This is a genomic window from Clostridium polyendosporum, from assembly GCF_018332455.1.
Classification (GTDB): domain Bacteria; phylum Bacillota; class Clostridia; order Clostridiales; family Clostridiaceae; genus Clostridium_AY; species Clostridium_AY polyendosporum.
Window position 1 is genome coordinate 1 of sequence record NZ_BOPZ01000018.1, and the last position, 57,671, is coordinate 57,671.

Below are 57,671 nucleotides of genomic sequence, written 5' to 3' on the forward strand. Positions count from 1 at the left end.
GTAACAGATAAATCGCGTGTGGCAGATCGTACAGACGCCATTTAGGCGTGGCTAGTAATAAAGGGCTACGCCCGTTAATGAAAAACCTCCGGCTAGGCCGGAGGATATTTATTACTCTTTAGACCAGTTATAAAATTGAAGAATTGTAGATAACTTGAAAATGGAATTTAGACGGCCAGTTTAATTACGACACCTAAAGAGTAAAAAATAAAATTAAGAATTTTAAAAAAATATTAAGTGCTCAGACTTTTGCTTAAAATTCGTTAATAATTGAAGGTGTTTATCTTTAATAAGTTCTATATCTAATCAATTTTATTTATATATGTAACCACTTTATAATTTTATAATATTCTAATAGTATGAGTATTATTTAAATTGGAGGAACTATGCAGAATAAAACACCATTTAGCACCTTTGGAACAGACTTGAATGAATTTATAACTGGTGTAGACTTTCAGGTGCTAGCAAGAACAGTAGATTTCGTATACTTAAGATCTTCAGGTTCTGGAACAGGTCGGTTTAGAGTAGATCAAAAGTTTTTTGAGTATGCAGTTGCGTGTAGAAGGTTTGGAATTCCCGTAGGTGCATATCATTATGCGCTTCCTTCTGAAGATATTACTACAGCAGATAGTCAATGTGATGATTTTATAAACATACTTAGACAAGTGTTCGGGGATTATGGTGATTTGTTCCCAGTAGTAGATGTAGAAGCACCACTAGATAACACAATATCAGTACCTGCAATGGTAAACTGGATAGATAGGTTTAGAAAAAGATTTGAACAGAAGACAAGAAGAAGGCTTATGCTTTATACAGGGTTATTCTTTATAAATCTTTATGGAGATTTTTATATTCCCGGAAGAGGATTCCCTCTTAGTGATATGCCTCTTTGGATAGCTATGTATCAAGAGATTGCAGGTAATCCGCCAGTACCACCAGATGTTGGAGGATGGACGAGATGGAGAGTTTGGCAGTTTACAGAGGAGGGAAATATTGCAGGTGTAAATCGTCCTGTTGATTTAAATTGGGGACCAGATAGTATAGACTTTTTAGCACCGCCATCAGATGTTGCTGGTCTATATGCTAGAGTAGATAATAAAAATATCTATGTATCATGGAACAAGAATCCGAACAAAGATTTATTAGGATATAATATATTTGTAAACAGTAATTATGCAGGAACTCTTGGAAAAAATGATATTTATTTTGTTATTCCAAGGTCTAGGTTCTACCTTCCTAAGGGCAAACCAATTGAAATAGGTATAGAAGCATTTGATTTTGATGGTGATTTTTCAAAAAATAGAACTAAATATACTATTAGGACAACTTAAGATGAAGATATGTTGAGCGGTAAGTCTATATATACAAGTTGGTAGTAAAGATAGATAATTTTAATCCTTTATGAACTTGTATATGTGAATTATAAATTTAGTTATGAAGTTGTATATCTTAATTTGAGCTAGATTTCACTTCGTAAAATGACAGTAGATTAATTCAGTTAAGAAGTTGTTTACCTATAGATAATTTATATATAAATAATAAAAGGTGGCATTCAAGCCACCTTTTATTGCTATCATTTTACTAGATAGAATTTGAATATATTCTATGTTTATTTGAATTTAGTTGGTAACTTATATTATTTATTACTAGAAAAAATAATAAGCTTTGAAAGATTATTTATATTAGATATATTTTGTAGTATAATAGTTTTTACATGGGTTCAGAGAGGAGAAAGATGTATGAGCAAAGGATGGAAAATGAGTAACAGCTTTAAGTGGGCAGTGATTGGCACCACAGCGGTAGTTGTTATTGGAGTTGCAGGATTTTCTGTTTATGCTGCTACAATAAAAAATGAAGTAGCAAAGTGGGAAAATAAAATATATCCAGGGGTAAAGGTAGATGGCGTTGATTTATCAGGCAAAACTAAGGAAGAGGCCATTGAAATACTAAATAGAAACTTTTCAAATACTATAAAAGATAAAAAGCTGTTAGTTAAGGCTCTTGACAAAAAGTTTGAACTTGATTATTCAAAAATTGACCCTCAATGTAATGTAGAAGAAGCAGTTGATGAGGCTTTAAAAGAAGGAAAAAATTTAGGTTTATTTAAGAAAAATAGCATTATTAATAATGGTGCTAACAAGGATTTATCGTTAAATTTTAAATATGATGAAGAGAAGCTTAAAAGCTTTGAACAAGATATAGAAAGTAATGTAAATAAGGATTTTAAAAATGCCTCTATAAGAATAAATAGTGGTCAAGTAAGTATTCAACCGGAAGAGATTGGCTATAAGATTAACGTAGAAGAGCTGGATAAATTAATTAAGGACAAGATTTCTGGTAAAATTGTTGAAAATGCTGAGATAGACGTTAATGTTGAAAAAATTCAGCCAACGGTAACTAAGGATGCTTTATCTAAAATAAATGGAAATATTTCATCTTTTTCTACAGATTTTTCACGTAACTCAACTGCACAGAGAGCAACTAATGTAACTCTTGCAACAAACTTTCTTAACGGTAAACTTCTTATGCCAGGAGAGACATTTAGTTATAATCAAACAGTAGGAGAGAGAACTGCAGCAAGAGGATTCCAGGATGCATCCATATTCGTAGGAGATAAGGTGGAACAAGGTATTGGTGGAGGTATATGCCAAGTTTCAACAACTTTATATAGAGCAGTTATGAGGGCTGGGATAAAGTCTACTGAAAGAATCAATCACTCTATGCCAACGAGCTATTCTCCTTTAGGACTTGATGCTACTGTTGTATGGGGAGCACTAGATTATAAGTTTAAGAATTCATATGATTTTCCAATTTATATTGAAGCATATACAAGTAATCAAAATGTAATAATAAATTTATATGGAAATGTAGAAGGTATGGGTGGAAAAACCTATGAACTATATGCTGAAACATTAGAACAATACCAACCAAACATAACAAAGGTAAATGATTCTAATCTTGCAGACGGTCAAACTCAATGGGATAAGCAACCTGTCACAGGATATAAGGTAAAGTCATATCTAGTAACATATCAAAATGGAAAAGAAATAAATAGAGAAAATATAGCTACGGATACATACAGAAAAGTTGATGGAGTAATGAAGGTAGGAATTAAGAAGACACAGACGCAAGCTCAATCACAGACAAAGGTTACACAACCACAGGTTAAACAATCACAGGTTAAACAATCTCAAACTCAATCACAACCACAGGCTGCGCAGTCGCAATCAAAACCTACTGAAGCATCACCGCAATCACAACCTTCAGTAAATCAACAAAATCAGCAAAAACAACAAACTGAACAAACTCAACAGAAACAATCAGAGCAGAAAAATTAATATGTGGATATACAACTTCATAAGTAAAATTATAATTCATGAAAAAGCAGCTTCTAAGGCTGCTTTTTTGCTTAATAGTAGAATTATATGTATCTCAGCCGTAAAGAAGTAGATTTGAGAGAAATCATTTTTGTTGAATAGCTTAGCTTTATTTTATAAAAATATGTTTTAAATGTATTATTCTTTGAGTATGTGCAATAATTAGTAAATATGGATATACAACTTCATAATTGAATTAAGAATTTAAGTTGTGTATCTTTAAAAACACATATGCATGGGAGTAATAAGTAATATTATGAGAGAAAGAGAGATCTTAATAAAGATCATAAATAATCTTAATAAAGTAATTATAGGTAAAGAGAAGGAGATATTTAATATTTTAAAAGGAATACTTTCTAATGGTCATATACTAATTGAAGATATTCCAGGTGTAGGGAAGACTACTATGGTAAAAGCATTAGCAAAAACCATAGATCTATCTTATAGTAGAATACAATTTACTCCAGATTTACTTCCTTCAGATATAACGGGTGTATCTATTTATAACCAGAAATCTATGGAATTTGAATTTAAAAAGGGGCCTATATTTTCTAATATTGTTCTTGCTGATGAAATTAACAGAACTTCACCTAAAACGCAATCAGCTCTGCTTGAAGTTATGGAAGAAAATCAAATATCAGAGGGAGGTAGAACTTATAAGTTGGCATTTCCTTTCATGGTATTTGCTACCAAAAATCCTATAGATTATGAAGGAACATATAGTCTTCCTGAGGCACAGCTAGATAGATTTCTTATAAGAATAGAGCTTGGATATCCATCAGAAGAGGATGAAGTTAAAATTTTAGAGATTTATAATAAGGAAAATCCTTTACATAATTTAGAGAGTGTAGTAACAAGAGAAGATATAATTTATATTCAGAATGAGGTAAGAAAAGTAAAGGTGTTAAGTAAGATTAATGAATATATTGTTAAAATAGCAGCTAAAACTAGAAATAATAAATATGTAACTCTTGGAGTTAGTACAAGAGCTATACTTGCTCTTCAAAGAGTAGCTCAAGCTAGTGCCCTTATAGAAGGTAGAAAATATGTAACTCCTGAAGACATTAAAGAAAATGCTTCTTTAGTTTTAAGTCATAGAATACTATTATCTCCATTAGGAAAGGCGGAAGGTTATAGGGGAAGTGAGTTAATAGAAGAGATACTAAAGACAGTAGATGTACCGAAGGTGGACTTAAATGATTAAGATAAATTTAAGATATGTACTATTTTTATCGATTTCTTTTATTTTTGTTTATGCGCTGGGAGAATTTTTGGCTTATATGATATTTTATATGTTATTAGTTCCATTTATATTAAGTTTTATTACAATTATTGTACTAAGATTTAGTGTTAAGATTACACATGATAATGTTAGCAGATATTATAGTTGTGGAGAAAAAGAAATTTTTAGTACCTATATTACAAGTAAAATTCCTTTTCTTTTTACTTACTGTAATATTAGAAACGAAGCAATTCATTATATTAATAGGGAATATGTGGGTGATGCAATAACTTTATTTTTAAATAGTAATAAAATAATTTCTAATGAAGTAAAGTTTTTAAACAGAGGAAAATATGATTTTGGCAAGTATGAGATTTCTTTTAATGACATGTTTGGAATTTTTCAAGTTACATTAAAACTAGATACAGGTTTTTATGTAAAGGTTTATCCTAGGTTGTATGATATAAATTTTATATTTTTTAATAGAAATGATATTACAAATAATATGCTATCTATAAAAAATAACATCTGTGATTTATATTCAATAAGAGATATGAGAAAGTATACGAAAGGTGATGATTTAAGGTTTATTAGCTGGAAGGTCAGTGCAAAACTTAATGAACTTTACGTAAAGAACTTTGATAGGATATATGTACAAGGGTTTAGTATATTTTTGGATATGAATAAAGATGTTTTTAGTGCAGATTCAAAAGGAGTAAATGAGGAAAGTCTTATAGATTTTTGTGTTTCGCTCAGTTATATGCTTATGAAAAAAAATGTTAAACTATATGTTTACATAAATAATAAAAAATCAGAAATTTTTAAAATAAATAATAGTGATCAATATAATAATCTCCTTAAGTACTTTTTAGAAAATAAAAGTGAGGGTATAACATCTATTATTAACTATATAAATTGCCAAATATTCAAACTTTCAATGAGCTTATCTTTGGGAATCATAACTTATACTCTTTCTAATTTCATAGAGCATTATGTAGTAGAAATTAGTGAAAAGATGTATTCTATAATAATATTTTATATAGATAATGATATAGGGAATGAAGGAATTTCAAGGTTAAATAAACTTGGTATTAGCTGTATAGAAATACCTAAAGGTTCTGAAGAAAATGAAGTGATGAAGCCCTAAGGAATTAATAAAAGGCAGGTGAATTAGGTGTTATGGTTTAAAGAAAATAAGAGAAATATTTTTATAGTGCTTTTAAATATTATGCTTGCAGTAATTATACTTAGGGATTGTCTTCTTATTAATAGTGTTAATTACATTTATATAATATATTATTTATTTATTGGAGTATTTATTTATTGGATATACGATTATAAAATAAAATCTCTGGAAAAAAGAATTCTTTTGACAATGGTGTTAATATCGGCACTTTTAGTTTATGTCATTATATTTAGAGATAAGGTGATATCGTTCATAACAGTAGATATAGTAAATAATATAGAAAAAATTGATCTGCTCCTTATAAATAGAAAAACAACAGAATTTTATATGTATAAATCAGTTATAACTCTTTTTATACCTCTTATAGTAATATTGTCATTGTGGTTTGTAAGAAGAGGACTTGGTAATATTTTAATTATTGCTATTCTATTTATTTTAATATTTTATTGGTGTCTCGGATATCATGATGAGATAAAGAAGAACCTTAATAAATATATTTTTGTAAGTTTGATAACTTATGGAGTGAATTATTTAAATGTTTATATAAAAAGAGCAGCGAAATTTTCAATAAAAAATAATTTAAAACTACGCAATATATTTATAGCTATTTTTATTATGGTAGGTTGCATATCTTTAGTAATTCCTGTACTTCCACAAGGAAAGCCGAGTAAATATACTAAAAGATTAAAATCTAGTATAGGAAAAGTAATAGGTGAAGGTACAGCACAAGAGAGTAATAAGGATAAGTATGGATATTCTTTAGGAAAGTCAGGATATTCTGATTCATCCAAAAAGTTAGGGGGAACAATTTCTGTTGATAATAAAGAGGTTTTTAGAGTTGAATATAATGGGCGTATTAAGAACCCTTCATTTTATCTAAAGGGAAGTATAAAAGATAATTATACTGGTAAGGCATGGTTTAATACATTTAAGATAATTGAAAAAGGGGATAGTTTTGTACCTTATTATAATGGCGAATTCGCTTCATGGGCAGGAGAAGAAGAAAGTATAGTAATATATCCAGATAATATTAACACATCAATTTTTTTTACTCCTAACTATCCTAAGATGATTACAAATTACACTAACTCTCAGGAGGAAATATATTTAGATAGGGCTAATGGAATATTTTATGCACATAAGAGTAACAAATTCCCTTATGAGGTTAACTTTTATAACTATGAACTTATAAGTAAAGATTTTAATCAGATGAGTTTTTCTAAAGATGCTTATATAATAAATATAGGGGATTTATCTAAGTATCTCCAATTACCTGATACAATTACTGAAAGAACTGTAAATTTAGTTTATGATATTGTACAAGGTGCATCAACTAATTATGATAAGGCTAAGAGAATAAGAGATTATCTTATAAAAAATTATACATACAGTCTTCAAGTTTCAGAAGTTCCAGAACAAGCAGACTTTGTAGATCATTTTTTGTTTGAAGAGAAAAAAGGATACTGTGTTTATTTTGCAAGTGCAATGACTATTATGTGTAGAATTGCAGGTATACCATCAAAGTATGTAGAAGGTTTTAAAATGAGTACCAGAAAAGCATTTGATGATAAGTATTTAGTTACTAATGAGGATGCTCATGCTTGGACAGAAATCTATTTATTTTCAAACAAAGATGATAAAATTATACAAAGTGGAGCTATCTTAGTACAGATGGATGCCTCCACAACTCCTAATGAATTAAAAAACAAAAAAAATGAGGAGAATAAATTAGAAAATCTTATCGAACAGGAGAAGACTAATATTGCTTATGAGCCTAAAGCTAGTATGGAAAAAAGCATAGTAGAAAAGTTTTATGAAAAAGTTGTTAAACAAATTACATTTATAAAGTGGAAAGAAGTCAATAGTACTATTGCAATAATATTAATCTTATACTTATGTGCAAGAATTTATTGTGTTAGGAATACTAGAATAAGGGTGTTAGGTAATAGAAGCAATATTCCATTATATATATATACTCAAAAGAGACTAGAGAAAATCGGCATATATAAGAATTCAACGGAAACAGATATAGAGTTTGGTAAAAAAATAAATGACGTAGAGCTTTCAAATAAAGTATGCTTTTTAATTGAAGTTATTTATGGTGAGTTTTACGGAGGAATAAGAGATACGGAGTTTAATAAACAAGAATTCTATGAATTTATTGAAGGATACATAAAAATGTCACAGCGAACCATTAGATACTACTTGAAAAAGTATATAATATAATTAATAAAGTTGAGCATGCATCGAACCTGATAAAGATACACAACTTCAATCTTTAACGAATATGAACTTAGTTATATATAAATTTTGTTAAAAACAAAAACTATTATACAAATAATCAATTAAATAGTGTAGGAGAGATGATAATGAAATATAAGCTTGTATGTGTAGATATGGATGGAACTCTTTTGAATAAAAGAAGAAAAATATCAGAAGAAACAAAAAGAGTGTTGCAAAAGGCCCATGACCTTGGGGTGCATATAGTTATTACTACAGGAAGGGTATTTAATAATGCTGCTTATTATTCTAATTTAATAGGGGTTAAATCACCGGTTATTGCCGCTAACGGAGCTATAATAAGAGAAAAGGATAAGGACGAGATTATTTATAAAAAAGATTTAGATAGAAACATATGTTTAGAAATATTTAAAATAGCAAAGAAGCATAATGTAACACCACATTATCATACTATGGAAAATATTTTTGTAGGCAATAGGATACACAAATTCTTTGTGAATTTGCTTATCGCAAAACCTCTTCCGAAAGAACATGAAGTAGCTGTAACCTATATAGGTTCAATGAATCAATGGGAAGAGATATTTAAAACCCATGGAGGAGATATAGTTAAGTGTATAATTGTTCATCAGAGTGTTAGCAGACTTAAGAAAGTTAGAGAAGAGTTAGAAAAAATTAAAAATGTTGAGGTAGTAAGTTCTAATAAGTATAATATAGAAGTTATTGCTAAAGGAGTTTCAAAGGGTGGAGCAGTTGAAGCTTTAGCAAAATATTATGGGTTAAAAAGAGAAGAAGTAATATGCATTGGTGATAACGAAAATGATCTGAGTATGATTAAGTATGCGGGCTTAGGGGTGGCTATGGGAAATTCTATTGACATTGTTAAAAAGAATGCGGATTATATAACTGACTCTAATGATAAGGATGGAGTGGCAAAGGTTATTAAAAAATTTATTTTGAATGAAGGCTAATTTTAAAATAAAATAGTAGTTTTGACGAGAAATTGAAATTATTATATTATAAATAAGATGATAAAAAATAATTATCATATTTTATTTATAATACCTTTCGGAGGGAAGAGTCGTGAATCTTAATATAGTATTATATCAACCAGAAATTCCTCAAAATACAGGAAATATTGCAAGAACATGTGTCTTAACTAATTCAAAACTTCACCTTATAAAGCCATTAGGTTTTAGCTTAGATGAGAAACAATTAAAAAGGGCTGGGCTTGATTATTGGCAATACCTTGATCTTGAAATTCATGAAAGTTATGAAGCTTTTATAGAAAAATATAGAGATGCAAGAATATTTTTAGCCTCAACACATGCTTCAAAGTTTTATGATGAAGTAGAGTATAAAGAGGGCGATTTTATAATGTTTGGTAGGGAATCCTCAGGAGTTCCAGAATATGTGCATAACGAAATTGATGGTATTAGAATTCCAATGATTAATACTTCCACAAGATCACTAAATATCTCTAATACAGCAGCAATAGTAGCATATGAGGCACTAAGACAGATTGGATTTCCTAATATGAAATAAAAGGGGTAGAGTGCAATGTCAAAGATTAAGATAATAACAGATAGCACAGCGGATATTCCTATAGAGTTGCTTAGAAAGCATGGAGTAGAAGTATTACCTTTACTTATCAATTTTGGAGAGGAAAGTTACCTCGATGGTGTAGAAATAGACCTTAAAACCATGCTTAAGAAAATAAAAGAAGAGAACACTCTTCCAACTACTTCTCAGGTTACACCAAATAGGTTTTATGACTGTTATAAAAAGTACCTTGATGAGGGTTATAAAATTATTTCTATTCATATTTCATCAGAACTGAGTGGAACATATAGCGCTGCGTGTATAGCAAGGGATATGTTTGAAACAAAAGATATTATAGTTATAGATTCAAGAAATGTAACTTCAGGTCTTGGGATACTTGTATTAAAAGCTATAGCTTTAAGGGATAAGGGTTTTTCTATAGAAGAGATAGAAAAGAAAATTGTTGAAACTATCCCTCATATTAATAATGCTATAGGTTTTGAGAGTTTAGATAATTTAGTTAGGGGAGGAAGGTTATCTAAAACTGCTGGAATGATAGGAAGTGTCCTTGGAATAAAGTTGATAATAGCAATTAAGGATGGAAAAGTGGCTCTAGTAGAAAAAGTAAGAGGAAGCAAGAAAGTAGTAAGATCTATCATTAAAGTTTTTGAAGGACATAGTAGAAAAGAAGGAGAACCTGTTGTACTTGTTCATATAGAAAATCAGGATATTTATGAGCCTTTAAAACAATATTTTAAGGAAAATAATATAGAATATATTGATGCAGAAGTAGGATGTACAGTAGGTATTCATTCAGGTCCAAAAGCTTGTGGAATATTCTTTGTAGAAAACTTCTAAGTAAAAAGACAGATGCAAGTGTAATGCTTTGCCAATCTGTCTTTTTTTATTTTAGTATTTAATAATAGTCGTTTAGAAAAAGTAAAATTGAATACTCATCAAGCCTATTAAAGATACACAACTTCAATCCTTAATTAATTCAGGAAAACAGCCTAGACATGCAATGCTTTTTGCTGAATTATAAATTATGAAGTTGTTTATCTATTTTAACTAGATTTCACAAAGTGAAATGGCAGCATATAAAGCATTAGGTATAGAAAATATATAAGTAGATATTCTAAATATAGAGAGTGTAAAAGTTCAGAGCAGAGCTAAAACTTATTAAATTAAAAGTTATAAAGTTGTTTACCTATAAAATGAGTTGATAAAATTTTTTATAGTTGAAAATGTTTTATTAGCAAATATTAATATATAAAATCTTGGGAGGGATTGTTTGATGAATAAAAAGAGACTAGTAGCTACTCTAGCTTCTATGGCTATTATAGCAACTTCATTGGGAGGCTGTAAAGGTGAACAAGAAAGTACTTCAGGTGGAAAAACAAACAAGTCAAAAGTTAAAATAGGAATGGTGACAGACTAAGGTGGACTTGGAGATAAGTCATTCAATGATGCGGCTTATGAGGGCCTTAAAAAGGTTGAGAAAGATTTAGGCGTGAAGGTAACTGTTCTTGAATCTAAACAAGAAGAAGATTATGAACCAAATTTAAAAAAATTAGCAAAGGATAGCGACTTAACCTTTGCTATAGGATTTTTAATGAAAGATTCTTTAACAAAAATCTCTAAAGATATGGGAGAAAAAAATTTCGCAATTATTGATGCTGTTGTTGATTCATCAAATGTGAAATCAATTGTATTTAAGGAAGATGAAGGCTCATTTTTAATGGGAATTATAGCTGGTAAAATGACAAAAACAAATAAGGTTGGATTTATTGGTGGTGTGGATGGATCAACAGTTCAAAAATTTGAATCTGGATATAATGCTGGTGTTAAGGCTGTAAATCCAGCTGCTGCAGAAGGATTAATTAGTAGAAAAACAGTTAAGTATGTTGGAAGTTTTAGTGATCCAAAAAAGGGATATGAGCTGGCTAAGGTGTTATATAACGATGGTTGTGACGTTATATATCATGCTTCTGGCTCCTCAGGACTAGGATTATTAAAAGCTGCTAAAGAATCGAAAAAATGGGCTATAGGAGTTGATCAAGATCAAGCTGTAACAGCACCAGACTATAAGGAGGCTATACTTTCATCAATGGTTAAAAAAGTTGATGCTGCTGCTTATGAGGCTTCAAAAGAAGTAATTGAAGGTAAGTTTAGAGGTGGTAAGGCAAATATATTAGTAATAGGTCTTAAGGGTGATGGTGTTGGAATGGCTCCTACAACTAAAAATAATACTCCACAGGATGTTATTGATTTAGCTGATAAATATAAAAATGCTATAGTAGATGGAAAGTTTAAGGTTCCATCTAAGTTAGAAGAAGTTAGAGAATTCACAGTTCCAGCAATGTGAATCATTAATTTTCAGCCAGATTTCGTTTCAGGAAATGGCAGCAAAAAAACTAGATGATTTCTCATCTAGTTTTTTTACAGTTTGCTGAAAAACCCCCTGTTTAAAAAACAGAGGGGTTTTCTAGCAAACTTGTGGATAAATTTTAAAAGAGAGCTTTTCTATTAATTTGAATAAAATTTTATATAAATCTATAGAAGATAGTCTCATTGCTATCTTCTTCATATTCTGACTCTTTAGGAAACTATAAAATTGAAGAATTGTGGGTAACTTGAAATTGTAATTTAGGACGGCCAGTTTAATTACGACATATAAAGAGTAAAAAATAAAATATAGTTCGCCTGCCAATTTTTCCTCACATGTGTTCGGAAAGGCAGATACGTAAAAAAATCGACAGCTCCACAGTCGCCTTGGCGATTTTTTTATACCTGTTCACTTTTAATTTATAGAAATTTATATTAATAATAGAATAAACGTAAATTAACCATGGAATGGTGGCGTTTGCACAACAATAAATCACTGGGTTAAATTTTTTATGCTTGTTTATTCAGAAAATTTAAAATAAAATTATAATATGGTATAAGCTTAAGATTAAAATATAAAGAGGGATTGATTATGGGAATGGAATTAACATTTAATTTAACTCAGGAACAGAGACTTGTATTAACACAGCAAATGCAATTATCAATAAAGTTATTACAGATGTCTAATATTGATTTGGTTAGTTATATTGAAAAGGAATACATGGAGAATCCAGTACTTGAAAGTCAGCCTAATGTTGGTGATGGTGAAGTAAAGCTTCAAGATAGATATGACTATAAAGAGATGATAAAGTACTTTGAATCTGATAATTATGGTTCTCAGAGTTATGGAAACTATGATGAAGAAGAAGTTTCTCCTTTTACATTCATATCTTCAAAAAAAACATTAAAAGACTATTTACATGAACAGGTTTTAGAATTAAATGAAGATGAATACATAAATTGTATTTGTGACTATATAATAGAAAATCTAGACTCAAGAGGATACCTAGATATTTCTCTTCAGGATTTATGTAGAGAATTAAATATATCAACAGAAATGGGACAAAAAGCTTTAGAGATTATTCAGAAATTTGAACCTTATGGAATAGGGGCTAGGGATTTAAACGAATGCTTAATTATACAGCTAAATGTAAAAGGAATTTTAAATGAACATTTGCAGATGATTGTAGATGAACATCTAGGAGATTTGGCTGAAAATAAGTATGTAAATATTGCAAAAAAGTTAAATATAACACCACAAAAGGCACAGGAATATGGAGATATAATAAAATCTTTAGAACCAAAACCTTCAAGAGGTTTCTATACTGGAGATGAGGTTAAGTTTATTATTCCTGATGCTGAAATAAGGAAAATAGATGGTCAGTATTTTATTATAATGAATGAAGGTGTACTTCCTAAGCTTTCTATTAATCCTTTATATAAGCAAATAATAAATGAGGGTGCAGATAAGTGTGCTCAAAGTTATGTTAAAGAAAAAATGGGAAGTGCCTTATTTTTAATAAAGAGTATAGAACAGCGGAAAAATACAATATATAGAGTTCTAGAAAAAATACTAGACAAGCAATTAGAATATTTTGATAAAGGTGAGTCCTATTTAAAACCAATGACTTTGAAGGAAATTGCAGAAGAGCTCGACGTTCATGAATCTACTGTAAGTAGAGCCATTAGAGAAAAATATATTCTTACATCAAGAGGAACAGTAAAAATAAAAGATTTATTTACAATGGGTATACAAAGTAATGAAAATGATGAAGATATAGCAGTTATAAATATTAAGAAAACCATTAAGCAATTAATTGATAGTGAAGATAAGAAAAAACCTTTTTCAGATCAAGTCATATGTGATGAACTTAATAAATTAAAAATGAATATTTCAAGACGAACAGTCGCAAAATATAGAGAGGAGATGGGAATAAAGTCTTCAAGCAAAAGAAAAAGATTTTAATCCTTACTTTTCCGTAAGCCATATTTAAGCTAAGTGGGTGAAATTCTCCCATTCTTAAGGGTGGGAGTTTCATAGCCCTTGCCGATAGTTCATGCTAAGCTGCCGTAATGGCTTGCTTAGCTTTTTTTTAATTAAAATATTTTTTAATCTATCTTTTAAAATTTAGGTGTGTCGCATATAATAATGATGTGGGACATGAAAGTTTCAGGTGGGACGTTGGAAGACCAAAGGGGTGTTTATCTTGCAGAAAATATTAAAGTTACAAAAGACAATAGTTCCCGAACTAGTAGAAGTTTTGGAAAAAAGATATAACATATTAAGAGCTATATATTATAATCAACCAATCGGAAGAAGAATATTAGCCAATATGCTGAGCCTTGGCGAAAGAATTATCAGAACTGAGATAAACTTCTTGAAGTCCCAAGGACTAATAGAGATTAATACTCCGGGAATGACAGTAACACAAGAAGGCGAAGAACTACTAGAGAATCTTAATGATTTTATTCATGAACTTAAAGGTTTGTCAGATATTGAAGAAACCATAAGAGAAGCATTAGGACTTAAAAAAGTTATAGTGGTTCCAGGAGATATGGAAAATGACCATACTATATTAAAAGAAATTGGTAAGGCAGCAGCTAATTATGCTAAAACCATTATTAAAAATGGAGATATAATAGCAGTAACAGGTGGTAGTACAATAAAAGAAGTTGTTGATAGTTTTCCTAAAATAAGTAACGTACATGATGTCATGGTTGTGCCAGCAAGAGGTGGCATGGGCAAAAAAGTTGAAACTCAGGCAAATACTTTAGCAGCCAGATTAGCTGGAAAACTTAATGGTAGTTATAAGCTATTACATGTTCCTGAAAATCTTAGTGAAGAAATTTTAGAAACACTTATTCAACAAAAACAGATTAAAGAAGTTATTGATACTATACATAAAGCAAATATTTTAATTTATGGTATAGGACGAGCCGACAAAATGGGTACTAAAAGAGGTTTATCTGATGAACAATTAAGTAGGTTGATGGAAAGTGGAGCCATTGGGGAGGCTTTTGGATGCTATTTTAATAAAGAGTCTAAAGTTGTATGTTTAAGCCCAACTTTAGGTATAAATATAAATGATGTGAATAAAATTTCTATTCATATAGCTGTTGCAGGAGGAAAGAATAAGGTAGAAGCTATTCTTGCAACAGAATTAAATAAAGAATACGGTGTTCTTATAACTGATGAAGGTGCTGCTGAAAAAATAATTGAAATTATAAATAAGGATGCATAAAACTTCTCTTAAAGAACAAAATTAAGTTAGTACAGATATAAAAAAAATTATAAAACACTTTGTGAAGTGGTAGCAAATATCTTCGATATGTAATGATTTTTCATGAATTATGCATTTAGTTATGAAGTTGTATATCCGTAGAATGTTAATTTGTATAAATATGTAAAAGACAAATTATAATATATATTTATGTTTGTTTGTAGTATTATAGAATATATTCAATAAATTAGGATAAAAGTTTGGCGCTTTAGGATGAAAAAGGTAAATACGGAATTTAGATTGTGCAATTATTGGAGTAAATTATATTGGTATTATTGCTATTTATTCCGTGTTTAATAATTTTTTTACAATTTTTTTAAAATTACTATTTAAAAATCTCTCTAGATAACTTATAATATAGTTGTGGGACGAAAAAATATATACTGGGACAATAAGTGACCAGTTGTATCGACAATATATTTATTATTACGTAAGTATTAAAAGTTATAATACTTTGCGATTTAAACATGATATAAAATATTTTTTATAAATATTTTACAATAAATTTTATACAAAAGGTTTTAGGAGGTATTCGTAATGACAAGAGTAGCTATTAATGGTTTTGGAAGAATAGGAAGATTAGCATTAAGATTAATGATCGACAACCCAGAATTCCAAGTGGTTGCAATAAACGATTTAACAGATGCTAAGACTTTAGCACACTTATTCAAATATGACTCAGCTCAAGGAAGATTCAATGGTGAAATAGAAGTTAAAGAAGGCGCTTTCGTAGTTAATGGAAAAGAAATAAAAGTAACTGCTGAAAGAAATCCAGCTGACTTACCATGGGGAGAATTAGAAGTAGACGTAGTATTAGAATGTACTGGTTTCTTCACTGCAAAAGAAAAAGCAGAAAGCCACATCAAAGCTGGTGCAAAGAAAGTTGTTATATCAGCACCTGCAACTGGCGACTTAAAGACAGTTGTATTCAACGTAAACCAAGACGTATTAGATGGAACAGAAACAGTTATTTCTGGTGCATCATGTACAACAAACTGCTTAGCTCCAATGGCTAAAGTATTAAACGACAAGTTTGGTATAACAAAAGGATTCATGACTACAATCCATGCTTATACAAATGACCAAAATACTTTAGACGCTCCACACGGAAAAGGAGATTTAAGAAGAGGAAGAGCTGCTGCTGCAAACATCGTTCCAAATTCAACTGGTGCAGCTAAAGCTATCGGTTTAGTTATACCAGGATTAGCTGGTAAATTAGACGGAGGAGCTCAAAGAGTTCCAGTTATAACTGGTTCATTAACTGAATTAGTAGTAACTTTAGATAAGAAAGCTACTAAAGATGAAATCAACGCTGCAATGAAAGCTGCTGCTAATGATTCATTCGGATACACTGAAGAAGAATTAGTATCTTCAGACGTAATCGGAATCAACTTTGGTTCATTATTCGATGCTACTCAAACTAAGGTTATGGAAGTAAATGGTGAGCAATTAGTTAAAGTTGCTTCATGGTACGACAATGAAATGTCATACACTTCACAATTAATCAGAACTTTAAAATATTTTGTAGAAATCGCAAAATAATTTTATAAGTAAATAATTAAAGATTGAAGATGTAAACATAGTATATAGGTCTGGTTTTGTAGTTAAGGCTATGAGGCCAGACCTTTTTAAACAAAATAAATCTAAGAGGTGAAAGTTATGAGCTTTAATAAGAAGACAATCGAAGATATCCAAGTTAAAGGTAAAAGAGTATTAGTAAGATGTGACTTTAATGTTCCATTAAAAGATGGCGTTATAACTGATGAAAATAGATTAAATGGAGCACTTCCAACAATAAAGTACTTAGTTGAAAATGGTGCAAAGGTTATACTTTGCTCACACTTAGGAAAAGCTAAGGGACCAGATGCAACAAAAACATTAGCACCAGTTGCTAAAAGATTAGGCGAAATGTTAGGAAAAGAAGTAGTTTTCGCTGCTGATGATACAGTAGTTGGAGAAAATGCTAAAAAAGCAGTTGCTGACATGCAAGAAGGAGACGTTGTTCTTTTAGAAAATACAAGATTCAGACCAGAAGAAGGAAAGAACGAAGAAAGCTTCTCAAAAGATTTAGCAAGCTTAGCAGATGTATTTGTTAACGATGCATTCGGAACAGCTCACAGAGCTCACTGTTCAACAGTAGGAGTAACTAATTTTGTTGATACAGCTGTATGCGGATACTTAATCCAAAAGGAATTAAAGTTCTTAGGTGAAGCAGTTCAAAGCCCAGTTAGACCATTCGTAGCTATATTAGGTGGAGCTAAGGTTTCAGATAAGATCAATGTTATCAATAACTTATTAGAAAAAGTTGATACATTAATCATAGGTGGAGGAATGGCTTATACATTCTTAAAATCTCAAGGATACGAAATCGGTACTTCATTATTAGAAGCTGATAAAGTAGATTACGCTAAAGAGATGTTAGATAAGGCTGCTGCTAAGGGCGTTAAGTTATTACTTCCAGTAGATAACGTTGTAGCTGATAAGTTTGCTGCAGATGCAACTCCAGTTGTAACTGAAGATCAAAATATTCCAGAAGGACATATGGGATTAGATATCGGACCTAAGACAGCTAAGTTATATGCAGATGCTGTTAAGGAAGCTAAGACTGTAATCTGGAACGGACCAATGGGAGTATTCGAATTCGAAAACTTTGCAAAAGGAACTGTTGCAGTTGCAGAAGCTATGGCAAACACAGATGCAACAACTGTAATCGGCGGAGGAGACTCAGCTGCTGCTGTTAATATCTTAGGATTTGGTGATAAGATGACTCACATCTCAACTGGTGGTGGAGCTTCACTTGAATTCTTAGAAGGAAAAGTACTTCCAGGAATAGCTGCTTTAAACGATAAATAATTATTTCGTTAAGTAAGAGCTATATTGGATTGAAAAAATTATAGAATGAAAAGTAATTGACAAGATACATTATATGCAAGGAAGAAATTCAGCTTTTGCTGAATTCTTCCTAGCATTGTTAATTGTCAATTTCTATAGATAGATTTAATGACTAACTTATTTGCGAAAATATCAGTATTTTTAATATTTTCTGAACTGTAAGTTAAATCGTTAAGTCGCTTATCGTAAGATACATAAGTTGGATTTATAAAGTTGTGTATCTATCATGAATTAGTAAAAGATTGCATTTATAAAATATTATTATTATTTTGAGGTGAAAGATATGAGAATGCCAATAATCGCAGGAAACTGGAAAATGCACTATACTGTTGATGAAGCAGTTAAAGTTATAGAAGAATTAAAGCCACTTGTAAAAGATGCTAAGTGTGAAATAGTAGTTTGCCCAACATTTGTTTGTTTAGATGCTGTAACTAAGGCTGTTAAGGGAACAAACATAAAGGTTGGAGCTCAAAATATGCACTGGGAAGAAAAAGGTGCTTTCACTGGTGAAATTGCTCCAGGAATGTTACAAGCTTTAGCAGTAGATTATGTTATCATCGGACACAGTGAAAGAAGACAATATTTCAATGAAACAGATGAGACTGTAAATAAGAAGCTTAAGGCAGCTTTTGCTCATAACGTTGTACCAATTCTTTGCGTTGGTGAAAGCTTAGAAGAAAGAGAATCAGGAAGAACAAATGAAGTTATAGAAGCTCAAATTAAAGTTGACCTTGCAGGATTAACAAAAGAACAAGTTGAAACTTTAGTTATAGCTTACGAGCCAATCTGGGCTATAGGAACAGGAAAAACAGCTACTTCAGAACAAGCTAATGAAACAATAGCAGCGACAAGAAAAATGGTTGCTGAAATGTTCGGTTCAGAAGTTGCTGATAAAACAAGAATACAATATGGTGGAAGTGTTAAACCTTCAACTATAAAAGAACAAATGGGTCAATCAGATATAGATGGCGCATTAGTTGGAGGAGCTAGCTTAGTAGCTGCTGACTTCTCAGGTATAGTTAACTACTAATTTTATAAAAGTTAATATTAAACAATAGCAATAGGCAACTAATTCCAATTGTTTATTGCTGTTGTTTTTTGATTATCTGCATATTATAATAGTATATAAAGTAAGAAACTTTTTATAAATGAATTTGGTAATATCGGAGGTTAATATGACTAAGAAGCCAGTAATGTTAATGATACTAGACGGATTTGGAATCGCACCAAAGTCAGATGGAAATGCAGTAGAAATAGCTAATAAGCCAAACTATGATAAATATGTAGCAAAATACCCAAGCACTGAGCTAAGTGCAAGTGGTATGGAAGTTGGACTACCAAGAGGACAAATGGGTAACTCTGAAGTTGGACACTTAAATATTGGTGCAGGAAGAATAGTGTACCAAGAGCTAACAAGAATAACTAAGGCGATTGAAGATGGAGACTTCTTTGAAAATGAAGCTTTAAATTCAGCAGTTGATAAAGCGTTACAAACAAATTCTTCATTACACCTTTTAGGTCTTTTATCAGATGGTGGTGTTCACTCACACATCGATCATCTAAAGGGATTACTTCAATTAGCTAAGAAAAAAGGTTTAGAAAAAGTATATGTTCATCCATTCATGGATGGTAGAGATGTTGCTCCTTCATCAGGTAAAAACTTCATAGTAGAACTTGAAAACTACATGAAGAAAATTGGTGTAGGTAAGATTGCAACAGTAAGTGGTAGATACTATGCTATGGATAGAGATAACAGATGGGAAAGAGTTCAACTAGCTTATGATGCAATGGTAAATGCTAAGGGAGAAACTGCAAACAGTGCAGTTGAATGCATGGAAAGTTCATATCATGATAACAAGACAGATGAATTTGTATTACCTTGTGTAATTCTAGAAAATGGACAGCCAACCACTACAATTAAAAATGGAGACTCAGTAATATTCTTCAACTTTAGACCAGATAGAGCAAGAGAAATTACAAGAGCTATAAATGATAAGAAGTTTGATGGATTCGAAAGAGAAACATTAAATCTTAATTTCGTTTCTATGACTCAATACGACAAGACAATAGAAGGTGTAGAGGTAGCATACAAGCCACAAAGTATAACTAATACTCTTGGTGAATATGTTGCTAACAAAGGTTTAAATCAGCTTAGAATCGCTGAAACTGAAAAATATGCTCATGTTACTTTCTTCTTTAACGGTGGTGTAGAAACTCCAAATACAGCAGAAGACAGAGCACTTATACCTTCACCAAAGGTTGCCACTTATGACCTTAAACCAGAAATGAGTGCTTATGAAGTAACAGATGAGTTATTAAAGAGATTAGATTCAGATAAGTATGACATGATAATTCTTAACTATGCAAATCCAGATATGGTTGGTCATACTGGGATAGTCGAAGCAGCTAAAAAGGCAGTTGAGACTGTTGATGAATGCTTAGGAAAAGTTGTAGAAAAAGTACTTGAAAAGAATGGTACAGTATTTATAACTGCTGACCATGGTAATGCTGAAACTATGATAGATTTTTCAAATGGAGAACCAATGACTTCTCACACAGTTGTTCCAGTTCCATTAGTATGGATATCAAAAGATGCTGAAGGCAAGGAACTTAACGAAGGTGGAAGACTTTGTGATATAGCTCCAACAATGCTTCAAGTTATGGATTTAGAAGCTCCTGCAGAAATGACAGGAAAGTCATTAATAAAATAAGTTAAGTTAGCAATCTTTAGTATTAAAAAACCCATGAGAACTTTTTTCTCATGGGTTTTTTAATATTTAACATATTAAAACTTTATCAGTTATCTTTAGAATTTAACGATAAAAATTTAAATTATAAGAGAAAATTTTAATGTTTAAAAATATTATTTTTACAATGTAAATGTTTATAAAACGCTTAAAATTGCCAAAATAATAATTTCATGCTATAAAAATAATAATCTTGCAAGAATAAAATTGATATTATTAAAAATTTAGAATATTTATTGACTTAAGAGGAACATGCTGTTAACATTATAATATAATAAAACAATAAATTTTATTATGAAGTTTGGTAATGAAGCCATAGGATTTTTAATGATAATTAATGATTCTGTGGATTTTTTTATGTGTTATTTTTAAGCTACAGATACAGAGGAGGGGGCAATTTGATTCAAATTAAAGAATTGAACAAATATTTTGGTAAAGTACATGTATTAAAAAATATTAATTTAACTGTTAAGACAGGAGAAAAATTAGTTGTAATAGGCCCGAGTGGTTCAGGTAAAAGTACATTAATAAGACATATGAATTATCTTGAAGAGCCTTCTTCAGGAAAAATTATTGTAGATGGTGTGGAGTTAACGGCCCCTAAAGCACCTATAGCTAAGGTAAGACAGTCTGCAGCAATGGTGTTTCAACAATTTAATCTTTATCCTCATAAAACAGTTTTAGAAAACTTAACTTTAGCACCAATAAAAATTCAAAAGGTGTCTAAGGAAGAAGCAGAAAGAACAGGATTAGAATATTTAGATATAGTTGGGCTAAAGCATAAAGCTAACGCTTATCCGACACAACTTTCAGGCGGTCAACAGCAGAGAGTTGCAATTGCAAGAGCTTTAAATATGCATCCTAAAATTATTCTTTTTGATGAACCAACATCTGCGTTAGATCCAGAAATGATTCAAGAAGTTTTAGATGTAATGGTAAAGCTTTCCAAAGAAAATATAACAATGGTTTGTGTTACTCATGAAATGGGATTTGCAAAACAGGTAGCAGATAGAGTTATCTTTATGGATGGTGGAGAAATTATTGAAGAAGGAAATCCAGAACATTTCTTTAAAAATCCAACTCATGAAAGAACAAAATCATTTTTAAGCAAGATATTGAGATAAAGTAAATAAATGAAGGAGGAATGTTTTATGAAAAAGTCAATGGCAGCATTGATGCTTGCAGTATCAGTTTTATTTACTGGTTGTTCAGCTGCTGGTAATGGAAGCAAAGGTGTTGAAGATATACAAAAGATTAAAGATAGAGGCGTTTTAAAAGTTGGAGTTAAGGTGGACATACCTAAGTATGGTTATAAGGATCCTAAGACAGGAAAAATTGAGGGCTTAGAGATTGATATTGCAAAGCAAATTGCTAAGAAGATTTTAGGGGATGAAAATAAAATAGAAATGCAGGCAGTTACATCAAAAACAAGAGGGCCACTTTTAGATAGTGGAGAAGCAGATCTAATTGCTGCTACATTTACTATAACTGAAGAGAGAAAGAAAAGTTATAATTTCTCTGAACCATATATTAAAGATGGTGTAGGTTTACTTGTAAAGAAGTCAGCTGGATTTAAGAGCTACAAGGATTTAGATGGTAAGAAAATAGGTGTTGCTCAAAGTGCTACAAGTAAAAAAGCACTTCAAGAGGAAGCTAATAAACTAGGTATTAAAGTTCAATTCTTAGAGTTTGGAAGTTTCCCAGAGATCAAGGCAGCGTTGGATTCAGGAAGAGTTGATTGTTTCTCAGTAGATACATCAATACTTAGTGGTTATTTAGATGATAATACAGAAATACTGCCAGATCGTTTCAGTCTTCAAGAATACGGAATAGCTTCAAAGAAGACTAATACAGAGCTTGCTAAAGTAGTTAATGAAACAATCGCTGATATGAAAAAGTCAGGAGAATTAGATAAATTAATTAAAAAGTGGGGAATAAACTAATGAATGGACCATTTGCTTGGTTTAAATGGCAAGCTTTATTTAGTGATTGGACAATATTTGGAAAAGGGTTTTTAATTACCTTAACTGTATCAGTTTTATCATTAGCATTAGCTCTTACTTTAGGGATAGTCTTTGGTATGTTTTCAAATTCTAGAATTAAAGTATTAGAAGTCTTGAGTAGAGTATATGTTGAAATAATCCAAAATACACCGCTTGTAATACAAATCTTTTTCCTTTATAACGGTTTACCACACCTAGGTATTATGATGCCTATTATGATGATTGGTGTACTTGGTGTAGGAGTTTACCATGGAGCGTATATTTGTGAAGTAGTTAGAGCAGGTATAAACTCAATCCCAAAAGGACAAATGGAAGCTGCTTTATCACAGGGTTTTACTTATTGGGAAGCGATGAGATATATTATATTACCTCAAGCAAAAAGAGTTATGTTACCGCCTTTAACGAATCAGGCAGTTAACTTAATAAAGAATACATCAGTGCTAGCAATAATTGCAGGTGGAGATTTAATGTATCAAACTGATTCTTGGTCAAGTAATAACCTATACTATGGACCAGCGTATGTGGTTACAGGGTTATTATATCTAGTATTATGTTACCCACTAGCATCATTAGCTGCAAGAATGGAAAAGAAAGAATATCATTTTACAGATGAGGATAAAGAAGAAGTGAACGAAATTCAATGTAAGGAGGAGGCGACAGCATGATAGCAGAACTTTTTAGTCCGCAAAATATTAAATTTCTACTTCAGGGATTAAGCCTTACTCTTTATATATCAGTGGTAACTATAATTTTAAGTATGGTAATAGGTACAGTACTAGGAATTGTAAGAGGATCATCAACAGGAATATTAGGAAAGATTGCAGGTTTTTATATTGAAGTTGTTAGAAATACTCCTTTATTACTTTGGGTTTTAGTAACTAGATTTATTGCTAATATGAAACCAGCAAATGCAGGAATATTAGCTCTAACTATATTTACTTCTGCAATTATAGGTGAAGTTGTAAGAGGTGGATTAAACTCAGTAAAAAAGGGGCAATGGGAAGCAGCTTACTCTCAAGGATTTAATTATTTTCAAATATTAATTTATGTAATACTTCCACAGGCCTTTAGAAATATGGTACCTGCCTTAGCTTCTCAATTCATAACTGTTATTAAGGATACTTCATTCCTGTGGGCTGTTGGAATTGAAGAGATAACAGGAAAAGGAATGATACTTATGGGTAGTTATGGTAGTACTGCTCAAGTATTTACATTGTTTGGAACTATAGCAGTAATGTACTTTTTATTAAACTACATATTATCAGTTCTATTTAGAATGCAGCAGCAAAAATTTGCGTTGCAGGGATAATTAAAATATTAGAAAAAAGCAAATCCGAAAGGGTTTGCTTTTTTTTGCTCTATAGGAAGTTGCGAATTGTAAGGTTATGGATAATTTATAATATAATCAAAGTAGTAGACTTTTTTATAACTTGTGATGAATAAAGAATATAAGTTGATTATTGTTATCAAATAATTACTATTACAATATAATTATATTATATAATTAAATGAGTTGGAATATTATGCATTTATAAGTATTAGTATAAAAATAAATTAATTGTGAAAACTTTTAATAGTTCTAGTAAAAAAAAGAAATAATATAAAAGGTATACTAAACTCATGAAAACAAGGAGGACTATAAAATGAAACAATATGTTGAAATCGTTGACGTTGTTGCAAGACAAATACTTGACTCAAGATGCTTCCCAACAGTTGAGGTAGAAGTAGTTCTAGAAGACGGAACAATAGGAAGGGCAGCAGTACCATCAGGAGCTTCAACTGGTGCTTTTGAAGCAGTAGAGTTAAGGGATGACGATAAGTCAAAATATCTTGGAAAAGGTGTTTTAAAAGCAGTTCAAAATGTTAATGAAGCTATAGCAACTGAGCTTATAGGGATGAATGTATTTGAACAAACTCTTATTGATAAAACTCTTATAGAATTAGATGCAACAGAAAATAAAGGTAAGCTTGGTGCTAATGCTATATTAGGTGTATCACTAGCAACAGCTCAAGCAGCAGCTAACTATTTAGGACTTCCACTATACCAATATATTGGGGGAGTTAATGCTAAGGTTCTTCCAGTTCCAATGATGAATATAATAAATGGTGGAAAGCATGCAGACAACTCAGTTGATTTACAAGAATTTATGATTATGCCAGTTGGTGCTCCAAGCTTTAGTGAAGCATTAAGAATGGGTGCTGAAGTTTATCACTCATTAAAGAAGCTATTAAATGACAAGGGATATGCAACAGGCATTGGAGACGAAGGTGGATTTGCTCCGAATCTTAAGTCAAATGAAGAAGCTATTACAGTCATCTTAGAAGCTATAGAAAAGGCTGGATATAAACCAGGGCAAGATATTTATATAGCTATAGATGCAGCATCATCAGAGTATTACAAAGATGGAAAATATGTTCTTGAAAATGAAGGAAAGACTTTAACTCCAGCTGAAATGGTTGATTTCTATGGAGCTTGGGTTGCAAAGTATCCAATAATATCAATAGAAGATGGTATGGCTGAAGAGGATTGGGAAGGTTGGAAAATACTAACTGAAAAACTTGGTGGAAAAGTACAATTAGTTGGTGACGATTTATTTGTAACTAATACTACTAGATTAACTACAGGCATAGAAAAAGGAGTAGCAAACTCAATTCTTATAAAACTTAATCAAATAGGCACTTTAACAGAGACTCTTAATTCTATAGAAATGGCAAATAGAGCAGGTTATACAGCAGTTGTATCACACAGATCAGGTGAAACTGAAGATACAACTATTTCAGATTTAGTTGTAGCTGTAAATGCTGGTCAAATAAAGACTGGTGCTCCAGCAAGATCAGAAAGAGTTGCTAAGTATAATCAATTATTAAGAATAGAAGAAAATCTTGATGAAGTTGCTGAATACAGAGGATTAAAAGCATTCTTCAATATAAAGAGATAGTATAAAAACAGGCATCTGCAAAAGGGTGCCTGTTTTTGTATATTAGCTAAATGTTGTAAATGCTATAATATTATGTTATGATATGGTTATAATACATATATTATAGATAAACAACCTTAGAACTGAATTGGCTTGCTGTCATTTTACGAAGTAAAGTTTGACTAAAGATTTAATAGGCTCGATGCCTGCTCAACTTTATTAAGGATTGAAATTGTTTATCTTTATTAGGTAAAGATGAAAAGCGTATTTAGGGGGTGACTCTTTTGTATACAACTATGATAGTATTTCAAGCGATTTTAGGTATAATTATAGTAATGTCGATTCTTTTACAACCTACAAAGGCTGATGCTTTAAGTGGACTTATCCAAGGAAAAGGGGAAACTTTCTTTTCAAGGAATAAAAGCAGAACAAGAGAAGCAGTTCTTTTTAGAATTACAGTTATAGCATCATTATTATTTGCTATAAATACAATAGCGTTAAATTTAGTTAAATAACACATATGAAGGCTGGTCATAATTGACCAGCCTTCATGCGTTCTTAGGTTCATTTGCTGAAATCTGATTAAAAGAGAACCCGGATTAAATTTGTATAGTCTCCATAATTACTAAACTTTATTTTATATAAAATGAGGATATTAATGAGAAAAGTAATAATTTTAAAAATATTACATTTATTAAAAAAATTAACTTATTCCTAAAGGATATTTAGGATATTAGTTGAATTAATAGCATAATAATTATATGAATGTAAAGATGGGAGGGAGTTATATGAATAATTATTTACTTACATCTGTTATAACAGGATTACTTGCTTTAGTCTTCGCCTTTTTACTAAGAAAATCTATAGTAAAAAGAGAAATAAAAAACGAAAAGATGAAGGAAATTTCAGGATATATTGAAGAGGGTGCAATGGCATTCTTAAGACGTGAGTACAAGTATTTAGCTGTTTTTATAGTGGTGGTTGCTATCGCCATTGGGGTTTTTATCCATATACAAACAGCTATATGTTTTGTAGTTGGAGCATTATTCTCAATTTTGGCAGGATTCTTTGGTATGAAGGTAGCAGTAAAAGCTAATGTCAGAACTACTCAAGCAGCTGAAAAGAGTATTAAGGAAGCTTTAACTGTTGCTTTTTCTGGTGGCTCTGTTATGGGAATGTGTGTTGTTGGATTAGGGATTCTTGGATTAGGAATCTTATCAATTATCTTTGACTTAGATGTAACTTATATCACTGGCTTTGGACTTGGAGCATCATCTATAGCACTTTTTGCAAGAGTAGGTGGTGGTATTTATACAAAGGCTGCAGATGTAGGGGCAGATCTAGTTGGTAAAGTTGAAGCTGGAATTCCAGAGGATGATCCTAGAAACCCAGCAGTAATAGCAGATAATGTTGGTGACAACGTTGGTGATGTTGCAGGCATGGGTGCAGATCTTTTTGAATCTTATGTTGGTTCAATTATATCAGCTATAACTCTTGGTTCAGTAGTTAACTTAACTAGTGGTAAGGAAGCTGTATTTTTCCCGATTGTAGTATCCTGTGTGGGAATTATAGCATCTATTCTGGGAGTTTTGATGGTTAGAGTTGTTAAGGGGGACAATCCCCAAAGAGCTCTAAATATTGGCACTTATATTGCTGGAATACTCATGATAATTGGAACAGGAATATTTAGTAAGATAATGTTTGGTGATTATAAGGCTTTTGGTGCTGTTATAGTTGGTATAATAGTAGGGTTATCTATAGGAAAAATTACAGAAATTTATACTTCTGCTGATTATAAATATGTAAAGGAAATCGCTAGTCAAACTCAAACAGGTCCAGCAACAACAATTATTTCTGGGCTTTCTGTTGGAATGAAGTCAACTGTTCCTCCAATATTATTAATATCCGTAGGAATATTAGTAGCTTACTATATCGTAGGTGGACAAAGTCACGCTACTTTAGGTCTTTATGGAATAGCTCTTTCAGCAGTGGGTATGCTTTCAACAACAGGAATTACTGTTGCTGTTGATGCTTATGGTCCAATTGCAGATAATGCTGGTGGTATTGCAGAAATGGCAGGACTTCCTGAGAATGTAAGGGAAATTACAGACAAGCTTGATTCTGTAGGTAATACCACTGCAGCTATAGCTAAGGGATTTGCCATTGGATCAGCAGCTCTTACAGCATTAGCTTTATTTGCTTCCTATGCTGAAACAGTTAAACTACAAACTATAGATCTTTTAAATCCTCTTACTTTAATAGGATTTTTGATTGGTTCTATGGTTCCATTTATGTTTGCGGCATTAGCTATGGAAGCAGTTGGTAAGGCTGCAAATCAGATGGTGGAAGAGGTAAGAAGACAATTTAGAGAAAATCCAGGTATAATGGAAAGGACTGTTAAACCAGATTATAAGAGATGTGTAGATATATCCACTCAAGCAGCTTTAAGACAAATGCTTCTACCAGGAGTTTTAGCTATTATAATACCTATTGGAATGGGACTTCTTTTTGGTACAGAAGCATTAGCAGGGGTAATAGCAGGTGCTGTTGGTACAGGTGTACTTATGGCTGTAATGATGGCTAATGCTGGTGGTGCATGGGATAATGCTAAGAAGTACATTGAAAGTGGAGTTTATGGCGGAAAAGGAAGTTCTGCTCATAAGGCTGGAGTTGTAGGTGACACCGTAGGAGACCCATTTAAGGATACAGCAGGACCAGCAATGAATATTCTTATAAAACTTATGACTATAGTATCTCTTGTATTTGCAAGTGTAATAGCAACTTATGGAGGGATAATAACTAATTTATTTAAGTAATTATAATAACCTCTATAGATACACAACTCCATAACTGAATTGAATAAGAATTGAAGTTTTTTGTCTTTAGTGGGATTTCACTTAGTGAAATGACAGCAATTAAAAGTACAGGTGAATTTGTCGCCTGTACTTTTTAGTACATTTACCTAAAAATTATGTAGTCTTATAGAAGGAAATATTTAGATAATCAATTTGATTTTTTACATTTATTGTAATGTAAAGATATATTTTCTTTACATTATTTTCATATATAGTATATAATAAACCTGCTTATAAATTTTCATAAAATGTACCAATAAAATAGAATGATTTTAACCATATTGGGAGAAAATATAAGCGAAATTCCGTTGAGGAAAATGGAGGATTTATTATGGGAATAAAACAAACAATATTAAGTTTTATGAGAGAACCGGCGTATAGGCCAATGGATATACAAGAGCTTGCTGCCATATTTGATATAAAAAAAGATGAATATAAATCTTTTAAAAAGGTTTTAAAGGGTATGGAAAAGGAAGGCGTAATAGTAAGAACAAAGCACGATAGATTCGGTCTTCCTGAAAGATTAGGTTTAGTTTCAGGTAGACTACAAGTTCATCAAAGAGGGTTTGGATTTGTTATACCTGATGAAGAAGGGTTAGCTGATGTATTTATTCCTAGCTCTTCTATGAATGGTGGTATGAATGGTGATAGAGTAGTTGCTAAAATCATTAAAGAAGATGCAGCTGGGAAAAAGTGTGAAGGAGAAATAACACAAGTAGTTGAGAGAGCTAACAAAACTATTATAGGAGTTTATGAAGATAGCAGAAATTTTGGTTTTGTGGTTCCAGAAGAAAAAAGAATTCAGAATGATATTTTTATTTCAAGGAATGATAAAAATGGTGCCGAGACTGGAGACGTCGTTATAGTTGAAATAGTACAATGGGCAGATAAGAGAAGGAATCCAGAAGGAGTAATAGTAGAGATTTTAGGCAAAAAAGGAGAGAGAGGACTAGACATATTAACTATTATTAAAAAACATGGTCTCCCAGAAGAATTCCCAGAAAAAGTTTTAAATTATGCTGAAAATATAGAGGAAGAAATTCCAGAAAGTGAATATAAGAGGAGAAAAGATCTAAGAGATGTAAGAATGGTTACAATTGATGGAGCAGATGCTAAAGATTTAGATGATGCTGTTTCAATAGAGAGACTTCCAGATGGTAACTATAAATTAGGAGTTCATATAGCAGATGTTTCTCACTATGTAAGAGAAAAAAATCCTCTTGATAAAGAAGCGTTGAAGAGAGCTACTTCAGTTTATCTAATAGATAGAGTTATACCAATGCTTCCAAAGAAGCTTTCAAATGGCATATGTTCTTTAAATCCAAAAGTAGATAGACTTACTTTAAGTTGCATTATGACAATAGATAAAAGTGGAAGAGTTTTAAATCATGAAATTGCAGAGACTATCATTAAAACAAGTGAGAGAATGACTTATACTGATGTAACAAAGATATTAAAAGATAAAGATGAGGAACTTATAAAGAAGTATGAATATCTTCATGATGACTTTAAAGCAATGGAAGAACTTTGTTTAATTCTAAATAAAAAGAGATTAAATAGAGGAGCAATAGATTTTGAATTTGAGGAGTCAAAAATTATATTAAACGAATTAGGTAAGCCTGTTGATATTAAACCTTATGAAAGAGAAATTGCCAACAGAATTATTGAAGAATTTATGTTAGTTTGTAATGAAACTGTTGCTGAGTATATGTTCTGGACTAAGATTCCTTTCGTATATAGAATACACGAAGATCCAGATACTGAAAAACTAGATAAATTTAAAGAGTTTATATATAATCTTGGATATACAGTTAGATGGACTCAGGATGTTCACCCAAGAATGCTTCAATCCGTTCTTGAAATGGTAAAAGGTAAGAAAGAAGAGACTGTTGTAAGTACACTGCTTTTAAGAAGTATGATGCAGGCTAGATATGCTCCAGAATGTGTAGGACACTTTGGACTTGCAGCAAAATATTATTGTCATTTTACTTCTCCAATAAGAAGATATCCAGATCTTCAAATACACAGAATAATAAAAGAACATCTTCATGGTAAGATAGATGAAGAAAGAACTAAGAAGTTAGCTCTAATAGTAGATAATGCATCAAAACAATCTTCAGAAATGGAAAGAGTAGCTCAAGACGCTGAAAGAGAAGTTGACGATCTTAAAAAAGCTGAATATATGCTTGATAGAATTGGAGAAGAATTTGAAGGAATTATATCTTCAGTTACATCATTTGGATTATTTGTTGAGCTTGAAAATACTATTGAAGGTCTAGTTCATATTACTGATATGGATGATGACTATTATGTTTTTGATGAAGCGCATCTTACGTTGATTGGAGAGAGAACTAAAAAGGTTTATAGATTAGGCGATTCTGTAAGAATTAAATGTTCTAAAGTAGAGATTGATAATAGAGAAATCTACTTTGAAATTATAGAAGATGAGTATTCAAGAGGACTTTCTACAATTCCATCAGAGGAAGCTCTAGATAAATATAGTTTAAACTTTGATGATGAAGAGCTAGAGGATGAAGAGTTCAATGAAGAAACATTAGAAACTAATGAAATAATGCATGAAGAAGAAGAAGAGTTTTAATTTTATAATTTTCTTTTAATCTATATATCAATAAGAGAAAATTAAGCTATGAAAAGCATTGAGGTTTTTATAGATACGCAACTTCATAATTAAACTTATAATTCCTGAAAAAGCATTGCATGTCGAGGCTATTTTCAGGAATTGTTTAAAGATTGAAGTTGTTTATCTTTACTCAGTGCTTTTTGTACTTTAAATAATATAAAAAACTTGAAATTATTAACAGGTTTATAGTATTATTTTTATGAAGGTATTTTGTAAAAAAAACAAGAATATGCAATAAAAAAACTTGAAAAGCTCTATAACAATGTAGTATTATTTTTATAGAATGTTTTGTTAAAAAAAACACAAACAATTACAGCATTTGTAAAAAAAACAAGAATATGCAATAAAAACTTGAAAAGCCCTATAACAATGTAGTATTATTTTTTTATGGCATGTTTTGTTAAAAAAAACACAAACAATTACAGTAAAGGTATTAAAAAGATAATTTAAGGTATTATTATTTTGTATTTATTAAAGTAAAAGAAAGTTGAGGGAGATTATGTTTAAAGAGGAAATTCTTAAAGTTGCTCATTCGGCAGAAAAAAAGAAGAAATTTTGTCAAGAAAGTATCGCAAAATATTTTGTTCTATCATTGATTGCAGGTTTTTATATAATGGTTGGTGTAGCTCTTTCCTATACAGCATCAGCTATTTTTAATGTAGATGGGAAGGCTTATTCAAAAATAGCAGCGGGGCTTACTTTCTCTGTAGCATTAAGTCTTATTTATTTTGCAGGAGCTGAATTATTCACAGGCAATTGTTTTGTATTAACAGTTGGAGCTTTAGAAAAGAGAATTAAATGGATTGATTGGGTTAAAGTTATTTTTGTATGTTATGTGGGTAATTTTGTAGGTGCACTATTATTAGGTTATCTATATGCAAAAAGTGGTGTAGCAAAAGGATTGGCAGATAACTATATTGTACATCTTGCAGAAACTAAGATGCATTTATCAATAGAACAAGCAGTTCTAAGAGGAATTTTATGTAATTTTGTTGTATGTGCAGCAACTTGGATATGCTATAAGATGAAAGATGATGTATCAAAGCTTATATTAGTATTTTGGTGTATATTTGCTTTTATAACAGCAGGATTTGAGCATAGTATTGCAAATATGGGGATACTATCTCTTGCACTTATGTTCCCACACCCAGAAGCTGTTACAGTTTCAGGAATGTTTTACAACTTAGTATGGGTTACTTTAGGAAATATAATTGGGGGAGCTGTATTCATGGCAGTTCCATACTGGTATGCTTGCAAATCAAAATCACAAAAATCTAATGAAGCTAAACATGTAGCTTAGTTTATTTAGGACTATTGATAAAGTTAGTTTATCAATAGTCTTTTTATATGCTGTTATTTTACAAAGTGAAATCTGACTTAAATTGAGTCAGGTTTGAGGCTTGCTCAGCTTCATTTGCTGCCATTGAACGAAGTGAAATTCTAATGAATTTAAACAGACTTCATTATCATTCAATTTATTTTATAAGAATTATAGATACACAACTTCATAACTGAACTTATAATTCATGATATACAAGTTCATATTGAATTAAGAATTTTAGAAAAAGTATTGCATGCCGAGACTATTTTCTAAAATTCGTTAAGGATTGAACTTATATATCCTAGAAAAAGCATTGCATGTCTAGGCTATTTTGATGAAGTGTTTAAAGATTGAAGTTGTTTATCTTTATTAAGTTTATAATTCTTGTTAATACAAGAGTATTATATTATAATAAAGGAACGATAATAATACCATAGTAGGTGATTTTATGGCAAGAAAAAATGATAATAAGACATTAGCTGAAAATAGAAAAGCGAGACATGATTATTTTGTAGAAGAAGCTATGGAAGCTGGTATAGCTCTTGTAGGAACGGAAGTAAAATCTATAAGAGCAGGAAAAGTGAATTTAAAAGACAGCTATGCAGAAGTTAGAAATGGTGAAGTTTTCATAAGAAATATGCATATAAGTCCTTACGAGCAGGGCAATATATTTAATGTTGAACCTTTGAGAGAAAGAAAGCTTCTTCTTCACAAGGAAGAAATAAAAAGGCTTTTAGGACTTGTACAGCAAGCAGGATTAACTTTAGTTCCACTTTCTCTTTACTTAAAGAGTGGAAGGGTAAAGGTAAATTTAGGTGTATGCAAAGGTAAGAAGAACTACGATAAGAGAGATACTATGCTTGAAAAAGCTCACAAGAGAGATATTGAGAGGCAAATGAAGGAAAGAATGAAGTATTAATAGGTCATGCTCTATATAAGAGCATGACCTTATTGCATGTCATTTTACAAAATGAAATCTTAATAAAGCTGAGCATGCTCTATGCTTGGTCAGCTTTATTCTAATTCTCCTATAATATCTTCCTTTCTACTACCTACAATATCTTTAAATTTAGAATATACCTTTAGATTGTTTAAAAAATTATCATCTAACGCAATAAGTCGTAGATACTTTTCGCGAAGTATTGCTTTTTCTAAACACTGAAAGGATTCATCTATATTTCTAAAGACTGCATAAATTCTACACTTGTAATAATAAGGAATAGCAGAGTTGTCATCAAGTTCTATAGCTTTATCTAATTCTCTTATAGCTCTATCTAAATCTCCTTTGAGAAATAAAACGTTGCCTAGTTCGTAATAGCTCCATGGAATAGTTGGATTGAAGGATATGATTGTTTCGTACATTAATATAGAAGAGTCGTAATCTTCTCTGTTATAGTAAATATCAGCTAGCATTTTATAGGTGTTTATGGATTTTTTATTATGCTTTAAATATTTTACAAGATGTGATTCGGATTCTTCGTATTTATTTAATTTATAAAGGCATAAACCGGCTCCGTATAATGCAGCGGGTAGTTCTTTCTTTAATTCTAAAGCTTTTTTAAAACAGTGTACGGATTCTTTTAGGTCTCCTAAAATATAATAGCAGTTTCCTTTATTAGCATAGGGTGCAGCAAAATTTTGATCAAGTTCTATAGATTTTTCTGCATGTACTATTGCTTCTTTTAACATTCCAGACTCAAAGTATGCCCAGCTTATATTATTATAAAGTACACTATCTGTACATTTGCATTTTAATGCTTCATCACATGCTATTAGTGATTCTTCTATTTTCTTACTTTCTATTAATATTTCTATTAGTAGTGAATAATAGAAGTTTTCAGTGAAGGAATTTTTATGTTTTTTTATAAACTTTAATGCTTTGCTATATTTACCCTTTTTATATAGAAATAATGCAGTTCTTTTTAAGTATTTAGTATTATTCTTTAAGGATGTTATATGGAGATATAGAAAAATACAAAGTAAGGTAACTATTAAAATCCATTCCAATATTATCCCTCTTTTTAGAAAACTCTTAATTAATTATATGAATAAGGGAAAAAAAAATGCCCCTAAATAAGAGGCTTATAAATATATTGCAGTGAATCATTAATAAATTAAAGAAATAGACTTTAATTTTAATAATTATTTAGGTATTTAAAGTAATTACGAATTTATTTATTGTCATTTCACAAAGTGAAATCTGGCTCAAGTTATAGATATACAACTTCGTAACCGAATTTATAATTAATGAAAAAGCACGGCATGTCGAGGGCTATTTTCATTAATTTTTTAAGGAATGAAGTTATGTATCTCTAATAGGATCGATACCTATTAAATTTTATTTATCTAACATGTATAAGATGGAAGTATATGTTTTTATCACTCCAACCTAAATCAAAGGGAACATGATACCTTTCAACAGTATGTGAGTTAATAAGAGGATATCCATGAGAATCAAAGGCTGTTACAATAGCGTTATGGTCAATATCATTACCCTTTGCATAGGACACTACATCGCCTAGTTGAAGTCTTCCTATAGCACCATTGGGAGAATCATTAGAAGGAGCAATAAGATTTTTGAATGATCCTCTTTTTATAAGGGTTCCTTTACCGCTATATAACAAATAATTTCTAAAAGCATCTGCATTTACCCAAGAGGCACTGTTTTCTGCACCATCATATTTTTTATAGACACTAAACCAAGCTCCATCATGTTTTAAAGCTCCACCTTCTTTATCTCCCAAGCATTGAGAAATATAATTGGTGCAATCTCCACCAATTCCAGTGTAATTTTTATATTTTTTATTATATTTTAAGTTGTTTTTACTTCCCCAAGGTACACCACAGTACTTATCAGCATATTCGATAGCTTTAAGTCTATTATACTTTCCTTTAGGAATAGGGGTTCCTGTTTCTTGTAAAGTTGGAGGTGCGAAAGTACTAAAATCATAACATTGAGACTTAGGCTCAGAAAATTGCAGTGTTTTAAAATCCCATGAATAACCTTTTAATGCATCATCAAAGCAATCCAAGTACCAATCGCTAGTTATAATCCATTTATCATTTTTTTTGTTAAGAGTTATGGCATGGAATAGATTTATTCCAAAGTTATTTACAACTGGTTCATTATCGCAGTTATATACATATTCAAATTTATACTCTTCATCTACTTTAATCTTAGCATGGGTTGGTGAAACGGAGGCTCTTTTTACATTTGCTTTTGATGATATAGAGGTAAATTTTATTCCTCTTTCCCCAGCCCAGTCTCTTAAGTACCGTATTCTTCTTACTTCATGTTCTAGAGAATACTTACCATAGTTATGAGAAGTTTCATAATAAGGAATTAAGTCTGCTATATCACCAGTTAAGAACATATCGTTTCTTTTATTAAAGAATTCTTGTATATGAAGAATTAAGGTATCTTCTGCATTCGTCATTTCACAAAGTGAAATCTGATTCAAACTGAGTAGGCTCGATACTTGATCAGCTTTATTTAGTGTAGACACCTGAATAGCTTGAGATATAATTGGAGTTAACATAAAACAAATCATTATAGATGATATAAGTGTTTTATAGATAATTCTAATTCCCATAACAATTTCTCCTTAGTATAAATTTCTCCTACTATTAAATTAGTATTGCTATAATAATAATTTTTATTATAAATTTATTATTTTCTAAAATATTACTTAATGTTTAATAAATTAGTAATTTTGCTAATAATACACCTATTGAAGTAATTTATAAGTTAATGTATTATAGGTTATGTGATGAGGGACAGTGATTCCTCCTCACAGTTACAAATGCTAATTGTTATTTCCTTATAGTAAGACTTACCACCTAAGTTCTTACTAAATTATATTGCTAATAACTCCTTAAAGATGTTAATTGACAATTGTATCTAAAAATTGTATAATTAACATCTAGTAATATTTAGAAAAATTTATATTATGATGTTTATGTGCGTTTATAACATAGCCATGTTACCCTAATAAGGGGGCGTTTTGGCTTCGACGGGGGTAAGATGGGCTTGAGAAGCGAGTCGAGGGACGTATGGGCCCGCGTTAAAAAACTATACAATAAATATAAACGCAAACGATAATTACGCATTAGCTGCTTAGTGTAGCTCGTCCTACTCGAGAGTCCCACGACTTGGGATAGGGCGCTAATAAGTGGGGAACCGAACTTAGCAAAGCTTTGAGCTAAGGACGGAATTTATGAAGCTACTGAAGTGAGAAGCTTGTCTGTGAGCGTCTCATGGAGGGAATGTTAAAGTACAGACTGCACTCGGAGAAGATCAGGCTGGTCTGCTTTCGGACAGGGGTTCGATACCCCTCGCCTCCACCATAAGTGGAAAAAACCGTACTGTTTAGGCAGTACGGTTTTTTATATTTTATTAAGTGCATGAGTGTTTTTAGCTTTAAGCATAATAGGATTGACGGGTTGGGGGAGATCATCGATGTAAGGTAGTAAAACGTGCCAATTGAGTAATCTTGAAATAAAATTATACCTGTGTTATTATAAAAGAAATGTTTAGGAGGCTAAGTATTATGGAGCATAAACCAGAGGATTGGATTGGGTGTTGGATTAATAAAGTCGAAAGAGCTATCAATAATATTCATGATAAGAAGCTTCAGCAGTATGATTTAACCGTATCACAGGTTTTAGTTTTGCATCAGCTTTGGAATAAAGATGGACTTACTCAAAAAGAAATTCAGAAAAATTTAAATTTGAGACCAGCTTCTGTTTCTGGACTTGTAGATATGTTATTAAGAAAAGGATTTATAGACAGGAAACAGGATGATCAGGATGCAAGATTTAAAAGACTATATTTGACTGAAGAAGGACGTAGATTAAAGGATTTATCTTTAGAAGTTATAAAAGAAATTGAACATATAATTTCTCAAGGATTTTCTGAGGAGGAAAAAGTAATTTTCATATTATGGATGAGAAAATTATATAATAATCTTAATGCTTTAGAAAAATAAGAATGTAGCATACTTTAATTAAATATATATTTAGGAAGCTAAACATATTAGTCAGTATAGAACGTAAAGTTGTGGTCTTTAGCAATTTTTGAATATCAGAAGGGGGAACAGAATATGGATGAATCAGAAGAATTAGAAAGAGAAAGTATAGGAAAACTTCTTCTTAAGTTTTCTATTCCAGCTGTTATAGGTATGCTTGTTAATGCCTTATACAGTGTTGTAGATAGAATATTTGTGGGTAGAGGTATAGGATCAATTGCGCTTTCAGGTGTGGCAGTAACCTTCCCTATTTCTACCGTAATTATGGCTGTGGGAATGCTTGTTGGTACAGGAGCCGCTGCAGTAATTTCTATAAAACTAGGACAGAAGAATGTAGGGCAGGCTGAAAAGATTATAGGTAATGCTTTTGTGCTTACAATCATAACTACAATTATTGTAAGTATTTTGGGGCTTGTATTTTTAGACCCTATCTTGAAACTATTGGGTGCAAGTGCAGAAACCATGCCTTATGCAAAGCAATTTGCCAGTATACTACTTATAGGTGCTGTACTTCAAAACGTAGGATTTGGATTAAACCCTATTATTCGTTCAGAAGGTGATCCTAAGACGGCTATGATAACTATGCTTATAGGTGCTGTACTTAATTTTATTATAAATCCTGTGTTTATATTTGGATTCAAGCTAGGTGTAATAGGATCGGCATTGGCAACTGTTATTTCACAGGCTGTTTGCTCAGTATGGATATTTAGATACTTTACAAAAGGTAAAAGTCTTTTAAAGCTTAAAAAAGTGAATATGAAATTAGAGAAGTCTGTTATTAAGGAAATAATAGGAATAGGTATGTCCCCTTTTACTATGCAGATTGCAGCTAGCTTAGTTACGATTATTATTAACACAAGTCTGGCAAAGTATGGTGGAGATCTTGCTATAGGAGCTTTTTCTCTTATAAATAGCATTATTATTTTAATATTAATGCCTATGTTAGGTATAAATCAAGGAGCACAACCTATAATTGGATATAATTATGGTTCAAAAAATATAAGTAGAGTTAAAAAAGTATTGTTATATTCAGCTATTGCAAATGCATGTATATCAACAATTGCATTTATAGTAGTTCAATTATTCCCAGTTCAAATAATTCGAATCTTTAATACAACAGACTCTAAACTTATAGATCTTGGAGCAAATGGAATTTCAATTTTCCTTATGATGTTTGCTATTGTTGGGCCTCAGATAGCAATTGTTAATTATTTTCAGGCTGTGGGAAAAGCAAAATACTCTATGTTTTTAAGCTTATTAAGGCAAGTTGTAGTGCTTATACCACTTATACTCATACTTCCACATTTCTTTAAATTGAATGGTATATGGATGGCAGGACCAGTTGCAGACTTTGTTTCATCAGTAATAACATTTATTTTTATAGCATACGAAGTAAAAAATTTAAATAAACTTAATAAAGAGATTCTAGATAAAGCCTCATGAATTATTAAAAATTAAGTAAATTTACTTCCTATAAATAATAGAAAACTTCCTTATAAAAAAGAATCCTTCACCTCTATAGGTGCATGGTGGGTTCAATGAATAAAAGAGCATTTATATGGTGTTAAAGTATTTAAAAGATTATTTTAGAAACTATAATACTTCACCAGGGTTAGATGAGGTGTGTAGTAAAACCGTACTGTTTAGGCAGTACGGTTTTTACTTATACTTTAAATTAAAGATTTTACTTTCTGTCAAAATAAAATCTTAGTATAGTCAAAAAGGGTAACTTAATATTATTTCTAACAATAGTATAAATAAAGTAGTTAACTTAACATTTATTTAAATAATACTAATATTTGTTTAACTTTTGATTGATAGAATTTAATTAAGGAAGATAAGGAGGGTGAGGAAACGATGCAGCAGTTAAATATATGTATAGACATAGATGGAACTATCACTGACCCATATTATTGGCTTGATATTTCAAATAAATTCTTTAATAAGAGTATATCCGAAGAACAAGTTACGGAATATCATTGCTATAAGGTAATGGGGGTAGAGCAAGAAGAGTATCGAGAATTCTATGAGAACTATAAGTTTGAGATTCACTCAAAACAAGAGTTAAGAGAAAATGTTAGAGATGTGCTGGAGATCTTAAGTATTAATCATAAAATATTCTTTATTACAGCAAGAGATTCTTCATTGAGTATGCTTACGTACTCATACCTTAAAACAAATAATATATCATTTAATGATTTGTTTTTATTAGGATCTCATTATAAGGTAGATAAAGCAAAAGAATTAAACTGCAGTGTATTTATTGAAGATAATTACGATAATGCTATACAGTTATCTGAAAATGGATTTAAAGTTTTGTTGATAGATACCAATTATAATAGAAACCCTATAAATGATAGAATAACAAGAGTATATAACTGGAATGATATATATACATTTATTAATAGTATGTGTATCAAAAAAGAAGCAATTTAATTTAATATAAGTATGTAGTTAGAACTTTTACGTATCCTTGTGATTACCAGCAGAAGTTCTGATTTTTTTTTATTTTTAATATTAGATTTATAAATTTTTTATTAGATACTTTAATTTAAAAAAGTATCTATATTAGGTAAACAATGTTATGATTATATAATCATGCGAAATAAATTATTTTTCTAAGAGAATAGAAGTATTTTAAACTGTTAAATAATAATTGTATGTAAATAGATATAGAACTTTACAACTGAATTGTTTAACGAGTAAAGTTGTTTATCTTAAGTAAAAAATGAGAATATTAATTTGGAGGTGTTCGACTATTAATAAAAATGTAAATTTAAATGAAGGTATTAGACAAAGGGAAATCAGATTAGTTGGAGAAGAAGAGAGTAGAATAGTTAATACTAGGGATGCTTTGGAGTTAGCAAGAGAACAAGAATTAGATTTAGTGATGATTTCGCCAACAGCTACTCCACCTGTATGTAAAATAATGGACTATAACAAATTTCTTTACGAACAATCTAAGAAGGAAAAAGAAAACAGAAAGAATCAGAAATTCGTTGATATTAAGGAAATAAGATTAAGTCCTACTATTGAAGAAAATGATATAGAGATTAAGGCTAATAATGCTAAAAAGTTCTTATCTAATGAGAATAAAGTTAAAGTGTCAATTAGGTTTAGAGGAAGACAAAATATTTATACTGGTCAAGGAACTAAGGTATTTGATATATTTATTTCTAAATTAGGGGATATTGGAATGATTGAAAAGCCAGCTAAGTTAGAAGGTAACAATATGATTATGATTTTAGCACCAAAAAAACACTAGAGTTTTTATAGAAAGAGATAGGTTAAACCTGTCTCTTTATTTATAAATAAGTTTAAAACAATGAAGTCTGTATAAACTCCATTATTTACGCATAATTTCTTCAATTCTAATAGAATAATTTCCTTCGGGTGACTCAATTATAACTTCATCTCCAACCTTATGTTTATATATAGCACGTCCTAAAGGAGACTCTATACTTAACATGTTATTAATAGGATCTGCTTCTATGGTAGTTACTATTGTAAATTTATCAACTTCATCATCAATTAAGAATCTAATAGAAACTATTTTTCCTAGCCCGACTTCATCTTCAGATGTGGTATCTGTTATGAGTTTAGCAGTTTTGATCATCCTTTCAAGATAACGCATTCTACTTTCGTTTCGAGCCCTATCTCTTTTCGCTGCTTTATACTCAAAGTTTTCACTTAGATCACCATGTGCTCTTGCTTCTTTAAGGTCTTCATTTATTTGACGTCTTACTACTAGTTTTCTATATTCAATTTCTTCTTTAAGCTTATTTATTGCTTCTTCTGTAAGATAATTATGCACATTAATCCTTCTTTCTTATAATAAAGTTAATACATATTATGATAACATTTTTTTGTTATTTATTTCTATTAAAATAGTTTCCAAATTTTTATGTTTTAAAACATTAGAATTATAAAAATAGATACTGGAACGTAAGTATTAGTAAATGATACCGTCTTTTGAGATTTAAATGGAATAATATTCAATGAATATTAGAATAGATTAAACAAAAAATATAAAAGTAAAGCATCATACAAAGAACTCTATATATAAATATAGTAATTATGAAAATATTTCAATAGGGGGCGATTTTTATGAAAAAGAATAAGCCTAAAGATAAAGAGCATTTCATGGCAAATCCTATAGAACAGCATGAGACTGCTGCATGGGCTAATATTGAGGATATGCAGCCAGTTTCTAATGTATCTATTCCTAATGAAATCGAAGTAAGAAACGCTAAAGAATGGGTAGATAGTAATGAAAAATAAAAGGAAGTCTCTTAAGACTTCCTTTTATTTTTTACCATTTAACAAAATCAAATCTAACTAAAGTTTAGCATGTTTAATGTACTCAGTTTAACTTTTGCATTAATATTGTTGTTCTGCTAAACGTCTATAGTTATCGTATCTTTCACGAGCATTTTGCTCTGCTGCAGTTGACATTTGTTCAGCTATGTCAGGGAATACATTCATTAATGAAGAGTAACGAACTTCTCCATGGATGAATTCTTTAAATGATTTTGTTGGTTCTTTTGAATCTAAAGTAAATGGATTTTTTCCTTGGTCTTTTAACATTGGATTATATCTATATAGATGCCAATAACCGGATTCTACTGCCTTCTTTTCTTCTGCCATACTGGTTCCCATACCTGTTTTTATACCATGGCTGATACAAGGTGCATATGCAATAATTAGAGAAGGGCCCTTATATGCTTCCGCCTCAGCAATTGCTTTAATGGTATGATTCATATTTGCTCCCATAGCTATTTGAGTTACATATACATATCCATAACTCATAGCCATCATACCAAGATCTTTTTTTCTAACCTTCTTACCTGCTGCTGCAAATTTAGCAACTGCTCCTGTTGGTGTAGATTTTGAAGACTGTCCTCCAGTATTTGAGTAAATTTCTGTATCCATAACAAATATATTTATATCATCCCCGGTAGATAATACTTGGTCTAGGCCTCCAAAACCTATGTCGTATGCCCATCCATCTCCGCCAATCATCCAGTGAGATTTCTTAATAAGATAATCCTTTTTCTCCATTATTTCTTTTAAAATAGGATTATTTTCATAGTTTTCATTCTTTATAGCTTCTAGTATTTTAGCTGTAGCTGATTTAGAGCCCTCACCATCATCTATTGTATCTAGCCATTGTTGGAAAGCTTCCTTAAGTGTTGAATTGATTTGCGTATTTACAGCTTCTTTTATTAATTGAGCTAATTTTTCTCTAATTTGTGTAACTCCAAGGAACATTCCGTATCCATACTCAGCATTATCTTCAAAAAGAGAATTTCCCCAAGAAGGTCCTTTGCCCTGTGAGTTTGTGGAATATGGAATTGATGGAGCACTACCACCCCATATAGACGAACAGCCTGTAGCATTAGCAATCATCATTCTATCGCCATAAAGTTGAGTTAACAACTTAACATAAGGAGTTTCACCACAACCAGGGCAAGCTCCATTAAACTCTAATAATGGTCTTACAAACTGGCTGCCTTTTACTGTCTTTGGATCCATCAAGTTATCCTTATCAGTAATAGTTAGTGCATATTCCCAGTTTTCAGATTCCATTTCGATTTCTACTTCAGCATTTTTCATGATTAAAGCCTTACCAGGAGCTGGACAAATATCAGCACAGTTACCGCAACCAGTACAATCAAGTGGACTTATTTGAATACGGTAGTGTAGATTTTCAAGTCCTTTTCCTACAGGTTTCTTAGTTTTAAAGGTATCAGGTGCTTTTTCTTTCTCTTCGTCATTTAATAAGCAAGCTCTTATTACTGCATGAGGACAAACATATGAACATTGATTACATTGTATACATTTGTCGATTTGCCATTCTGGAGCCATAACAGCAATACCACGTTTTTCATATGCGGTAGTTCCTAGTGGGAAGGTTCCATCCTCCATTCCATTAAAGGCGCTAACTGGAAGTTCATCACCTTCGTGTCTAGCCATAGGTCTCTGAATTTCTTTAACAAAGTCTGGTTCTTCCTTTACTAGAGTTGGCTTGCTTTCTGAATCCTTCCATGAAGATGGAACATTAACTTTAAGCAAACTATTAATACCTTGATCGATAGCAGCTTTATTCATCTCTACAATTTTTTGACCTTTTTTCCCATAAGTCTTTTCTACAGAGTTTTTTAGTAACTCTACTGCTTGATTTACAGGAATAACATTAGCTAATTTAAAAAATGCGGATTGCATTATCATATTGATTCTTCCGCCTAAACCAATGTTTTTTGCTATTGAGACAGCATCGACAGTGTAGAAATTAATGTTATTTTCAGCTATATATTTCTTCATAGGAGCAGGTAGTTTTTCTTCGAGCTCATCTTCGCTCCAAGGGCAGTTTAATACAAAAGTGCCATTTTTCTTTAATCCTTTTAATACATCAAAATTATATATAAAAGATTTATTATGACATGCAATATAATCTGCATTGAAAATTAAGTAAGGTGATTTTATTCTTTGTTTACCAAATCTTAAATGAGAAATAGTGCTTCCACCAGATTTTTTACTATCATAGGAGAAATATGCTTGAGCATATAAGTCTGTATTATCTCCAATAATTTTTACAGCAGTTTTATTTGCCCCAACTGTTCCATCTGAGCCTAGTCCCCAGAATTTACAGCTGATAGTTCCTTCGGGAGTAGTCTCAATTATGTCTCCTTCAGGTAAAGAAGTATTGGTAACATCATCTAAGATTCCTATTGTGAATCTATCTTTTGGTTCACTTTGCTTTAAATTATCAAATACTGCAATAATTTGGGAAGGTCTTGTATCTTTAGAGCCCAGACCATACCTGCCGCCCACGATAACAGGTTTATCACTAGCATTGTAAAATACTTTACATACATCAAGATATAGGGGCTCACCTACAGAACCAGGTTCTTTAGTACGATCAAGAACAGCAATCTTCTTAACGGTCTTAGGAAATACTTTCATAAAGTATGTAGGACAGAATGGACGATATAAGTGTACCTTTATAGCTCCTACTTTTTCACCTTTCCCCATTAGATAGTCTACTGTTTCTTCGATGGTATCACATACAGAACCCATAGCTACTATAATGTTTTCTGCATCAGGTGCTCCGTAATAATCAAATGGATGATAAGTTCTTCCTGTAATTTTTTCAATTTCTCTCATATAGTTTTCTACTATATTAGGAACTTCTTGATAGAACTTGTTTGAAGCCTCTCTGCCTTGAAAATAGATATCAGGGTTTTGTGCTGTTCCTTTGAGAGTGGGGTGCTCTGGATTAAGTGATCTATCTCTAAATTCCTTTATAGCATTATAATCTACTAGTTTAGCTACATCCTCATAATTAATAACTTCAATTTTTTGATATTCATGAGAGGTTCTAAAACCATCAAAAAAGTGTAAAAATGGTATTCTAGACTTAATTGCAGCTAAGTGTGCTACATTTGCTAAATCCATTACTTCTTGAACATTTGAAGCTGCTAAAAGTGCAAATCCGGTTTGTCTTGTAGCCATTACATCTTGATGGTCGCCAAAAATTGATAGAGCATGAGTAGCAAGTGCTCTAGCAGTTACATGAAATACTCCAGGTAGTAATTCACCTGCTATTTTATACATATTAGGAATCATTAATAACAATCCTTGAGAAGCAGTATAGGTAGTTGTTAGTGCACCAGCTACTAAAGAACCATGAACTGCTCCTGCAGCACCAGCTTCAGATTGCATTTCAACAACTTTTACTGGTTGACCAAATATGTTTTTCTTCCCATGAGCTGACCACTCATCTACTCCTTCTGCCATTGGGGTAGAAGGAGTGATCGGATAAATCGCTGCAACTTCAGTAAAAGCATAAGATGCTTCAGCCGCAGCTTGATTACCGTCCATTGTTTTCATAACCTTTGCCATAGAAAGTATCCTCCTTATGAACTTTTAAATTAATGTAACGTGCTTATTATTTACTAATGATGGATTATACATACATATAAGATGAATTTACAAAATGTTAAAGTAAGTATAGTAGTGAACTACTCCCACTTTAGAAGTAGGAGCTTCCTGTTTCAAAGACCTCGCAACCTACTATCTCCACCTTGAAGAAGGTTGAGTGTTCCGCAATATTATAGATAAATATTAGTTAGGAATTTGGATGTATGCTGGTGGTCAGGTGCAATGGTGTATTTCTCATTAAGATTTCTTTTCTAGAAATGTAATATTGAAAATTAAACAGTGTCCAGTCAAGACATATGTTCAGAACTTAAAGTGCATTTTTTAAGTGGTATCTGTATAAAATAATCATTGAGGTGATAAATAATGAAAACAATGAATAAAGCAATTGGTGTTGAAAAAGGTTTGCAAAATGTAGTAGATTATCTAATGAAAGAAGGTTACTATGTAGAAATATTAAGTGAAGGAATGGAGAGTAATGTTTCCAAATTAGATGGATTCGATGCCATAGTAATAGCTGACTATAATACTGATATGCTGGGATATAGTGATACAGAGACTAAAGCTCCAGTAATAAATGCTAGTGGGTTAACTCCAGAAGAAATAAAAAGCAGGATTGATCAAATTAGAAAGTAAAATGCCTTATAGGTAAGTGTGTATTTTACATAAAATCTCTTAAGTAGCTCCTTATTTAAAGATAAACAACTTCAAGCTTTAAACAATTCATGTTAAATAAAATTTAATAGGCATCGATCCTATTAAATTTGAGCCAGATTTCACTTTGTGAAATGGCAGCATAATAGCCTAGACATGCAATGCTTTTTCATGAATTATAAATTCAGTTATAAAGTTGTGTATCTATATATGGGAGCTATTTTGTTTGCTGCCAGTTGACAAACTAAAAACTAAGAGTTATTGATTAAACAGTAGTAATATTTTTACCTTTGAGTTCATAAGCATAACTATAGTTTATTTTGGGGGTATGATTATGCCAGATAAAGGTAAAAGTAAAAGTGGCTCAAGCAAAAATAATAACAATAATAACAAAAAGAAGGATAGCAACAAGAATCCCAAGAAAAAATAAATAAAATACATATGTGTTAGCAAACACATAATAGTTAAGATTAAATAGGCTGTGATGGACACATATCCATTTACAGTCTTTTATATTTAAAAATTTTAGGGCTCTTTGAAAAGGTCTTAGCTTTTTGGTTTGCTGGTATTTCAGAAAATAAGATTTGGCTAAAGTTTAGCAGACTTGGTGCATTCTCAGCTTTATTAAATAATTATTTATGAAAGACTATAAAATAGTGGTATATTTCAATAATTATTTAAATTACTTTAAAAAAACTAGTTTATTATTTATTTTTTTGTAGATAATATTAATAAGATATTTTATATCTTATTAGCTATTAATTTTATATTATATGAGATATGTAAAAGTAATAGCTGCTACCAACTAAAACTTAAAAACTTATTTAAAGAAAAAGGAGAAATGTTAATATGTCAGACAAGACCATAGTTTGCAAGGATTGTGAAAAAGAATTTGTTTTTACAGAAGGAGAGCAGGCTTTCTACAAGGAAAAAGGTTTTGAAAATGAGCCAGTAAGATGCGGTGAGTGTAGAAAATCAAGAAAGCAACAAAGTAATAATAGAGGACCTAGAAGGTACTAAGCATAATATCTTCTATACGTATAATGTTTTAAATCCCTGTGTTTTTATATTTAAAAACGCAGGGATTTAACTTAGCACATCAATATCTAAATTTACATTTTAATAATATTTTTTCTTTCCTAGAGTTTCTTCTACATCTACCAAAGCTTCTCCAAACCTTTGGAAGTGTACTACTTCTCTCTCTCTTAAGAAACCAAGCACTTTTTTAACTTCGTGGTCATCGCTTAGTTGAATTAGCCATTCGTAGGTAGATCTTGCCTTTTCTTCAGCAGCCATATCCTCAGTTAAGTCAGTCACAGGATTTCCAAGGGTAGCTATATAAGCTGCAGTCCATGGAACACCATTGGCATCTGTATAGAAAAGCCCTTTGTCATGTTGGGCAAAGTTTCCACCTAAGTCTACTGATTTCATTTCATCCGGTGTAGCATCTCTTAGGAGTTGATAAACCATAGTAGCTATTATTTCTAGATGTGCTAATTCTTCTGTACCAATGTCAGTACATATTGCCTTTGTTTTTCCATTAGGCATAGAATATCTTTGGTTTAAGTATCTTAAAGCTGCACTTAATTCTCCATCAGGTCCACCGTATTGAGTTATTAAATATTTTGCCAGTTTTATATCTTTGCACTTAATATTAACTGGAAATTGTAGTTTCTTTTCATAAATCCACATATCCGTATATCCTCCTATTCACCACTTTCCCAAGGCCATGGTTCATCAATCCATTGCCATGGGTAATCACTAGTACCGTATCCGAAATGAGTTAATGGACCATACTTTTGTTCATATAGTTTTTTTAACTTTATTAGCTCTTCTGTAATGCAATTGTAATCTGTTAGAGCTTTTTCGCATCTAGGGTGGGTATCTAGATAGAGATTTAAATCAACAGTTGCAAACTCTAACTCCCGAATTTTATTAAGCATATCTTTTTTTTTCGTACAATCTGACATGTTATGTCCTCCAATTTAAATTACTTAACCAACAATTAGTTTTTTCATGTGACCAAATACCGTAAGTTTAACTTATAACCACTTATTATTTGCAATAAGGATCAAAAAGGTCTGCAAACAGTGTTCCTCTAAGCAAAGCTTCTCTTAATGAAAATAGCCTTTCATAGGGTTGATCAGGCACGTAAGCGTGAGCTAATCTTAAACATTTAGCTGCTATAGGAGCTTCACCTGTTGGTGATTGCTCAAACTTAGCTTTACCTTTTGACCTATCCATTGGCATATCCATTGGCATATACATATCCATTGGCATTTGTACTAATATATCTCTAGGTATTGAATTAGGTTCCTCATAATACATTATAGGGTTCACTCCTTTTTACTAACTACATTATTATATTATTCATAAGCTAAAAAAAGGTGTAATAATTTATGCTAATTGTTATACATTTATTCCTAACTAAAAAAAATAAAAACTACTACTGAAAAAAACCTCAGTAGTAGTTCCAAGTAAAAATAAACTTGTGTAAATTAAGCAGATCTATAAAAATTCTCATGAATTGAGCGATATTTTCTAAGTTATATTACTTTTTTTAAGAGTTTTTTTCTTTTCCCTATAGCCTTTTTTTAGTTCTTTAACTAGTGCTTTTTTTTCAGTTAAAGGTTTATCGCTACTTTTCATGTTTTTTTTCTCTTCCTTAAAGGATTTTTTGAGTTCGAGTAAAGCACTTTTTTTATCTTCTTGCAATTTCCTTTTTTCAACTCTAGATAACGTATTCTTTTTCTTTCTCATTTACATATAACTCCTTTCCAAATAACTTCAAAATATTTTTGCTACAGTTAGGAAACCCCTATATAGGGGCTTCCTTAATAGGACAATAGACTTTTTATAAGACTATATTTATTAACAACTAGATGTTGCAATAGCTGAAAGAACTACATTACAAATAGAAAGGTCATCATCCTCGTCCTCTTTAATAGCTCTTGTAATTTCTACTGTATAAACACAGCAGCCAGGGCAGGAGTTACATTCGCAGTGAGTAAATGTGAATGAAGTAGTAAGTTCTTCCTCATCATCATCGAATCTAGCTCTGTAATCCCAGCTTCCACAGCATACAGGGAATCCACCGTTGCAAGATTTTTTTAATGTGAAAGTTAGTTCAACTGGATCGTTATCACCTTCGGTTTTGTATGAAATGATGCTAGAGAAATCGAACTTTACAACAGGTTTGCATAAGCAAGTTGTATCAATAGTAAGACAACCTAAACAAATAGGATTGAAATAAGAATCATCTTCAATTTCTCCAATAATTGCGCCAGTTCCACAAGCACATTCCATAACTACTGGTTTAGGGCAGAAGTGGCAATCTTTAGCTTTGCAAAGATCAGGTTTACAATCGCAAGGATCACAATCTTTGTCTTTATAATCATAAGGTTTTTTATCATAGTCATAAGGTTTTTTACCATAAGGTTTTTCATCATAACAGTAATCAGGTTTACACATTGGACGCATAAAAAGTTCCTCCTTAATATTTAAATAAATTTTATCGGCAGCTTTATACATAGAATTGTCTATAAAGCATGCTTTGTAGACATCCTTTTACTATAAGATATTCTATATATATAAGAATGTGACAATAAAACTATACTTTTTACATTATTTTTTGGTTAGTTAAGGATAATTTTAAATAATAGCAAATGTAAATGTTTCAAAATCTGGTTTTGTGATATGTAAAGGGTGATAATGGTATAATTCCATAAAAATAAGCTTGTAGTGTTTTAAAATTTATGATTTAATAGATAAATAAATGTAAGCAATAAGTGTTAATAAGGAGGAAAAGTGGGGTTATGGGAGATTTTGTTATAGCAGAAGCTAAAAGATGTCTTCAATGTAAGAAGCCTTTATGTAAGGAGGGGTGTCCAGTTAAGACACCATTCAATGAGGTTGTAAACTTATTATTAGAAGGTAATATTACTGAGGCAGGAGAAAAACTATTTAATAACAATCCTCTTTCAGTAGTATGTTCACTAGTATGTCCTCATGCAAGTCAATGTGAGGGGCATTGTGTAATGGGGAGAAAAGGTAATCCTATAAAAGTTAGTATGGTAGAAAACTACATATCAGACTATTATTTAAATTTTGTTGCTTCAGAAGCAGCAAAAAATGCTGATAAAAAAGTGGCAATAATAGGTTCTGGTCCAGCAGGAATTACTATAGCTATTCTTCTAGCTTCTAAAGGTTATGATATAACTATATTCGAAGCACATGATAAAATAGGTGGAGTTTTAAGATATGGAATTCCAGAATTCAGATTACCTAGAACTATTTTAGATAAATTAAAAGATAAATTAGTTAGCATGGGCGTTAAGATAAGACCTAATACCTTAATAGGTCCAACTATAACGGTGGATGATCTATTTAGAGATGGATATAAGGCTGTATTTATAGGTACAGGAGTATGGAATCCTAAGGGATTAGGCATAAAAGGAGAAACTTTAGGACATGTTCATTATGCTATTGATTACTTAAAGAGCCCTGAGGTATATAACCTAGGTAAAAAAGTATGTGTAATAGGAGCAGGTAATGTAGCAATGGATGTTGCAAGAACTGCTTTAAGAAATGGTTCTAAGGAAGTTCATATAATGTATAGAAGAGGTCCTGTAAGTATGGACGCAGAAGAACTTGAAGTTGAGTATGCAAAAATAGATGGTGTTAAATTCGATTTCTATAAATCACCTTTAGAAATCGTTGATAATGGAGTTAAATATATTAAGACTGAAGTAGTGGAAATAGATGAAAATGGTAAAGAAAAGGTAGTATCAATAGAGGGATCAGAAGATATATTTGAAGCTGACTCTGTAATTTTAGCTATTGGCCAAGGACCTAGAGCTAATATAGTTTCTACTACAAGTGGAATTGAAGTAAACAATAGAGGCTTATTAGCAATTGATGAGTGTGGAAGAACTACTAGAGAAGGAGTTTTTGCTTCAGGTGACGTTGTAACGGGAGCTAAAACAGTTGTAGAAGCTGTAAGGCTATCAAAAATTGCTGCACAGGCTATTGATGAATATATTACTGAGAAGTATAAATAAATAAAATAAAGAGAAAAAAGGTAACGTTGGTAAAGACGTTATCTTTTTTTGTGATTGCACTATAGAAGATTCAATTTTTATAATAACCATAATAAATAATTAAATAATAGGTAAAATATGTAAAAGGGTGTGGCAACTTAAGAAAGTAAAGAATAGTATATATTAAGTGTGAGCCAAAGCTAAGAAATTCAGGAGGAGTTTTCAATGGACACAGAAAATAAAGTTGATGGATACTATTATAATTGTGGAGAAGTAAATGCAAAAAATCTTGTTCAAGCACCAGCAGAAAAATGCCCTGTTAGTCCTGTAAGTGACGTAATAGTAAGAATTCCTGTATTAATAGCACATGCAACAGTAGAAGCAGATGTAGAAGCTTGTATTGATTTTCCATGCTATGAAGATTTTTATGAAATTAAGAGAATTAAGAAGAATGTTTTTTTAACTCAAGGTAGAATAATACCTTTAGTGCAGCCAGATGGAGAAGCACCAACTGGTAAACTATACCTAAAAGGTTTTGTAGAAAAGAATATAGAGTATGCTACTGCAGATTGTGTAAGTCGTAAAAAAGATATTATAAATGGAGATATCAAACATCACACTGTAAAGGTTCCATTTCAGGTAGTTACCCTAATTACTTTTAGAAGTCCTATAATAATTAATGATAGAGGACCTTTAACAGAAAGAACAATTTATTGCGATACAAGTAAAGAAAGCTGTTGTTTTGATTGTGATGATGGTTTAAAAGGAAGATCATTCTGTGAAAGTGATTTTAGTGAAACCGTTACTTTCTATGATAGACCATTTGTAAAGTTAGATTCATTTAGAATTTTTGAATTAGATTTTAATAAGGATCCAGAGCCATTATGCCCACGATATCCAGGTAGTGATTCACGTAAAGAAGAAGAAGAAGGACAACCTGAAGGATATTATAAACAAGATTGTGGAGAGACACATAAAGCTTTTGAATATGATAAGGTTGAGGAAAAATTTGCATTATTCCTATGTGTTAGAGTACTACAAGACCAATATGTACGAGTGTGTTAGAATACTACAAGACCAATATATACGAGTATAAGTGGCGTTTTAAGGTATAGAATCTACAAATTCAGCTTATCTAGATTCATATTAAGCAAATGAAAAGAAAAATACTTATAAATATAAATACGATATATAGATAAAAAAGAGACTATAACTTAAAAGATAAAAGGTAACGTTAAATAAAAACGTTGCCTTTTAATATTTTTCATGATTTTTTTGTATTATTATATTTTAATTTTTTCATATAAAGTCAACATAGTTAATTGTATAAAAAAGCAAAAAAAATTAGAATAGTGTAACAACTTAAGTAAATAAAGAATAATATATATTAAGTTTAAGCTAAAGCTGAGAAAGTAAGGAGGATTTTCATATGTATACTGAAAATCAAGGTAATGGATATAATAATAATTGTGACTGCGGAGATGTACAAGCAACAAATATTGTTTTAGCACCAAAAGTAGAGTGTCCTGTTGTTGTTGCACCTAGAGCTGCAACAGTTAGAATCCCTGTATTAATAGCAACAGCAAATGTAGAAGCTGATGTTGAAGCATGTATTGATTTCCCATGCCATGAAGATTTTCATGAAATTAAGAGAATTAAGAAGAATGTTTTTATAACTCAAGGTAGAATAATACCTTTAACATTTGAAACAGGAACTCAGACTACACTTGGTAAATTATTTTTAAAGGGATTTGTAGAAAAGAATATTGAATATGCTACTGCTGATTGTGTGAGCTGTGATAAAGAAGTTATAAATGGAAGAATTAAAAGTCATACAGTAAAGGTTCCATTCCAAGTAGCTACACAAATTGATATTACAAATATAGTAATAAATAACAGAGGACCTTTAACTGAAAGAACAATCTTCTGTGATACAAGCAAAGAACGTTGTTGTTTTGATTGTGATGATGGTATTAAAGGAAGATCATTTTGTGAAAGTGATTTCAATGAAGCAGTTAATTTTTTTCAAAGACCATTCGTAGTTCTAGATTCATTTAGAATTTTTGAATTAGATTTTAATAAGGAACCAGAACCTCTTCATAAGAGATGCCCTGACAAAGATGGATATGGATATGGCGATGGATATGGCGATGGAAAGGGCGATGGCGATGGATATGGATATGGAGATAACCATAACGATTGCGAACCCAAAAAGAAGGCTGTAGTATTTAAAAAGATTGAAGAGAAATTTGTATTATTTTTATGTGTCAGAGTACTTCAGAATCAATTTGTAAGAATTTGTCCGCCTACTCCTCCTGTTTGTTAAGTTTATAAATAATTTATAATCATAAAGTGCAAAACAGTAACCTGTTTTGCACTTTGTTATTATTATATATTATGAACAATAATATAGGAAGCACTATGAATAATAATATGAATAATAACATGAATAATAATGATATGCTAATCAAGGTTATAGCTGGTATTATTATTTTAAAGTTAATAAGTTCATCAATAGACTATGAAGATTCTAAGCATAAGAGTTCAAAAAAAGATAAAAAAAGAAAAAGAGATAAGGAATCAAAAGTTAAAAAAGAAACTAAACGACACGAAGATATAACAGAATATGAAGTGAATTCTAAAAGGAAAAGTGATAAATCAAAGAAAAGAAGGAAAGATAGAGATGCAGAAAATATAAATATTAATTCTAATGAAGTAGATTTAAAGGACGATAAAAGAGAAAAAAGAAAAAGTAGCAAAAAGGAAAGCGAAGAAGAAGTTAAAAGAGAAGATTTAAATATAATTATTAATGAAGAACATATGAAAGTGAAAGATGAGCCAAAAATAATTGAAGAGAACATAAATGGGATTAATAATATAAAAGAAATAAAAGTAGAAAGTAATGAAGTAGAAGAAACAAAAAAAGAAGTTAAAAGAGAAGATTTTAATATAATTATTAATGAAGAACATATAGAAGTGAAAGCTGAACCAAAAATAAACGAAGAGAACATAAATAGAACTAATAATAAAATAGATAATGATGGCCATGAGCAAGAGACAAAAGTAGAAAAAAATAAAATAGAAATAAAGAGTAAAGAAGAAAACTTAGAAAAAAACATAAATACAAGTATTTATAAGAAAAAAGGAAATGTTGAAGAAGAGAATATAAAAAGACGTGATCATAAAGAGAATAAGAAAATAACTAATGTTAGAAAAGAACTAGAAAGTAAGGTGCCAATATTTATGCAACAAAAGGAGGTTAGTTTACCTATTAATGTAGAGGTTGAACTAGAGGATAAGATATTAGAGATAGAAAAAATAAGTTATAGAATAAGAAAATTTAATACTAATTTATTAATAATTAAAAATAAAGATGGAGTCTTTGAGGGTAGGTTATTTTATAATGGTGTAATAAGAACTATTGTAAAGTATGTTTATTTTGATAAGAAAATGGGCAGTATTGCTATGGCTAAAAATAATATAGTTGTTTTATATAATGATTTTACTGGGGTTTCTCCAATCAGTTTTAATAGATTAGGAGGAGAAGGTAAAATAAATACTAATGATATAAAGTTTTGTTTAAGAAATAGTACAGTTCATACTAGTTGCAGATTAGAAAATCAGAAGGAGCTCCAAGAGATAAAAGATCATATTTATAAAAAACTTAGTATTGTGGGAGAAGCTGTTATTAAAATTGATGTTCTTTGGGATAGTTATATAAATATATCAAAGTAAGTCCTCTTTATAAGAGGACTTTAAATTTTTACAAAAGTTTTGTTTTATATTTAATTAACATCATGTATAATAATGAATAAAATTACATTGAAATATTTTGGTATAATATATTGAAATATTTGAATATGTTGGCAAATATAGATATTAAAGATAAACAACTTCAATCTCTAAACAATTTTAGTTATATTTAACTTTGTGAAATGGTAGCAAATAGATTCGAAGTGCAGTGCTTTTTCTAAGGATATATAAGTTGAACCATTAACAAATTTTAGAGAAAATTTTCCACAATCAATACTTTTCTTAAAATTCTTAATGCACTATGAACTTGTATATCAGAATTAGACATTTAGTTAGGAAGTTGCATATCTATATACATATAGCCTTAAATTATCTTAAAAGTATAGTCTATATATAAGACTAATAAATTACTAGAATATTGGGGGGAATTTTATGTATCCTTTAAAGTTTGAAAATTTATACTTTGATAAAATTTGGGGAGGAAGGGACTTAGAATTATTTAGAAGAAACCTTCCAGAGGGCAATGTTGGAGAAAGTTGGGATGTAGCTTGTCATAAAAATGGAACAAGTGTTGTAGCCAATGGAGACTTTGCAGGAATGAATTTAGATAATTTGATAAAGAAGAAAGGAGCGGATTTAGTTGGAACGAAGGTTTCTACAGAATGGTTTCCTCTTCTAGTAAAATTAATTAATGCAAAAGAAAGTCTATCTGTACAAGTACATCCAAATGATGAGTATGCAAAAGAAGTAGAAGGAGATATGGGAAAGACAGAGGTTTGGTATGTAGTAGAAGCTTTTCCGGGAGCAAATCTTGTGGTAGGAACAAAAGAAGATTGTACTAAGGAACAGTTTAAACAAGCAATAGAAAACGGAAATCTAGAACCATATATGAATAAGATTTTTGTTGACAAAGGTGACGTATATTTTGTAAAGAGTGGTTTAATACATGCCATAGGGGAAGGTGTAATAATTGCTGAAATTCAGCAAAACAGTGATACTACTTATAGAGTGTATGATTATGATAGGGGAAGAGAGCTTCATGTTGAAAAAGCGCTAGATGTAGTGGATCTAAATTTATTAGGGAAAAAAAGTACAGGCATTAAAGTAGAAAGAGACGGTTTTAATAAGACATATATATGTTTATGTAAAGATTTTTCATTGGAGATGTATGATATAAGAACAGAAGTATTAGAAATGAGTGATGAGGAAAGATTTTTTATTTTTACTTGTGTAGAAGGTGCTGGACAAGTTTTCTATAAAGATGGGGTACCAGTAGAGATTTATAAGGGAGATAGTATTCTAATTCCTGCATCATTAGGGGAATATACACTTAAAGGAGAAATGAAGTTATTAAAAAGCTATGTTCCAGATGTAAAAAAAGTAGAACAGGAAATACTATACAACATTACCATGTAGGCGAAGTATAATTCTATTAATAGAAGCAGTAAAGAATAAGAATTATAGCAATAGAACATAAGATTTTAGTATTGTAACGTACAGAAGAACAATAAAATATTCATATATAAAAATAGTTTTCTTAGTAGAAAAAAAACTGTACTATAACGAAAAAATAGTACAGTTTTTTTGTGTATACTAAGTAATAGAGATAAACAACTTTAGATACGAATTAAGTTAAATCCAAAGTTTTAAATTGCTTACAGATATATCGGAAGTTGATATTGTAGTAAAGATGGCATGTGATATTGTTTTTTATTTTAACAGTTTTAATTTACCTGTATAATGTTACATATATTGATATAAGCATATAAGGAGGGAAATGATGAACTTAGTTTCTGTTATTAAAGGACTAGCAGATGAAAATAGATTGAGAATATTAAATATATTAAGAGAAAGTGAATTATGTGTGGGAGAAATAGAACATATTTTGAAAATGACTCAATCTAATGTTTCTAGACATTTAACTAAATTGTGCAGCTTAGAAATTTTAGAGAATGAAAAGAAGGGTACATGGGTGTTTTATAAAATAAATAAAGATATTGTTAGTATATACCCATTTATGAAAGAATTAATAAACGAGGAATTAGTGAAGTTAGAAATTTGTAAAAGTGATTCAAAGAGATTATTAGAATATAAACAAAGTGGTTGTTCATGTGGAAGTTTAAAAGAATGCAGTAAATATAGTACATAGTAAGCAATTTGACAATAAAAGTAATGAATCATATAATGAGACTATCAAAAGATAATAACAGGGTGGAAGGTGTTTATTATGGCAGTAAATTATTATAATAAAGGATACAACTGTGGAGAAGCTATTATAAAATCTGTTAACAAAAAAAATGATACTAATATACCAGTATCTATTGGATCACCTCTAGGTAGAGGTATGAGTGTAGGGAGTGTATGTGGTGCAGTAGCTGCAGGCGTTGTTACAATTGGATTTTTAAAAGGAAGAAATAATGCATCTGAAGAAAACAATGCAAGTAAACACTCTAGGGACTTAATGAATAAAGTAAAAGAAAAATTTGGTGTTGAAACATGCATAGAGCTTAAAAGAAAAGGCGTAAGCTGCAATGAAATAGTTAAATTTGTAGATGAATATTTAGTAGATTTTAATAATGCGTAGTAATGAATAAGTATTAAAATAAAAATTAGTATGGGATAGAAGCTACCATACTAATTTTGGGAGAC

Annotated in this window: 47 protein-coding genes, 1 other RNA gene and 1 pseudogene; 40 read left to right on the forward strand and 9 right to left on the reverse strand. The window is 30.8% G+C overall.

Features of this window, described 5'->3' with window-relative positions; translation table 11 throughout:
• Positions 1 to 386 precede the first annotated feature (386 nt).
• The 25 genes and pseudogenes from CPJCM30710_RS10720 to smpB all read left to right on the forward strand — a co-directional run bounded on the left by CPJCM30710_RS10720 (position 387) and on the right by smpB (position 33,527).
• Positions 387 to 1,331, forward strand: a complete 945-nt coding sequence (locus CPJCM30710_RS10720) for a glycoside hydrolase family 25 protein (RefSeq protein WP_212904170.1) — start codon at positions 387 to 389, stop codon at positions 1,329 to 1,331.
• Between the two features lie 408 nt (positions 1,332 to 1,739).
• Positions 1,740 to 3,338, forward strand: coding sequence for a VanW family protein (locus CPJCM30710_RS10725; RefSeq protein WP_212904171.1), 1,599 nt, complete (start codon positions 1,740 to 1,742; stop codon positions 3,336 to 3,338).
• Between the two features lie 295 nt (positions 3,339 to 3,633).
• Positions 3,634 to 4,581 (forward strand): AAA family ATPase, encoded by a 948-nt coding sequence (locus CPJCM30710_RS10730; RefSeq protein ID WP_212904172.1) that lies wholly within the window; start codon positions 3,634 to 3,636, stop codon positions 4,579 to 4,581.
• Positions 4,574 to 5,746: a DUF58 domain-containing protein gene (locus tag CPJCM30710_RS10735; RefSeq protein WP_212904173.1), complete on the forward strand. Its 1,173-nt coding sequence runs from the start codon at positions 4,574 to 4,576 to the stop codon at positions 5,744 to 5,746. Before CPJCM30710_RS10730 ends, CPJCM30710_RS10735 begins: the two co-directional genes overlap by 8 nt.
• 27 nt (positions 5,747 to 5,773) lie before the next feature.
• Complete coding sequence (locus CPJCM30710_RS10740; RefSeq protein WP_212904174.1) at positions 5,774 to 8,011, forward strand: transglutaminase-like domain-containing protein; 2,238 nt, start codon at positions 5,774 to 5,776, stop codon at positions 8,009 to 8,011.
• 143 nt (positions 8,012 to 8,154) lie between these two features.
• The gene (locus CPJCM30710_RS10745; RefSeq protein ID WP_212904175.1) at positions 8,155 to 8,994 is read left to right on the forward strand and encodes a Cof-type HAD-IIB family hydrolase; all 840 of its coding nucleotides are present in this window, start codon (positions 8,155 to 8,157) and stop codon (positions 8,992 to 8,994) included.
• 112 nt (positions 8,995 to 9,106) lie between these two features.
• Positions 9,107 to 9,568, forward strand: a complete 462-nt coding sequence (locus CPJCM30710_RS10750) for a tRNA (cytidine(34)-2'-O)-methyltransferase (protein WP_212904176.1) — start codon at positions 9,107 to 9,109, stop codon at positions 9,566 to 9,568.
• Between the two features lie 15 nt (positions 9,569 to 9,583).
• Positions 9,584 to 10,423 (forward strand): DegV family protein, encoded by an 840-nt coding sequence (locus CPJCM30710_RS10755; RefSeq protein WP_212904177.1) that lies wholly within the window; start codon positions 9,584 to 9,586, stop codon positions 10,421 to 10,423.
• Between the two features lie 436 nt (positions 10,424 to 10,859).
• Positions 10,860 to 11,930 (forward strand): annotated as a pseudogene (locus tag CPJCM30710_RS10760) (BMP family lipoprotein).
• A 618-nt stretch (positions 11,931 to 12,548) separates the two neighbouring features.
• Positions 12,549 to 13,916, forward strand: coding sequence for an RNA polymerase factor sigma-54 (rpoN, locus tag CPJCM30710_RS10765; protein ID WP_212904230.1), 1,368 nt, complete (start codon positions 12,549 to 12,551; stop codon positions 13,914 to 13,916).
• Between the two features lie 241 nt (positions 13,917 to 14,157).
• Complete coding sequence (locus CPJCM30710_RS10770) at positions 14,158 to 15,192, forward strand: sugar-binding transcriptional regulator (protein ID WP_212904178.1); 1,035 nt, start codon at positions 14,158 to 14,160, stop codon at positions 15,190 to 15,192.
• 576 nt (positions 15,193 to 15,768) lie between these two features.
• Positions 15,769 to 16,773, forward strand: coding sequence for a type I glyceraldehyde-3-phosphate dehydrogenase (gap, locus tag CPJCM30710_RS10775; protein WP_212904179.1), 1,005 nt, complete (start codon positions 15,769 to 15,771; stop codon positions 16,771 to 16,773).
• A gap of 117 nt (positions 16,774 to 16,890) precedes the next feature.
• Positions 16,891 to 18,084 (forward strand): phosphoglycerate kinase, encoded by a 1,194-nt coding sequence (locus CPJCM30710_RS10780; RefSeq protein ID WP_212904180.1) that lies wholly within the window; start codon positions 16,891 to 16,893, stop codon positions 18,082 to 18,084.
• Positions 18,085 to 18,406: 322 nt separating this feature from the next.
• Positions 18,407 to 19,153, forward strand: a complete 747-nt coding sequence (gene tpiA / locus CPJCM30710_RS10785; RefSeq protein ID WP_212904181.1) for a triose-phosphate isomerase — start codon at positions 18,407 to 18,409, stop codon at positions 19,151 to 19,153.
• A 145-nt stretch (positions 19,154 to 19,298) separates the two neighbouring features.
• Complete coding sequence (gene gpmI, locus CPJCM30710_RS10790; RefSeq protein ID WP_212904182.1) at positions 19,299 to 20,834, forward strand: 2,3-bisphosphoglycerate-independent phosphoglycerate mutase; 1,536 nt, start codon at positions 19,299 to 19,301, stop codon at positions 20,832 to 20,834.
• A gap of 434 nt (positions 20,835 to 21,268) precedes the next feature.
• Positions 21,269 to 21,994, forward strand: a complete 726-nt coding sequence (locus tag CPJCM30710_RS10795) for an amino acid ABC transporter ATP-binding protein (protein ID WP_212904183.1) — start codon at positions 21,269 to 21,271, stop codon at positions 21,992 to 21,994.
• Positions 21,995 to 22,021: 27 nt separating this feature from the next.
• Positions 22,022 to 22,813, forward strand: a complete 792-nt coding sequence (locus CPJCM30710_RS10800; RefSeq protein WP_212904184.1) for a transporter substrate-binding domain-containing protein — start codon at positions 22,022 to 22,024, stop codon at positions 22,811 to 22,813.
• Positions 22,813 to 23,538 (forward strand): amino acid ABC transporter permease, encoded by a 726-nt coding sequence (locus CPJCM30710_RS10805; RefSeq protein WP_212904185.1) that lies wholly within the window; start codon positions 22,813 to 22,815, stop codon positions 23,536 to 23,538. Before CPJCM30710_RS10800 ends, CPJCM30710_RS10805 begins: the two co-directional genes overlap by 1 nt.
• The gene (locus CPJCM30710_RS10810; protein ID WP_212904186.1) at positions 23,535 to 24,182 is read left to right on the forward strand and encodes an amino acid ABC transporter permease; all 648 of its coding nucleotides are present in this window, start codon (positions 23,535 to 23,537) and stop codon (positions 24,180 to 24,182) included. The genes CPJCM30710_RS10805 and CPJCM30710_RS10810 overlap by 4 nt, the downstream gene beginning before the upstream one ends.
• Before the next feature lie 334 nt (positions 24,183 to 24,516).
• Positions 24,517 to 25,812, forward strand: a complete 1,296-nt coding sequence (eno, locus tag CPJCM30710_RS10815) for a phosphopyruvate hydratase (protein WP_212904187.1) — start codon at positions 24,517 to 24,519, stop codon at positions 25,810 to 25,812.
• A gap of 275 nt (positions 25,813 to 26,087) precedes the next feature.
• Complete coding sequence (gene secG, locus CPJCM30710_RS10820) at positions 26,088 to 26,306, forward strand: preprotein translocase subunit SecG (protein WP_407644987.1); 219 nt, start codon at positions 26,088 to 26,090, stop codon at positions 26,304 to 26,306.
• 273 nt (positions 26,307 to 26,579) lie between these two features.
• Positions 26,580 to 28,607, forward strand: coding sequence for a sodium-translocating pyrophosphatase (locus CPJCM30710_RS10825; RefSeq protein WP_212904189.1), 2,028 nt, complete (start codon positions 26,580 to 26,582; stop codon positions 28,605 to 28,607).
• 370 nt (positions 28,608 to 28,977) lie between these two features.
• The gene (rnr, locus tag CPJCM30710_RS10830) at positions 28,978 to 31,245 is read left to right on the forward strand and encodes a ribonuclease R (RefSeq protein ID WP_212904190.1); all 2,268 of its coding nucleotides are present in this window, start codon (positions 28,978 to 28,980) and stop codon (positions 31,243 to 31,245) included.
• Positions 31,246 to 31,786: 541 nt separating this feature from the next.
• Positions 31,787 to 32,587 (forward strand): formate/nitrite transporter family protein, encoded by an 801-nt coding sequence (locus CPJCM30710_RS10835; protein WP_212904191.1) that lies wholly within the window; start codon positions 31,787 to 31,789, stop codon positions 32,585 to 32,587.
• A 469-nt stretch (positions 32,588 to 33,056) separates the two neighbouring features.
• Complete coding sequence (gene smpB, locus CPJCM30710_RS10840; protein WP_212904192.1) at positions 33,057 to 33,527, forward strand: SsrA-binding protein SmpB; 471 nt, start codon at positions 33,057 to 33,059, stop codon at positions 33,525 to 33,527.
• 95 nt (positions 33,528 to 33,622) lie between these two features.
• On the opposite strand, the gene CPJCM30710_RS10845 is transcribed toward smpB, so the two are convergent.
• On the reverse strand, positions 33,623 to 34,615 hold the full coding sequence (locus CPJCM30710_RS10845; protein WP_212904193.1) for a tetratricopeptide repeat protein: 993 nt from the start codon (positions 34,613 to 34,615) through the stop codon (positions 33,623 to 33,625).
• A gap of 335 nt (positions 34,616 to 34,950) precedes the next feature.
• On the reverse strand, positions 34,951 to 36,201 hold the full coding sequence (locus tag CPJCM30710_RS10850; RefSeq protein ID WP_212904194.1) for an amidase domain-containing protein: 1,251 nt from the start codon (positions 36,199 to 36,201) through the stop codon (positions 34,951 to 34,953).
• 402 nt (positions 36,202 to 36,603) lie between these two features.
• On the opposite strand from CPJCM30710_RS10850, the gene ssrA reads away from it, so the two are divergent.
• The 5 genes from ssrA to infC all read left to right on the forward strand — a co-directional run bounded on the left by ssrA (position 36,604) and on the right by infC (position 40,900).
• Positions 36,604 to 36,955, forward strand: a transfer-messenger RNA (tmRNA) gene (gene ssrA / locus CPJCM30710_RS10855).
• Positions 36,956 to 37,158: 203 nt separating this feature from the next.
• Positions 37,159 to 37,596, forward strand: coding sequence for a MarR family winged helix-turn-helix transcriptional regulator (locus tag CPJCM30710_RS10860; RefSeq protein WP_212904195.1), 438 nt, complete (start codon positions 37,159 to 37,161; stop codon positions 37,594 to 37,596).
• A 114-nt stretch (positions 37,597 to 37,710) separates the two neighbouring features.
• Complete coding sequence (locus tag CPJCM30710_RS10865) at positions 37,711 to 39,078, forward strand: MATE family efflux transporter (RefSeq protein ID WP_212904196.1); 1,368 nt, start codon at positions 37,711 to 37,713, stop codon at positions 39,076 to 39,078.
• Between the two features lie 414 nt (positions 39,079 to 39,492).
• A complete protein-coding gene (locus tag CPJCM30710_RS10870) occupies positions 39,493 to 40,071 on the forward strand; it encodes a 5' nucleotidase, NT5C type (RefSeq protein WP_212904197.1) in 579 nt (192 codons plus the stop codon).
• Positions 40,072 to 40,363: 292 nt separating this feature from the next.
• Complete coding sequence (gene infC / locus CPJCM30710_RS10875; RefSeq protein WP_212904198.1) at positions 40,364 to 40,900, forward strand: translation initiation factor IF-3; 537 nt, start codon at positions 40,364 to 40,366, stop codon at positions 40,898 to 40,900.
• An 81-nt stretch (positions 40,901 to 40,981) separates the two neighbouring features.
• Here the strand turns inward: infC and greA are convergent, their stop codons facing one another.
• Positions 40,982 to 41,449, reverse strand: coding sequence for a transcription elongation factor GreA (greA, locus tag CPJCM30710_RS10880; RefSeq protein WP_212904199.1), 468 nt, complete (start codon positions 41,447 to 41,449; stop codon positions 40,982 to 40,984).
• Positions 41,450 to 41,742: 293 nt separating this feature from the next.
• Between greA and CPJCM30710_RS10885 the strand changes: the two genes are divergently transcribed.
• Positions 41,743 to 41,916, forward strand: coding sequence for a CDIF630_02480 family spore surface protein (locus tag CPJCM30710_RS10885; RefSeq protein WP_212904200.1), 174 nt, complete (start codon positions 41,743 to 41,745; stop codon positions 41,914 to 41,916).
• A 99-nt stretch (positions 41,917 to 42,015) separates the two neighbouring features.
• Here CPJCM30710_RS10885 and nifJ read toward each other — a convergent pair whose 3' ends face one another.
• Positions 42,016 to 45,540: a pyruvate:ferredoxin (flavodoxin) oxidoreductase gene (gene nifJ / locus CPJCM30710_RS10890; protein ID WP_212904201.1), complete on the reverse strand. Its 3,525-nt coding sequence runs from the start codon at positions 45,538 to 45,540 to the stop codon at positions 42,016 to 42,018.
• Positions 45,541 to 45,951: 411 nt separating this feature from the next.
• Between nifJ and CPJCM30710_RS10895 the strand changes: the two genes are divergently transcribed.
• Both CPJCM30710_RS10895 and CPJCM30710_RS10900 read left to right on the forward strand, forming a co-directional pair.
• Positions 45,952 to 46,212, forward strand: a complete 261-nt coding sequence (locus CPJCM30710_RS10895; protein WP_212904231.1) for a YkuS family protein — start codon at positions 45,952 to 45,954, stop codon at positions 46,210 to 46,212.
• Positions 46,213 to 47,079: 867 nt separating this feature from the next.
• Positions 47,080 to 47,250 (forward strand): zinc-ribbon domain-containing protein, encoded by a 171-nt coding sequence (locus CPJCM30710_RS10900; RefSeq protein WP_212904202.1) that lies wholly within the window; start codon positions 47,080 to 47,082, stop codon positions 47,248 to 47,250.
• Positions 47,251 to 47,349: 99 nt separating this feature from the next.
• Here the strand turns inward: CPJCM30710_RS10900 and CPJCM30710_RS10905 are convergent, their stop codons facing one another.
• From CPJCM30710_RS10905 to CPJCM30710_RS10925, 5 genes are all read right to left on the reverse strand, one after another.
• Entirely contained in the window at positions 47,350 to 47,922 is a 573-nt protein-coding gene (locus CPJCM30710_RS10905) for a manganese catalase family protein (RefSeq protein WP_212904203.1), read from the reverse strand.
• 14 nt (positions 47,923 to 47,936) lie between these two features.
• Positions 47,937 to 48,200 (reverse strand): spore coat protein CotJB, encoded by a 264-nt coding sequence (locus tag CPJCM30710_RS10910; RefSeq protein WP_212904204.1) that lies wholly within the window; start codon positions 48,198 to 48,200, stop codon positions 47,937 to 47,939.
• Between the two features lie 85 nt (positions 48,201 to 48,285).
• Complete coding sequence (locus tag CPJCM30710_RS10915; RefSeq protein WP_246503518.1) at positions 48,286 to 48,558, reverse strand: spore coat associated protein CotJA; 273 nt, start codon at positions 48,556 to 48,558, stop codon at positions 48,286 to 48,288.
• A 213-nt stretch (positions 48,559 to 48,771) separates the two neighbouring features.
• Positions 48,772 to 48,990 carry a hypothetical protein gene (locus CPJCM30710_RS10920; protein ID WP_212904205.1) on the reverse strand — a complete coding sequence of 73 codons (219 nt, stop codon included), beginning with the start codon at positions 48,988 to 48,990 and terminating at the stop codon, positions 48,772 to 48,774.
• A 111-nt stretch (positions 48,991 to 49,101) separates the two neighbouring features.
• Entirely contained in the window at positions 49,102 to 49,710 is a 609-nt protein-coding gene (locus CPJCM30710_RS10925; RefSeq protein WP_212904206.1) for a DUF4489 domain-containing protein, read from the reverse strand.
• 335 nt (positions 49,711 to 50,045) lie between these two features.
• On the opposite strand from CPJCM30710_RS10925, the gene CPJCM30710_RS10930 reads away from it, so the two are divergent.
• The 7 genes from CPJCM30710_RS10930 to CPJCM30710_RS10960 all read left to right on the forward strand — a co-directional run bounded on the left by CPJCM30710_RS10930 (position 50,046) and on the right by CPJCM30710_RS10960 (position 57,606).
• Positions 50,046 to 51,290 (forward strand): NAD(P)-dependent oxidoreductase, encoded by a 1,245-nt coding sequence (locus CPJCM30710_RS10930; RefSeq protein WP_212904207.1) that lies wholly within the window; start codon positions 50,046 to 50,048, stop codon positions 51,288 to 51,290.
• Positions 51,291 to 51,494: 204 nt separating this feature from the next.
• Positions 51,495 to 52,334, forward strand: coding sequence for a CsxC family protein (locus tag CPJCM30710_RS10935; RefSeq protein ID WP_212904208.1), 840 nt, complete (start codon positions 51,495 to 51,497; stop codon positions 52,332 to 52,334).
• Positions 52,335 to 52,698: 364 nt separating this feature from the next.
• The gene (locus CPJCM30710_RS10940) at positions 52,699 to 53,595 is read left to right on the forward strand and encodes a CsxC family protein (RefSeq protein WP_212904209.1); all 897 of its coding nucleotides are present in this window, start codon (positions 52,699 to 52,701) and stop codon (positions 53,593 to 53,595) included.
• 95 nt (positions 53,596 to 53,690) lie between these two features.
• Entirely contained in the window at positions 53,691 to 55,004 is a 1,314-nt protein-coding gene (locus CPJCM30710_RS10945) for a hypothetical protein (RefSeq protein ID WP_212904210.1), read from the forward strand.
• Positions 55,005 to 55,454: 450 nt separating this feature from the next.
• Complete coding sequence (locus CPJCM30710_RS10950) at positions 55,455 to 56,438, forward strand: type I phosphomannose isomerase catalytic subunit (protein ID WP_212904211.1); 984 nt, start codon at positions 55,455 to 55,457, stop codon at positions 56,436 to 56,438.
• Between the two features lie 364 nt (positions 56,439 to 56,802).
• The gene (locus CPJCM30710_RS10955; protein ID WP_212904212.1) at positions 56,803 to 57,171 is read left to right on the forward strand and encodes an ArsR/SmtB family transcription factor; all 369 of its coding nucleotides are present in this window, start codon (positions 56,803 to 56,805) and stop codon (positions 57,169 to 57,171) included.
• A gap of 78 nt (positions 57,172 to 57,249) precedes the next feature.
• Positions 57,250 to 57,606 carry a C-GCAxxG-C-C family (seleno)protein gene (locus CPJCM30710_RS10960; RefSeq protein ID WP_308442614.1) on the forward strand — a complete coding sequence of 119 codons (357 nt, stop codon included), beginning with the start codon at positions 57,250 to 57,252 and terminating at the stop codon, positions 57,604 to 57,606.
• Positions 57,607 to 57,671 lie beyond the last annotated feature (65 nt).

Coding starts and splice junctions, on each gene's coding strand:
- CPJCM30710_RS10720 (WP_212904170.1), top strand. CDS start 387: ATGCAGAATAAAACACCATTTAGCACCTTTGGAACAGACTTGAATGAA.
- CPJCM30710_RS10725 (WP_212904171.1), top strand. CDS start 1,740: ATGAGCAAAGGATGGAAAATGAGTAACAGCTTTAAGTGGGCAGTGATT.
- CPJCM30710_RS10730 (WP_212904172.1), top strand. CDS start 3,634: ATGAGAGAAAGAGAGATCTTAATAAAGATCATAAATAATCTTAATAAA.
- CPJCM30710_RS10735 (WP_212904173.1), top strand. CDS start 4,574: ATGATTAAGATAAATTTAAGATATGTACTATTTTTATCGATTTCTTTT.
- CPJCM30710_RS10745 (WP_212904175.1), top strand. CDS start 8,155: ATGAAATATAAGCTTGTATGTGTAGATATGGATGGAACTCTTTTGAAT.
- CPJCM30710_RS10755 (WP_212904177.1), top strand. CDS start 9,584: ATGTCAAAGATTAAGATAATAACAGATAGCACAGCGGATATTCCTATA.
- rpoN (WP_212904230.1), top strand. CDS start 12,549: ATGGAATTAACATTTAATTTAACTCAGGAACAGAGACTTGTATTAACA.
- gap (WP_212904179.1), top strand. CDS start 15,769: ATGACAAGAGTAGCTATTAATGGTTTTGGAAGAATAGGAAGATTAGCA.
- CPJCM30710_RS10780 (WP_212904180.1), top strand. CDS start 16,891: ATGAGCTTTAATAAGAAGACAATCGAAGATATCCAAGTTAAAGGTAAA.
- tpiA (WP_212904181.1), top strand. CDS start 18,407: ATGAGAATGCCAATAATCGCAGGAAACTGGAAAATGCACTATACTGTT.
- gpmI (WP_212904182.1), top strand. CDS start 19,299: ATGACTAAGAAGCCAGTAATGTTAATGATACTAGACGGATTTGGAATC.
- CPJCM30710_RS10800 (WP_212904184.1), top strand. CDS start 22,022: ATGAAAAAGTCAATGGCAGCATTGATGCTTGCAGTATCAGTTTTATTT.
- CPJCM30710_RS10805 (WP_212904185.1), top strand. CDS start 22,813: ATGAATGGACCATTTGCTTGGTTTAAATGGCAAGCTTTATTTAGTGAT.
- CPJCM30710_RS10810 (WP_212904186.1), top strand. CDS start 23,535: ATGATAGCAGAACTTTTTAGTCCGCAAAATATTAAATTTCTACTTCAG.
- eno (WP_212904187.1), top strand. CDS start 24,517: ATGAAACAATATGTTGAAATCGTTGACGTTGTTGCAAGACAAATACTT.
- secG (WP_407644987.1), top strand. CDS start 26,088: ATGATAGTATTTCAAGCGATTTTAGGTATAATTATAGTAATGTCGATT.
- CPJCM30710_RS10825 (WP_212904189.1), top strand. CDS start 26,580: ATGAATAATTATTTACTTACATCTGTTATAACAGGATTACTTGCTTTA.
- rnr (WP_212904190.1), top strand. CDS start 28,978: ATGGGAATAAAACAAACAATATTAAGTTTTATGAGAGAACCGGCGTAT.
- CPJCM30710_RS10835 (WP_212904191.1), top strand. CDS start 31,787: ATGTTTAAAGAGGAAATTCTTAAAGTTGCTCATTCGGCAGAAAAAAAG.
- smpB (WP_212904192.1), top strand. CDS start 33,057: ATGGCAAGAAAAAATGATAATAAGACATTAGCTGAAAATAGAAAAGCG.
- CPJCM30710_RS10850 (WP_212904194.1), bottom strand. CDS start 36,201: ATGGGAATTAGAATTATCTATAAAACACTTATATCATCTATAATGATT.
- CPJCM30710_RS10860 (WP_212904195.1), top strand. CDS start 37,159: ATGGAGCATAAACCAGAGGATTGGATTGGGTGTTGGATTAATAAAGTC.
- CPJCM30710_RS10865 (WP_212904196.1), top strand. CDS start 37,711: ATGGATGAATCAGAAGAATTAGAAAGAGAAAGTATAGGAAAACTTCTT.
- CPJCM30710_RS10870 (WP_212904197.1), top strand. CDS start 39,493: ATGCAGCAGTTAAATATATGTATAGACATAGATGGAACTATCACTGAC.
- infC (WP_212904198.1), top strand. CDS start 40,364: ATGAGAATATTAATTTGGAGGTGTTCGACTATTAATAAAAATGTAAAT.
- CPJCM30710_RS10885 (WP_212904200.1), top strand. CDS start 41,743: ATGAAAAAGAATAAGCCTAAAGATAAAGAGCATTTCATGGCAAATCCT.
- nifJ (WP_212904201.1), bottom strand. CDS start 45,540: ATGGCAAAGGTTATGAAAACAATGGACGGTAATCAAGCTGCGGCTGAA.
- CPJCM30710_RS10895 (WP_212904231.1), top strand. CDS start 45,952: ATGAATAAAGCAATTGGTGTTGAAAAAGGTTTGCAAAATGTAGTAGAT.
- CPJCM30710_RS10900 (WP_212904202.1), top strand. CDS start 47,080: ATGTCAGACAAGACCATAGTTTGCAAGGATTGTGAAAAAGAATTTGTT.
- CPJCM30710_RS10905 (WP_212904203.1), bottom strand. CDS start 47,922: ATGTGGATTTATGAAAAGAAACTACAATTTCCAGTTAATATTAAGTGC.
- CPJCM30710_RS10910 (WP_212904204.1), bottom strand. CDS start 48,200: ATGTCAGATTGTACGAAAAAAAAAGATATGCTTAATAAAATTCGGGAG.
- CPJCM30710_RS10915 (WP_246503518.1), bottom strand. CDS start 48,558: ATGTATTATGAGGAACCTAATTCAATACCTAGAGATATATTAGTACAA.
- CPJCM30710_RS10920 (WP_212904205.1), bottom strand. CDS start 48,990: ATGAGAAAGAAAAAGAATACGTTATCTAGAGTTGAAAAAAGGAAATTG.
- CPJCM30710_RS10925 (WP_212904206.1), bottom strand. CDS start 49,710: ATGCGTCCAATGTGTAAACCTGATTACTGTTATGATGAAAAACCTTAT.
- CPJCM30710_RS10930 (WP_212904207.1), top strand. CDS start 50,046: ATGGGAGATTTTGTTATAGCAGAAGCTAAAAGATGTCTTCAATGTAAG.
- CPJCM30710_RS10935 (WP_212904208.1), top strand. CDS start 51,495: ATGGACACAGAAAATAAAGTTGATGGATACTATTATAATTGTGGAGAA.
- CPJCM30710_RS10940 (WP_212904209.1), top strand. CDS start 52,699: ATGTATACTGAAAATCAAGGTAATGGATATAATAATAATTGTGACTGC.
- CPJCM30710_RS10945 (WP_212904210.1), top strand. CDS start 53,691: ATGAATAATAATATGAATAATAACATGAATAATAATGATATGCTAATC.
- CPJCM30710_RS10950 (WP_212904211.1), top strand. CDS start 55,455: ATGTATCCTTTAAAGTTTGAAAATTTATACTTTGATAAAATTTGGGGA.
- CPJCM30710_RS10955 (WP_212904212.1), top strand. CDS start 56,803: ATGAACTTAGTTTCTGTTATTAAAGGACTAGCAGATGAAAATAGATTG.
- CPJCM30710_RS10960 (WP_308442614.1), top strand. CDS start 57,250: ATGGCAGTAAATTATTATAATAAAGGATACAACTGTGGAGAAGCTATT.